This is a genomic window from Niameybacter sp. (assembly GCF_036655075.1).
GTDB lineage: Bacteria > Bacillota > Clostridia > Lachnospirales > Cellulosilyticaceae > Holtiella.
The window spans coordinates 10,712-66,143 of record NZ_JAVVQU010000011.1; the positions used below are offsets into that span (position 1 = coordinate 10,712).

Annotated in this window: 52 protein-coding genes and 2 riboswitches; of the genes, 8 read left to right on the plus strand and 44 right to left on the minus strand. The window is 37.1% G+C overall.

Annotated elements, in window-relative coordinates; all coding sequences use genetic code 11:
* The coding region (locus RRY75_RS04675; protein ID WP_332715826.1) for a bifunctional diguanylate cyclase/phosphohydrolase at nucleotides 1-1,656 on the plus strand (1,656 nt) is incomplete at its 5' end.
* A 686-nt stretch (nucleotides 1,657-2,342) separates the two neighbouring features.
* Here the strand turns inward: RRY75_RS04675 and RRY75_RS04680 are convergent.
* The 5 genes from RRY75_RS04680 to RRY75_RS04700 form a co-directional block, all read right to left on the minus strand.
* Nucleotides 2,343-3,809, minus strand: coding sequence for a sulfatase family protein (locus RRY75_RS04680; RefSeq protein ID WP_332492078.1), 1,467 nt, complete (start codon nucleotides 3,807-3,809; stop codon nucleotides 2,343-2,345).
* A 126-nt stretch (nucleotides 3,810-3,935) separates the two neighbouring features.
* Nucleotides 3,936-4,085 carry a PTS sugar transporter subunit IIA gene (locus RRY75_RS04685; protein WP_332492140.1) on the minus strand — a complete coding sequence of 50 codons (150 nt, stop codon included), beginning with the start codon at nucleotides 4,083-4,085 and terminating at the stop codon, nucleotides 3,936-3,938.
* The gene (gene pfkB / locus RRY75_RS04690) at nucleotides 4,073-4,978 is read right to left on the minus strand and encodes a 1-phosphofructokinase (RefSeq protein ID WP_334309709.1); all 906 of its coding nucleotides are present in this window, start codon (nucleotides 4,976-4,978) and stop codon (nucleotides 4,073-4,075) included. The genes RRY75_RS04685 and pfkB overlap by 13 nt, the downstream gene beginning before the upstream one ends.
* 4 nt (nucleotides 4,979-4,982) lie before the next feature.
* On the minus strand, nucleotides 4,983-5,174 hold the full coding sequence (locus RRY75_RS04695; protein ID WP_332492082.1) for a hypothetical protein: 192 nt from the start codon (nucleotides 5,172-5,174) through the stop codon (nucleotides 4,983-4,985).
* A gap of 39 nt (nucleotides 5,175-5,213) precedes the next feature.
* The gene (locus RRY75_RS04700; protein WP_332492084.1) at nucleotides 5,214-6,038 is read right to left on the minus strand and encodes an AraC family transcriptional regulator; all 825 of its coding nucleotides are present in this window, start codon (nucleotides 6,036-6,038) and stop codon (nucleotides 5,214-5,216) included.
* Between the two features lie 124 nt (nucleotides 6,039-6,162).
* Here RRY75_RS04700 and RRY75_RS04705 point away from each other — a divergent pair, with 124 nt between their 5' ends.
* Complete coding sequence (locus RRY75_RS04705; RefSeq protein ID WP_332492086.1) at nucleotides 6,163-8,022, plus strand: glycoside hydrolase family 20 zincin-like fold domain-containing protein; 1,860 nt, start codon at nucleotides 6,163-6,165, stop codon at nucleotides 8,020-8,022.
* Nucleotides 8,023-8,154: 132 nt separating this feature from the next.
* Here the strand turns inward: RRY75_RS04705 and RRY75_RS04710 are convergent, their stop codons facing one another.
* From RRY75_RS04710 to RRY75_RS04785, 16 genes are all read right to left on the minus strand, one after another.
* Entirely contained in the window at nucleotides 8,155-12,288 is a 4,134-nt protein-coding gene (locus RRY75_RS04710) for an AAA domain-containing protein (protein ID WP_332715830.1), read from the minus strand.
* 134 nt (nucleotides 12,289-12,422) lie between these two features.
* On the minus strand, nucleotides 12,423-13,262 hold the full coding sequence (locus tag RRY75_RS04715; RefSeq protein WP_332528289.1) for an ABC transporter substrate-binding protein: 840 nt from the start codon (nucleotides 13,260-13,262) through the stop codon (nucleotides 12,423-12,425).
* A 193-nt stretch (nucleotides 13,263-13,455) separates the two neighbouring features.
* Nucleotides 13,456-14,379 carry a prenyltransferase gene (locus RRY75_RS04720; RefSeq protein WP_332527225.1) on the minus strand — a complete coding sequence of 308 codons (924 nt, stop codon included), beginning with the start codon at nucleotides 14,377-14,379 and terminating at the stop codon, nucleotides 13,456-13,458.
* Nucleotides 14,379-15,206 carry a carbohydrate ABC transporter permease gene (locus tag RRY75_RS04725; protein WP_332527224.1) on the minus strand — a complete coding sequence of 276 codons (828 nt, stop codon included), beginning with the start codon at nucleotides 15,204-15,206 and terminating at the stop codon, nucleotides 14,379-14,381. Before RRY75_RS04725 ends, RRY75_RS04720 begins: the two co-directional genes overlap by 1 nt.
* Nucleotides 15,199-16,074 (minus strand): carbohydrate ABC transporter permease, encoded by an 876-nt coding sequence (locus RRY75_RS04730; RefSeq protein ID WP_332527223.1) that lies wholly within the window; start codon nucleotides 16,072-16,074, stop codon nucleotides 15,199-15,201. The genes RRY75_RS04725 and RRY75_RS04730 overlap by 8 nt, the downstream gene beginning before the upstream one ends.
* Entirely contained in the window at nucleotides 16,064-17,350 is a 1,287-nt protein-coding gene (locus RRY75_RS04735; protein WP_332492096.1) for an ABC transporter substrate-binding protein, read from the minus strand. The genes RRY75_RS04730 and RRY75_RS04735 overlap by 11 nt, the downstream gene beginning before the upstream one ends.
* Nucleotides 17,347-18,423, minus strand: coding sequence for an ABC transporter ATP-binding protein (locus RRY75_RS04740; protein ID WP_332492098.1), 1,077 nt, complete (start codon nucleotides 18,421-18,423; stop codon nucleotides 17,347-17,349). The genes RRY75_RS04735 and RRY75_RS04740 overlap by 4 nt, the downstream gene beginning before the upstream one ends.
* 181 nt (nucleotides 18,424-18,604) lie before the next feature.
* On the minus strand, nucleotides 18,605-20,560 hold the full coding sequence (locus RRY75_RS04745; RefSeq protein WP_332492099.1) for an FtsX-like permease family protein: 1,956 nt from the start codon (nucleotides 20,558-20,560) through the stop codon (nucleotides 18,605-18,607).
* A complete protein-coding gene (locus tag RRY75_RS04750) occupies nucleotides 20,547-21,311 on the minus strand; it encodes an ABC transporter ATP-binding protein (RefSeq protein ID WP_332715834.1) in 765 nt (254 codons plus the stop codon). The genes RRY75_RS04745 and RRY75_RS04750 overlap by 14 nt, the downstream gene beginning before the upstream one ends.
* Nucleotides 21,312-21,403: 92 nt before the next feature.
* Complete coding sequence (locus RRY75_RS04755) at nucleotides 21,404-22,465, minus strand: sensor histidine kinase (protein ID WP_332492103.1); 1,062 nt, start codon at nucleotides 22,463-22,465, stop codon at nucleotides 21,404-21,406.
* Nucleotides 22,423-23,097: a response regulator transcription factor gene (locus RRY75_RS04760; protein WP_332492105.1), complete on the minus strand. Its 675-nt coding sequence runs from the start codon at nucleotides 23,095-23,097 to the stop codon at nucleotides 22,423-22,425. Before RRY75_RS04760 ends, RRY75_RS04755 begins: the two co-directional genes overlap by 43 nt.
* 199 nt (nucleotides 23,098-23,296) lie before the next feature.
* Nucleotides 23,297-23,986: a hypothetical protein gene (locus RRY75_RS04765; protein ID WP_332527221.1), complete on the minus strand. Its 690-nt coding sequence runs from the start codon at nucleotides 23,984-23,986 to the stop codon at nucleotides 23,297-23,299.
* A 10-nt stretch (nucleotides 23,987-23,996) separates the two neighbouring features.
* Nucleotides 23,997-24,560, minus strand: coding sequence for a hypothetical protein (locus RRY75_RS04770; protein ID WP_332492108.1), 564 nt, complete (start codon nucleotides 24,558-24,560; stop codon nucleotides 23,997-23,999).
* 1 nt (nucleotide 24,561) lies between these two features.
* On the minus strand, nucleotides 24,562-25,530 hold the full coding sequence (locus tag RRY75_RS04775) for a nucleoside hydrolase (protein ID WP_332715837.1): 969 nt from the start codon (nucleotides 25,528-25,530) through the stop codon (nucleotides 24,562-24,564).
* Nucleotides 25,531-25,624: 94 nt separating this feature from the next.
* A riboswitch (PreQ1 riboswitch) is annotated at nucleotides 25,625-25,669 on the minus strand.
* A gap of 135 nt (nucleotides 25,670-25,804) precedes the next feature.
* Nucleotides 25,805-26,308 (minus strand): peptidylprolyl isomerase, encoded by a 504-nt coding sequence (locus RRY75_RS04780; protein WP_334309710.1) that lies wholly within the window; start codon nucleotides 26,306-26,308, stop codon nucleotides 25,805-25,807.
* A gap of 245 nt (nucleotides 26,309-26,553) precedes the next feature.
* Nucleotides 26,554-28,851 carry a glycoside hydrolase family 2 protein gene (locus RRY75_RS04785; RefSeq protein ID WP_332527219.1) on the minus strand — a complete coding sequence of 766 codons (2,298 nt, stop codon included), beginning with the start codon at nucleotides 28,849-28,851 and terminating at the stop codon, nucleotides 26,554-26,556.
* Nucleotides 28,852-29,012: 161 nt separating this feature from the next.
* On the opposite strand from RRY75_RS04785, the gene RRY75_RS04790 reads away from it, so the two are divergent.
* Nucleotides 29,013-29,879, plus strand: coding sequence for an AraC family transcriptional regulator (locus RRY75_RS04790; protein WP_332492114.1), 867 nt, complete (start codon nucleotides 29,013-29,015; stop codon nucleotides 29,877-29,879).
* Nucleotides 29,880-29,885: 6 nt separating this feature from the next.
* Here the strand turns inward: RRY75_RS04790 and RRY75_RS04795 are convergent, their stop codons facing one another.
* From RRY75_RS04795 to cysK, 9 genes are all read right to left on the minus strand, one after another.
* Nucleotides 29,886-31,535, minus strand: a complete 1,650-nt coding sequence (locus RRY75_RS04795) for a Na/Pi cotransporter family protein (protein WP_332492116.1) — start codon at nucleotides 31,533-31,535, stop codon at nucleotides 29,886-29,888.
* A 215-nt stretch (nucleotides 31,536-31,750) separates the two neighbouring features.
* A complete protein-coding gene (locus RRY75_RS04800; protein WP_332492118.1) occupies nucleotides 31,751-31,993 on the minus strand; it encodes a hypothetical protein in 243 nt (80 codons plus the stop codon).
* Between the two features lie 177 nt (nucleotides 31,994-32,170).
* Nucleotides 32,171-32,488, minus strand: a complete 318-nt coding sequence (locus RRY75_RS04805) for a hypothetical protein (RefSeq protein ID WP_332492120.1) — start codon at nucleotides 32,486-32,488, stop codon at nucleotides 32,171-32,173.
* Nucleotides 32,489-32,578: 90 nt separating this feature from the next.
* Nucleotides 32,579-33,622, minus strand: coding sequence for a HAMP domain-containing sensor histidine kinase (locus RRY75_RS04810; protein WP_332492122.1), 1,044 nt, complete (start codon nucleotides 33,620-33,622; stop codon nucleotides 32,579-32,581).
* Nucleotides 33,615-34,301: a response regulator transcription factor gene (locus RRY75_RS04815; RefSeq protein WP_332492124.1), complete on the minus strand. Its 687-nt coding sequence runs from the start codon at nucleotides 34,299-34,301 to the stop codon at nucleotides 33,615-33,617. Before RRY75_RS04815 ends, RRY75_RS04810 begins: the two co-directional genes overlap by 8 nt.
* 249 nt (nucleotides 34,302-34,550) lie before the next feature.
* Nucleotides 34,551-34,745, minus strand: coding sequence for a YwbE family protein (locus RRY75_RS04820; protein ID WP_332492126.1), 195 nt, complete (start codon nucleotides 34,743-34,745; stop codon nucleotides 34,551-34,553).
* A gap of 22 nt (nucleotides 34,746-34,767) precedes the next feature.
* Nucleotides 34,768-35,268 (minus strand): hypothetical protein, encoded by a 501-nt coding sequence (locus RRY75_RS04825; protein WP_332492128.1) that lies wholly within the window; start codon nucleotides 35,266-35,268, stop codon nucleotides 34,768-34,770.
* A gap of 95 nt (nucleotides 35,269-35,363) precedes the next feature.
* Complete coding sequence (locus tag RRY75_RS04830) at nucleotides 35,364-35,603, minus strand: hypothetical protein (RefSeq protein WP_332492130.1); 240 nt, start codon at nucleotides 35,601-35,603, stop codon at nucleotides 35,364-35,366.
* Nucleotides 35,604-35,819: 216 nt separating this feature from the next.
* Nucleotides 35,820-36,746: a cysteine synthase A gene (cysK, locus tag RRY75_RS04835; protein WP_332492132.1), complete on the minus strand. Its 927-nt coding sequence runs from the start codon at nucleotides 36,744-36,746 to the stop codon at nucleotides 35,820-35,822.
* A gap of 252 nt (nucleotides 36,747-36,998) precedes the next feature.
* Here cysK and RRY75_RS04840 point away from each other — a divergent pair, with 252 nt between their 5' ends.
* Together RRY75_RS04840 and RRY75_RS14215 are read left to right on the plus strand one after the other, a co-directional pair.
* Nucleotides 36,999-38,837, plus strand: coding sequence for a glycoside hydrolase family 20 zincin-like fold domain-containing protein (locus RRY75_RS04840; protein WP_332492134.1), 1,839 nt, complete (start codon nucleotides 36,999-37,001; stop codon nucleotides 38,835-38,837).
* 125 nt (nucleotides 38,838-38,962) lie between these two features.
* Nucleotides 38,963-39,064 (plus strand): sodium/glutamate symporter, encoded by a 102-nt coding sequence (locus RRY75_RS14215; RefSeq protein ID WP_334309873.1) that lies wholly within the window; start codon nucleotides 38,963-38,965, stop codon nucleotides 39,062-39,064.
* Between the two features lie 121 nt (nucleotides 39,065-39,185).
* Here RRY75_RS14215 and RRY75_RS04850 read toward each other — a convergent pair whose 3' ends face one another.
* On the minus strand, nucleotides 39,186-40,295 hold the full coding sequence (locus RRY75_RS04850) for an aminopeptidase (RefSeq protein ID WP_332492138.1): 1,110 nt from the start codon (nucleotides 40,293-40,295) through the stop codon (nucleotides 39,186-39,188).
* 556 nt (nucleotides 40,296-40,851) lie between these two features.
* Between RRY75_RS04850 and RRY75_RS04855 the strand changes: the two genes are divergently transcribed.
* A complete protein-coding gene (locus RRY75_RS04855) occupies nucleotides 40,852-41,064 on the plus strand; it encodes a VOC family protein (RefSeq protein WP_332527217.1) in 213 nt (70 codons plus the stop codon).
* 20 nt (nucleotides 41,065-41,084) lie between these two features.
* On the opposite strand, the gene RRY75_RS04860 is transcribed toward RRY75_RS04855, so the two are convergent.
* The 13 genes from RRY75_RS04860 to RRY75_RS04920 form a co-directional block, all read right to left on the minus strand.
* On the minus strand, nucleotides 41,085-41,687 hold the full coding sequence (locus RRY75_RS04860; protein ID WP_334309874.1) for a sugar O-acetyltransferase: 603 nt from the start codon (nucleotides 41,685-41,687) through the stop codon (nucleotides 41,085-41,087).
* A gap of 102 nt (nucleotides 41,688-41,789) precedes the next feature.
* The gene (locus tag RRY75_RS04865; protein ID WP_332527215.1) at nucleotides 41,790-43,139 is read right to left on the minus strand and encodes a sulfatase-like hydrolase/transferase; all 1,350 of its coding nucleotides are present in this window, start codon (nucleotides 43,137-43,139) and stop codon (nucleotides 41,790-41,792) included.
* A 262-nt stretch (nucleotides 43,140-43,401) separates the two neighbouring features.
* Nucleotides 43,402-43,677 carry a hypothetical protein gene (locus RRY75_RS04870; RefSeq protein ID WP_332527214.1) on the minus strand — a complete coding sequence of 92 codons (276 nt, stop codon included), beginning with the start codon at nucleotides 43,675-43,677 and terminating at the stop codon, nucleotides 43,402-43,404.
* Entirely contained in the window at nucleotides 43,658-43,804 is a 147-nt protein-coding gene (locus RRY75_RS04875; protein ID WP_332527213.1) for an RNA polymerase sigma factor, read from the minus strand. The genes RRY75_RS04870 and RRY75_RS04875 overlap by 20 nt, the downstream gene beginning before the upstream one ends.
* Nucleotides 43,805-43,971: 167 nt before the next feature.
* Entirely contained in the window at nucleotides 43,972-44,316 is a 345-nt protein-coding gene (locus RRY75_RS04880; protein ID WP_332527212.1) for a hypothetical protein, read from the minus strand.
* Between the two features lie 136 nt (nucleotides 44,317-44,452).
* Nucleotides 44,453-45,205: an ABC transporter ATP-binding protein gene (locus tag RRY75_RS04885; protein WP_332527211.1), complete on the minus strand. Its 753-nt coding sequence runs from the start codon at nucleotides 45,203-45,205 to the stop codon at nucleotides 44,453-44,455.
* An 8-nt stretch (nucleotides 45,206-45,213) separates the two neighbouring features.
* Nucleotides 45,214-46,215: an ABC transporter substrate-binding protein gene (locus RRY75_RS04890; protein WP_332491996.1), complete on the minus strand. Its 1,002-nt coding sequence runs from the start codon at nucleotides 46,213-46,215 to the stop codon at nucleotides 45,214-45,216.
* Nucleotides 46,215-46,988, minus strand: a complete 774-nt coding sequence (locus tag RRY75_RS04895) for an ABC transporter permease (RefSeq protein ID WP_332491994.1) — start codon at nucleotides 46,986-46,988, stop codon at nucleotides 46,215-46,217. The genes RRY75_RS04890 and RRY75_RS04895 overlap by 1 nt, the downstream gene beginning before the upstream one ends.
* The gene (locus tag RRY75_RS04900; RefSeq protein ID WP_332491992.1) at nucleotides 46,957-47,259 is read right to left on the minus strand and encodes a thiamine-binding protein; all 303 of its coding nucleotides are present in this window, start codon (nucleotides 47,257-47,259) and stop codon (nucleotides 46,957-46,959) included. The genes RRY75_RS04895 and RRY75_RS04900 overlap by 32 nt, the downstream gene beginning before the upstream one ends.
* Before the next feature lie 119 nt (nucleotides 47,260-47,378).
* Nucleotides 47,379-47,491: riboswitch (TPP riboswitch) on the minus strand.
* 79 nt (nucleotides 47,492-47,570) lie between these two features.
* A complete protein-coding gene (locus RRY75_RS04905) occupies nucleotides 47,571-48,287 on the minus strand; it encodes a phosphoribosyltransferase (protein ID WP_332491990.1) in 717 nt (238 codons plus the stop codon).
* A 117-nt stretch (nucleotides 48,288-48,404) separates the two neighbouring features.
* The gene (locus RRY75_RS04910) at nucleotides 48,405-50,264 is read right to left on the minus strand and encodes an aryl-sulfate sulfotransferase (protein WP_332491988.1); all 1,860 of its coding nucleotides are present in this window, start codon (nucleotides 50,262-50,264) and stop codon (nucleotides 48,405-48,407) included.
* Nucleotides 50,265-50,357: 93 nt separating this feature from the next.
* Nucleotides 50,358-51,827, minus strand: a complete 1,470-nt coding sequence (locus tag RRY75_RS04915) for an SLC13 family permease (RefSeq protein ID WP_332491986.1) — start codon at nucleotides 51,825-51,827, stop codon at nucleotides 50,358-50,360.
* A 153-nt stretch (nucleotides 51,828-51,980) separates the two neighbouring features.
* On the minus strand, nucleotides 51,981-53,300 hold the full coding sequence (locus RRY75_RS04920; protein WP_332527210.1) for a helix-turn-helix domain-containing protein: 1,320 nt from the start codon (nucleotides 53,298-53,300) through the stop codon (nucleotides 51,981-51,983).
* Between the two features lie 330 nt (nucleotides 53,301-53,630).
* Between RRY75_RS04920 and RRY75_RS04925 the strand changes: the two genes are divergently transcribed.
* The gene (locus tag RRY75_RS04925; RefSeq protein WP_332491982.1) at nucleotides 53,631-54,299 is read left to right on the plus strand and encodes a hypothetical protein; all 669 of its coding nucleotides are present in this window, start codon (nucleotides 53,631-53,633) and stop codon (nucleotides 54,297-54,299) included.
* A gap of 7 nt (nucleotides 54,300-54,306) precedes the next feature.
* On the plus strand, nucleotides 54,307-55,389 hold the full coding sequence (locus RRY75_RS04930; RefSeq protein WP_332715850.1) for an anti-sigma factor domain-containing protein: 1,083 nt from the start codon (nucleotides 54,307-54,309) through the stop codon (nucleotides 55,387-55,389).
* The last annotated feature ends 43 nt before the right edge of the window (nucleotides 55,390-55,432 follow it).

Genomic DNA, 55,432 nt, shown 5'->3' on the forward strand with positions numbered 1-55,432 from the left:
CCTCAAGAGTTTAAAAAATATCGTATTAAGCAACTTCTATCCATTGTTAAACTAGCTTGTTTATTATTTCCTACAGTGATTACTTTCCAAAACCTGACTACTTTTGATTATTCTCAAGGCTATTTATTACCCTATTCTTTTTTTATTACTTTGATTTTAGGACTTCTCTATTTTTTCTGGGCTTTTACTACTAAGCGCACTTTGCAATCTCATTATTTGAATACACTCGCTCTTATGGAGCATTTCCTGTTAGGATTTTTTGTGTTCATGCTTATCTTACTTTCAGGAGGCGTTAACAGTCCTAATAAATTTATGTTTATCTTTATTATTATTACAGCAACGATACAACTTGGACACAAAAAAGGTTTTTATGTTGCTAGCATTTCTTCCTTTGCTATCTTATCTATGGATTTATATGTCGCACGAGGTATGACGATCAATCCTTACTTTGAAAATGACCTGACTTTAACCGGTGTATTTATGCTGACCGCCTGGATACTTGGCACCTATGTAGAAGCTGAACGTGATCATATTACAATGCTTGAAAAGATGGTCAACTATGATGGTCTAACACAAGTTTACAATCATCGCTTTTTTTATGAGCAACTTGAGAAGGAATTTGATGTAGCACGTCTTACAAAAAAACCTTTAACTGTACTATTTATTGATATTGATTACTTTAAATGCTATAACGACTTGAACGGGCATTTGGATGGCGATCAAGTTCTTGCACAAATGGGACAACTTTTACAAAGTACGCTCGATACTCAGGGCACTGTTGCAAGATATGGTGGGGAAGAATTTGCTGTTCTTCTACCAGGCTATGATCACGAAGAAGGTACCAAGATGGCTGAGCGCATTCGTCATACTGTTGAGATTACACCTTTTAAAAACGAAGACAACCAACCTAGTGGAATACTAACGGTTTCTGTTGGGATTGCTACTTATCCTAAGCAAGCTAAAGATAGCATTGAGCTGATTAAATGTGCAGATGATGCACTTTATCGTGCTAAATTCTTTGATAAAAACCGAGTAGAAACTTATAGCTCTATCTTAGATGAACTTGAAAAAAACATTCCTAAAAAGGATTTAGATATTTTGACGTCTATGAAAACTTTAGTGAATATGATTAATATAAAAGATCGTTATACCTATGGCCATGTGGAGCGTGTTGTCTTATACAGTCGTCGCTTAGCTCATTCTTTAGACCTTAATGAAAACGATGCAAAAACGTTAGTATGTGGTGCGTATATGCATGATGTTGGTAAAATCGATATTGATGAATCTATCTTAATCAAAAAGATGCCTCTTACTCACGACGAATGGCTAGAGCTTAAACAGCATCCTATAAAAGGTGAAGAGGCTATTCAATATGTGGATTGCTTACAAAGTGCTAGACCGCTTGTTAGACATCACCATGAACGCTACGATGGCAAAGGTTACCCAGATGGTTTACACGGTGAAGATATTCCTTATCTTGCTAGGGTTCTGACCATTGTAGATAGTTTTGATGCCATGACCTCTAATCGTGTTTATAATACAAGAAAGTCATACAAAGAAGCTATTGAAGAACTCAAAAATTGTAAAGGAACTCAATTTGACCCAGCAATTACAGATTGCTTCATTGCTATGATTCAGACTAAATCTGACTTTTAATCTATCTTTTGGCAAATTGCACTACTTTCACTCTAACTTTTTATATATTATGATAATAATAAAATTTTTAGAATTTTTTACTTGATTATTGTATTTCTTTGCTGTATTATTAAATTATAAGGTTTTACTCAACGTTTTTATCCAATATAAAAGTATAGAACTATACACCATTCTAGACAAGTGTACACTTCTATACCACTAAGAAGGTTGTTTTGAAACTTCTAGTTGCTCCCTCTTCTGAAAGTGGACAAGCTTCTTCTTAGGCAACTGAATCTATTTTCAAATTAAAAGTGGCAAAAATAGATTCGGGGCAATATCTAACTACATGATCAGCTTACTCTATGCTTAAATGTAGCATTCAACTTCATAAAAGCCCCAGTCAGACAGCATAACTTGAAGCACTACTTATGAGCTGCGGACTATTGGGTAACGCGCTATGATACGTATAAGATACCTCTTTCATTTGCCGTTCTCTCATAACTCTAGCAGGTACGAGCCCAGACTTTCAAATATGCCTACGACCTAACTCTTTTAACCAAGTTGAAGGCTTCTAAGCTTTTAAAGCCTTTTGTAGTTTGCCACTAAACCAAAAACCATCTTAAGTTCAGTCTGCGTTTGACGCACAAGAGGGAGGACTGTCCTTAGGATGGTTTTTGGTGCTTTTTTATTGTTTTATGTCCATACTTCTATGCTTCTTCCTCTATCCAACGAATTGTTGACCATACGGCTGCCCCATTATTTTGTTGAGGTACGCCTGGTGTACTACGTCCTTCTTTGACATAACGTGTCAAAAGGGTGCGAAGCTCTTGTACAACGTCTGGCTGTTGGTCGTAAATATTGTGTTGCTCTCTCACATCTGCTTCTAAATCATAAAGTTGGAATGTAGATAACGCTTCTTCCTCTTTAGAATCAGGCATAGGTGCACTCCAACCACCTGAACCTTTACACATTTCTAATTTATATTTTCCTTTTCGAATGGAGAGTGATCCATCTATGCTTTGATGCACTACAGCTTCTCTAGCATAGTCTTTTCCACCTTTCCACAAACCTAATGCACTTACACTATCTTCTCCCATATCATCTGGCAAAGTGATACTTAACACCTCTGCCATTGTCGCCATCAAGTCTACAAGACAAACAGGTTCTTCACAATGACTTCTAGCTGGAATAGCCTGTGGCCATTTGATAAGAAGCGGGATACGATGTCCACCTTCATAAATATCAGCTTTTGTGCCTCTAAAGATATAACTTGGATTGTGCCCTTTTGCCTCAAGCTCTTTGTAGTTCGCACAAGGTGAGCATCCATTATCTGATGTGTAAATGACAATAGTATCTTCTTCTAGCCCACATGCCTGAATCTTGTCTAATACCTTCCCCACCATAGCATCACACATCATTACAAAATCACCATATTCATTGGTACCTGACTTACCTAACCACTCTTTAGTTGGCAAAATAGGTGTATGAGGCGCTGGAAGTGGAAAATAGATGAAGAAGGGTTCTTCTTGATGCGCCTCTATCGTTTCTAGTACCTTGTCAGTAAGCTGTGGTAATACTTGCTCATGGTCAAAGTTTGGTGCAGTAGGTCCTTCTCTCCAGAAACGCTTACCTGTATCACTTGTTGTCCTTGTAGGCACTTCTACCACATGTTTATTCTCAATATAAACATAAGGTGGCATATCTAACGAGCCACTAATGCCATAGTAATAGTCAAAGCCAAAATCCACTGGTCCCTTTTGAATAGGCTGGCTATAATCTACATTTTCTACTACACCAAAGTTAGGTACACTCACAAATTCACCATTGCACGGCCAATCCATCCCTAAGTGCCATTTTCCAATACATGCTGTGTAGTAACCTGCGTCTTTTAACAAATTGGCTACTGTCTTTCTTCCGTCTTCTATAAGGTGAGGTGTATAACCGCCTACTACACCTGACTTTAATCTCGAGCGCCAGTTATAACGCCCTGTCAAAATACCATAGCGTGAAGGTGTACAAACGGCTGATGTAGAATGCGCATCCGTAAAGCACATCCCCTCCCTGGCTATTTGGTCAAAATACTTTGTTTCAAAAGGACATTTCTCATTTAAATAAGAAATATCTCCATAACCCATGTCATCTGCTAAAATATAAATGATATTTGGTTTTTTCATGTTTATCCCCCAGTAAATTGTACAAATTATATTTATGTGTATATTTTACTATACTATTATAAGTTTATCTATATTTATCTGTCTATCTTTGAAACCATTAGCTATTCCTTAGTAGGGATTGCCCCTTCAGTGATGAAAGAAAGTCCCATAATATAGTTTGTCAGATGCTGATTTGGCATGTGGAATAGCAATCCCATCACCAATACCTGTTGTGCTTTGTGATTCTCTTGTTAAAATACCTTGTTTGTAGCCTTCTTTGGGGATTAAATCAACAATTCAAGAAGAGCGTCTACTTCTTCCTGTGTTGCTAAGTTGTATGAAAAGGCTGAAGCACTACCTGTTGCAACACCCATTTTAAAAGCTTGTTCATAACTTCCATCTTGCATATAACCTGCAATAAATCCAGCTACCATGGAATCCCCAGCACCTACTGAATTTTTCACTTCACCTTTTAAGCCTGGATGTTTAAGCACCTCACCTGTTTCACTTACAAGGACTGCCCCATCCCCTGCCATAGATACAAGTACATTTCTAGCACCTTTTTCTTGAAGCTTTTTAGCATAGACTACAACTTCATCTTGTGTGGTAATGTCTACTCCAAAGAGTTCACCTAACTCGTGGTGATTGGGTTTGATGAGGAATGGTCCACATTCTAGTACATTCATCAATAAGTCTTTTGTAGCATCCACTATAACGAGAATCCCTTTTGCTTTAAAGTCTGTCATCATACATTTGTAGATATCACTTGGTACTGTAGATGGAATACTTCCTGCAAGCACAAGTATATCCCCTCTTTGTAATGTATCAATTTGGCTATAAAGTGCCTGAATGTGCTGGTCTAAAATAGCTGGTCCATTTCCATTGATTTCTGTTTCATCCTCGCTTTTAAGCTTCACATTGATACGAGATAAGCCTTTTTCTAATGTAATAAAATCACTGCATACACCATGTTTTTCTACAAGTCTTCCAATTTCTTGCCCTGTAAAGCCTGCTACAAAGCCAAGTGCCTTGTTATCTATCCCTAAGTTTTTGAGTACGATAGATACATTAATCCCTTTTCCACCCGGGAACATCTGCTCTCTTGTTGTTCGATTGACTGCACCCACTTTGAAGTAGTCTACTTCTATTAAATAGTCAATCGATGGGTTGAGTGTTACTGTACTAATCATTGGTTTATTCATACTTATTGTCCACCTCTATAATTGTTGTCTGTTCATAAAACTTGGGCGAAATACTGGCGTTCGTTATTAATATAGGTTGTTTAAGCTTGGCAAAACTAACTGCATCTACCTTACTTATATCTGCTAAAACATAGGCTTCGTTACATTTTTCCAAAGAAGCCTTTTGTAAATTGATACTTTTCAAGTTCTGACACTGCCCCCATACCCATTACCGCCAGTAGATTTAATGCACTTCCTGATTCGCTTGTGAAGGTAAATGGCCCATATACTTTTTATAGGTTTTTGTAAAATAGGATAAATTAGGAATTCCACATTTTTCTGCACTTTCCTTTACATTATATTTCCCTGAGCTTAATAAATGCCTCGCATAGTCGCAGCGCAAGAAATTGATGTATCCAACTACGGTTTGTCCTGTAATTTCCTTAAAAGTGCGACACATATAGTATTTACTAAAGCCTGCATGGTGACAAAGCTCATCAATAGTGAGTGTCTTGGTAAAGTTATTTTTGATATATACAATGGCTTTCTTCACAGTATCCATCTTATGGTTCCACGTTGTATCGGATACGGCTCTTTGATTGAGGCTATAGTTTCTATAAAACTGAGTTAGAAGTACAATCACCAACCCCTGTACGGCTGACTTATAATGCTTCTGCCTTTCACCCATTTCTATAATAATCCGCTCCATACTCCCTACAAGCTCACGATCTTGAATTAAGTTTTGTAACATCATATCCTCTACATCTACTTGAAAACTTTCGCAAAAACTTTTGTCTGCTATAAGGCAATAATAATCTAATTCTGTAGATGTCGTATACAGGAAGTGCAACTCATTAGAATTGACTACTAGTAAGTCACCCGGTCCTACCTCCACATGGTTTGCCCCGCAAGTTGCTACGCCATTCCCCTTTACAAAATAAAGGATTTCTATATTTTCATGGTAATGCATCGTAAATTTTTCGTTATATCTATGAAGTGTATCGTAGTGAAAAATAATAGGAAACTTCGGGTCGTCATGCCAATGCTGTTCATAAACAATGTCTTTCATCTTTTTCTCCTTGAGCAATATTGTGTTAATATTAAGCAACATCCATGCTTTTATATCTATCTTAAAACTATATAATGAATCTAGCAACAAACATTATCTATAAATAAAAATTTAGGAGAACATCATGTATCTATTACCACAGCCAAAACACCTAAACCTTGCTGAAGGTCAATTTATTCTTAAGCCATCCACTTGTCTTTTATTAGATGCAACTTGTGACTTTGACGACTTAAATGCAATCGTTACACTTCAAGAAGAAATTCAAAAATCTACGAGCTTTATGCTTCCTATTAGCAAAAGCTTTCATGCGCAAAATGTACAAGGTACGATTCAATTTGTGAAAAAAGCTGGTTTTTCCAAAGAAGCTTATGCATTAAGCATTACAGCAGATGCTGTTACAATCACAGCTTCTACTGGTGCTGGTATTTTCTATGGGGTACAAACATTACGTCAAATCATTCGTCAATCCGGTGCTGTTGTACCAGCTCTTGAGATCGCTGATGAACCTCACTTTGCAAATCGTGGTTTCTACCATGACTTAACACGTGGTAAGGTAGCGACACTTGAAACCCTTAAAGAATTAGTAGACCGTGCAGCTTTCTATAAATTAAACCAAATCCAACTTTATGTAGAACATAGCTTTGCTTTTGCTGGTCTTAGTGAAGTATGGATGGATAAAGATCCAATTACAGCTGAAGAAATTTTACTTTTAGACCAATACTGTCAAAAGCGTCACGTAGAACTTGTACCTTCTCTTTCAACTTTTGGTCACTTCTACGAGATTTTAAAAAGTAAATCTTTCAACCATCTTTGTGAAATTGATACAGCCAACTTGCCAGACTACTCTTTTGTAGACCGTATGGCACATCATACCTTGAATACATTAGAAGAAGGCAGTTTTGAATTAGTAGAAAAAATGCTTAACGAATTTATTCCACTCTTTAGTTCTAGCCAATTCAACATTTGTTGTGATGAAACTTTCGACTTAGGTCGTGGACGTAGTAAAGAAAAAGCAGATGAAGTTGGATCTGGTAGACTCTATGTAGACTTCCTCAACAAAATCATTACTTGTGTAAAACAACATGACAAAAAAGTTATGTTCTGGGGAGATGTTATCCTTCACCACCCAGAACTACTAAGCGAAATTCCTGAAGATGTTGTCTGCCTTACATGGGACTACAGCTCAACTTGTGGTGACCACTCTGTAAAAACTATTGCCGAAACAGGTCGTGAACAATATGTATGTCCTGGTGTAGGTGGTTGGAGTATGCTCATGAACCTTATGTGGAATGCCTTCGAAAACATTCGTAGAATGGCTGAGCATGGTAGAGAACATGGTGCAACTGGCCTTCTTAACACAGACTGGGGCGATTATGGACATGTAAACTTATTTGCAAACTCTATGCCTGGTATGATTCATGGTGCAAACCTTTCTTGGAATCCTCAAACTGAAGAAACTGACTTTACTCAGACTTACCAAGCAATCTCTCGTCTTGAGTACGGCGATACTTCTGAAACACTTGTAAGTCTCCTTCACCAATTATCTGGTCGTCAAGGTGCTTGTTGGTCAGAAGTGGTACGTTGGAAAGAACTTCAACATAATAAACATGATGAAGTGGAAGTCCTTAGCAGCTTCAATGTAGAACGTATCTTAAACGGCTACCAAACTGCTTTAACTGTAGAACAATCCTTACTTGCACTTAGTGGCTCAATCCGTCACAACACCTTTGATATGCAAGAATTCTTAATCGCTGCAAAAGGCATTCAAGTTGTAGATGACTTTGTCCTTACTTTAATCCAAGATAAAGTAGGCACACCAGAAGCCGTTCCAACTATGAACAAAGTAGAACTTGCTGCTGCTCTTGAAACTTGGTTTACACAATATGCTTCTATTTGGAGAGCACGTAACAAAGAAAGTGAACTTTACAGAATTCGTGAAGTTGTTGCCTATATGAGTGGATACCTTAGAGATAATATCGCTTAAGCGTCTTCTTCTCTCTCAAACAACCGAATAAACAAAAATAAAAGCGCCTTGTTTATCCAACACTTCCATGTGTCATAAACAAGACGCTTCTTTTTTTACTTTCTAATTTTCACTTTTTAGTGTTCCAACTTTCTACACCCTACATTTTTCTTGAATTTCAGCTACTAACTGTGCCATGGCCTCTTCTGGGTTTTGGTAGTAGTAAGATGCACTCATATAGACCATCTCCCAGCCAATACGTTCAAGTACGGCTAGTCGGTTGATTTCTTCTTCTAAAGCTGTACCTTCTTGATATTTCTCACTTTCACATACAAGACGTACTTCCTTTGTCTCACCTTCAATAACAAGACCTGTAAGTAGTGCCCCTGAGTGGGTATGACTTCTTACTTTGAAGCCATACCCCTCAAGACGCGCTTTCATTTCAGCCTCAAACGGTACAAGTGGTTCTTCAAAGTGAAGGGTATCTTCTGAGGCATCTTTTCCACAGTTGTTGCAGTAGTCAAAAAGTGCTATTCGAATATCTTCTTCTTTTAAGTCTGTCCCTGGATTAAAGGAGTGCATAATGAATACTTGGTCACGACCACGGCTCATGGCTACGTTGTAACGCTTTTTGTACAAGTTGTCTGCACCATAAGTCATAAGACGCAAGGTGTCTTTGTCTCCTTTTGCATCTACCATAGAAATAAAGATAACGTCTCTTTCATCCCCTTGGAAGTGAGCTGGACCGCCACATAGAATATTACGTTTCGTATAAGCTCTGGCTGTCATCTCTTTTTGGAGGAGACTGTCAATATAGGATGCTTGTTTCTCACCTTTTAAGCTAATGACCCCAAATGTTTTGCCTGTATACTTGTCATCTTGACAACACGCAAGGATTTTCCCTACGATTGCTTCTGCTTCCACTTGGTTGATTTGCTCCTCTTCTTGCCCTTCTGGTAAGTAGCAAGTCACAAGGCTTGGCTTAAAGACTTTGGAGTTTTCACGAAGGGGTTCAATTTGGTCTTTGTAGGCCAGTTGGTTACTGTAACCAATGAGTTCTGGCACACATCTAAAGTGTTCCCTAAGCCTTACAGGTTGGTAGCCTGAAAGTTGGGCTAAGTCATAGATAGAGAACCTTCCTGAGTAAAGATAATGGTTTGGAATATCTTCTAAGTACGTTTTAATCAAACGGCTTGTCTCTTCTGTATTTTCACCAACAGCCAATGGACTTACTTGCTCATCGTCCCCTACAATAAGGACTTGCTTACCTAAGTAAAGGGCTATGAGGGCTGTCACATCTGCTTGACTTGCCTCATCAATAATAACCACATCAAATTGATTTTCTCTAGGGTCAAAGTGTTCTGCTACTTTGTCGAGTGGCATAATCCATACAGGTACTGCCTTTTGACATTTTGGCATAAGCTTTCTGGCTTCTTGCTTAAGAATCTCACGGTTTCTGCCCTTTCCTGCACCCATTTTAAGGATCAGTTGCTTCCAACCTTCTATCGCTTGAATCTCACTACGGTTGGCATCAAAATCAACTAACTTATGTAACCATGCTTTGTCACACACCAGTTGCTTGGTATGGTACGCTAAGCGTCTTTCTACTTCTTTCATCTCTTCTTTAATAACACGCGCGGTACGCTCATGGCGTTTGGCTAAAATGTCTACCAGTTGACGCCACAGCCATGCCTCTTCTACCCCAGTTGGCACAATAATTTCTTCGCCTTCTTCTTTGAAGGCTTCTAAGTAGTTGGCCCATCCTGGCGCTGCAAAAGCAAGCTTGTCTAAGAGCTCTGCCTTACGCTTGACTTGTGTCTGCTTCTCACGTGCCTGCCTAAATGCTTCGTAGCCTGTTGTATATTGTTCTAAATCCTTACTTCTAAGCGTTACTTTTAACTGGGTCAAAATTGGACTTTCCTTTGTACATTCTAGTCCATTCATCCATTTAGAATAAGCTTCTTTTTCTTTAGCAACTTGCGTCTTTTCACACCTTGCCACTTGATACTCTAACACTTCTAAAACTTCTTTAAGTACAGTGTGGTATAGGAAATGTACATGTCCATGCTCAGACTTGGTGTAGTCTTGTTGTTCCATAATCCCTTCTACATCTACACCATATTGCTCAAGCTGCCTTGCAACTGGGAGCCATTTTTTCTTATACCAATCCAAATATTTTAAAATAGCTTCTCCATATTTTTGACAAGTCAGCTCAAAAGGTGCTTCCATCTTGTCAGTAGGTTGCACCCCGAGTGGTACCATCTGTCTTTCCCATCTGCCTTTAAGAGATTCTCTCTTTTCTTTAAGCACCATGTAATGAATAAGGGCTTCAAAGTCTTGCATCGTCTCAGGCTGTTTGTTGCCTACACGGCTTGCTTGAATAATCGTCTTCATTTGAGGATTTAAGAGAAGGGTTATCTTAGAGAGCTTGCCTGCACTTTGGAGCTTTTGATTAATTTGGCTATAAAGATCTAATGGCTTAAGCTTATCGTCTACCTTGGCAATCTGTGGCTCTAATGCCATCATCTCATCTGCATAAGTTAAGCTCAGTTGATAAAGTTCTTTGATTTGAACCGCTAAGGTTTGCCATTGTTCTTTGGCTTTATCTTCTCTCCCTGCCTCTAAAACAGCCATCCCCCATGCATCTTCTACGCTTACTTGCTCTTGAATAAGCTGTATATTGCCAATCAAATCTTTCAACGCTTCTACTTCGTATAGGCTTTCATCTTCTTTGAAATAGTTAATCCATTTAGGTGTCTTATACTTTTTAAAGTGCTCTTCCGCCACAATGTAGTCTTTGAAGCTATCTGGTGTAAGCATACCACCTTCTGGCAGTTCTAAACCACAGATTAGCGCATCTTCTTGACTTAAGGTATCCTTAATATGGTAAAGCTCTTGTACTTTATCTTCCCCAAGAGGCAAGATGGAGCCATGTCTTACCGGTCCCATAAGCCACTCACAATTTGTTCGCTTTTCATCTATGTATTTAGCAGCCTCTAAGGCCTTATAACTCTTACCTGCTACTTTAACAGGGGTGTACTCAATTAACTTATTGTTTTTTAACTCTCCAACAAGCTTGTCTAGGGTACGAATACATGCTTCACGATTTTTCTCATGCATGGCTACCCTTCTTGAAAGTTCACTACGTTCAAGGGTTGCACGAATTTGATGAATACCTTCTAAAGTATCTTCTAGTGCCTTACGGCTTTCTGCATCTTGCATCAAGCTAATACAAAGGGTTTGAAGCTCTGGTATCACCTGGTCTTTCACTACAGCCAATGCCTTCTCACTATAGCTCGTTACCAAAATACGCTTACCTTCTGCTAAAAGGTGTCCAATCATATTGGCAATGGTATGGGTCTTGCCTGTTCCTGGAGGGCCTTGTACAAGTACTGCTTCATTTCTTTCTAGGTGCTTAGCTACAAGTAACTGCTCCTTATTGGCAGGCTTGGTGAATAAGATCTTTTGGTCAATCCCATTCACGTCTAAAGCTAACTTTTTCATGGTCTCTTTAGAATTTTGATTTTTACGTACTGCATCCCCTTCACCTACAATATCTGCAATAAAAGGTGGTATTTGCTTACGCGTTTGTAAATCTTCCAAGATACCATCTAGTGCTATTTGGAAGCCTAGTTGTTTCTTTCTAAGGAATAAAGTTGGGTAATTTGCTACCACCTCTACGCCTTGGTCTCCTTGAATCTTACTGCTGACTTCTTTGCAAAATGCAGCTACCCTTTCCCCCTCAAATGGACTGATGCCATCCGCTTGGAAAAGTTTAATAAGCTCAATGATACCCTCTTCTTCTAATCCATCTACAAGGCCTAAGAGCCCTTGGTAAAGTTCTGGTGCTCTGTTGGTTAGACCCACAGCAAACGTTTCATTTTCTGCATCAAACATTAAGTTAACCGTTTGTAAAATAAGAGGATGGTTAATCTCTCCCATACCTTCCATGCGCACTTGTCCATTTCCATAAACCAGTTCTAGAAGTTCTGGCTCCTTTTTGAGCCTACTATATGCGCTGTATAAACGGTTGTAAATCTCTTCTACGCGTTTTGCAATTTCATCTTGTTCAAGCATAGCCTCCGTTGGCTTTTGAACAACGCAAATGGGTTGGTCTAACGCTTGTTGTTGCCACATTTCTTGTATACAAATATGTTTTGACCACATTTGAAGTGGCTCTACCCACTCCCTCTCCTCCTCGTTGGCAATCACAGGCGTTTTCATGCTGTGGTAAGCTTTTAAGAAAGTATAGAGATTGGTTACTTTGTCCATCTTGTTATTTACCATCTTGTCCTCTTTCCGTTTTGTTTAGTTTAATCTTAAGTCTTATATTTCGCTTTATTTAAATAGGTAAGATTTAGCATTGCAACCTCTTCAGTGTATCATAAATTTTGACGTAAGAAAAAGGACTTTTCATGACTTTAGTAAGTTTTGCCTAAATTTTTAATTAACTTTGTGTCCTCATATAACTGAGTGATTTCTTGTTCACGGTACATCCACTCCATACATACCTTAAAATCCTCTAAGCGAATAGGTGCTTGAGGCTCAAAGTTGAACTGACTCATACGACTTGCAAAAGCTTCCAGATAGCCAAGTTCCTCATGACATAGTCTCACTTTTCCTTCTCCACTTAGACCATTAAAGTAGGTCCCAGCTTCTTCTAATGCCTCATGAAAAGCATATACACTCTCCCTATGGTTTTCATAAAAGTCTTGATCAAATGCCCACATCACCAAATTTTTGTCGCTACTTCTTGTACTCCAAAGAATGGTGTGCCCCTTGTCTGTCAGGTCACTCACAAAAGGTTCAATAGCTACAAGGGCGTCAATCTCCCCACACTCTAAAGCTTGTATACGTTCATAAGAGTTGTTAAGCCATACGATTTGTGCCTCAGGTACTAATGCTTTCAAATCATTTTCTAAATAGAGTCGGAATAACCCTTTACGGTTAACCCCTACTTTTATCCCTTTATACGGTGGAGTAAGTCCCTTACGTCCCACGAGATGAATCGTTCGTGTAAGATTTGAAGTAAGTACTGCCTTCTTTCCTTGCTCTAACATATAGAAGAAAAAGGTTAAGTCTCCCATCATGGCATCTGACTTGCCCTCTCTAAAAGGACTATTGCCATCAAAAGTAAAGTCTTCCGCTAGGTCCAGTTCAACTTCTAAGCCGCGCTTGGCAAAGATGCCCCTCTGCTTGGCAATAAGGGCTGGAATAATTAAGGGATTTTTTTTGGTGTGATGTAAATGTATTGTTTCCATATAAGCTCCTTCTCTTTTAGTAATCTATTTAAATTTTAGTGATTTCTTTAAATCTTAAGTCTTCCTTTAAACCCAATCTTACTTTAAAAGTTCATGTATTCGACTGTTGTGGTTCCTACAAAACCATACGCACCTCGCTCATCCCTAGATTCCTGACATAATTCATAGAAATCTATCAGTAAAGTAGCACCCTCTACTTAAACAATAGTCCTATGAGAAATGCTACACCAAGTATCAAGTTGAAGCTGTAAATAAGTAACAACGGCCTTGGCCCCCATTCTCTTCCCATTGCTGGGTACACTTCTTGAATCTTGTAATAGTCCTTGTACCAACGTCTATAGCCAAATTCTACAAACACAAGAAGCCCACTTAAGAGCATCCACCAAGTGATGCCATCTACAAAGTAAAGGGCTATCCAACTCAGCACCATCACAACGGCTTCTGGGATAATCAACTTAATGGAATTTCTAAATCCAATCACATGAGGTAAGGTGGTTCTAGACCCCTTGTCCTTCTCATAGTCTGAGGTGTTGTTGGTAGACATTAAAAACACAGTCATCATCATCGGAATCACTGCGTATAGAAAGCCTTCTGTTGTGATTGCACCTACTTGTAAGTAAGTAGAAATCCAACTACTCACACCTCCTACTAAAAAACCTGACACCGCTTCTCCAATAGGATATACAATGTAAGGCTTTGGCCCTAGTGAGTAGGTCAGCGCCGCCACTGCTCCAAGTAGTCCCATCATGAGCACCAATAAACTCTTTGTTAAGAGGACGACCATCAGTCCACTTGCACTTGCAAGTATGAAAAAGCCTGCTAGGACAATCCATGCATCTTTTAAGGTAGCCTCTCCTCGTACAAGTCCTTCACTTCCTTTGTGCCAAGTAAAGGTAGCCTCGTCCTCTTCTGCCTTAAGATAACCACGTATTTCATTGGCTACATTAGCCACAATATTAAAACTAAAACCACTTATAAAGAAGAAAATCAAAGGCCAAAGTTTAAGGCCTCCACTTAAGTAAGCCCCAAAAAGTCCACCGCTTAAAATAGGTAAGCCTGTTGCAAATCCTGTTCTCACTTCCATAACGGTGTAAGAACGCTTAAAAAAATCTTTCATTATCGTATACTCCCTGCTGTAATGCCTTGATAAATATATTTCTGTAATATAAAAAATAAGATGAGCATTGGAATCATACTCATGATAATGGCTGCACTAATCACATGCCATTCTGTTTGATTTGGCCCCACAAAACGATAAATCGTTGTAGACACCGTATTCAACTTCTCCCCTGGCATATAGAGATAGGGGATGTAAAAGTCGTTGTATATGGCAATCATTTTTAAAAGGGCAATTGTAGCTGTAGCCGGCTTTAAAAGAGGAAAAATAACTTTTCTATAAATTTGCAGATACGAAGCTCCCTCTAGCAATGCCGCCTTATCTAATTCTTTAGGGACTTTATCCAATGCTTGAAGATAAATATAAACCATTAGGACATCTGCCCCTAAATAAATAATTGTAGGTGCCCACAAGGAATTGTATAGTCCAAGCTTATGGATCAACTTGAAGGTACCTACTTGTGTGATTTCTAATGGGACAATAGAAACCAATAAGTAGGCAAAGAGAATCATCTTCTTAAACTTAAAGTCAAAACGATTGATGACATAAGCTACCATAGACCCAAGTAGAATACTTCCACCTACGCCTAATAAAATCAAGATAAAAGTATTTACAAATCCCATGAGCATTTTACCTTCTACAAAAGCCCGTTTGTAATTTTCAAAGTTAAAAAAATTCACTGGAGGCACCAATCCCGATGTATTAGTAAACTCGTTGTAAGTCTTGAAGCTTCCAAAAAACAAAGTAATCAGTGGAAAGAATATGACAAAACTCCAAAGCAGCAAGCTCCCGTACTTTAAAGTATTGATGGCTACTTTTTTAATCATCTTCTACCCCCTTGTAAAGTTTATTTTGGAGTGCTGTAATCACTAAAATAACTACACTTACAATGACCGCCATACTAGCAGCTCGTCCAAACATTTTCTTCTCAAACGCTGTCTTCATAGTCTGTAACAGAAAAGTCGTCGTCCCATTAGACCCATTGGTTAAAATAAGCGGCAACTCAAAAGCTGAAATCGCACCTATGGTGAGGAACATAAAATTAATTTTAAGTACAATGCTTATTCCTGGTAGGATAATCATCCTCACCTTTTGCCACCAAGACGCCCCCTCTATATCTGCTAAGCGATAGTGCTCAGGCGGTATACATTGAATGGCACCAAAGTAGAGAATGAAGCTCTTCCCTGTATGACGCCACACAGAGATCGCCCCGAGTGTATAATTCACCATTCTAGGGTCACCGAGCCAGTATCTTGTATGGTCACCGAGTCCTAGCACTGTTAAAAGACTATCAAAGCCTCCACCTGGACTAAAAAACAAGCGAAAAAGCATGGCTACCGCCATTCCACTAATGAGTGAAGGAAAAACAAAAGAAGCTTTAAAAAAGTTTCTTCCACGCATCTTACTAGAAAGTAAAATGGCAAAGAATAAGGCAATCACAATTTGTACAATGCCTGAAACAAAATAAACCATACTATTTAAAAAGACCCTAAAGTAGCTAGGATCTGTAAGAATTTTGATATAGTTTGCAAAGCCTACATAAGTTTTAGTAGGTGAAAGGCCGTTCCAAGAAGTAAAGCTATACTCAAATAATGCTAAAATGGGATAAATCCCAAAAGTAAAAACTAAAAGTAAAGGACAAAAAAGAAAGCAGCTTATCAGCCAACTTTCTTTTTTAGTTTGATTACTTAGCATATTCCGCCACAGCTTTTGCCCAACTTGCTTCAAGGCTTGCTACATATTCTTCATAGGTGCCATATTGGTCTTTGTAAAGCCCCATATTAATCACTTGTTGTAACACCTCTGTAAGCCTTGCTACGCCTACTTCGTTGGCAATACTTGAGTAAAGTGTTTCAACTTCTGCTGTCACTGGAGGTGCAGTTAAAACAATGTTGTTATTTGCAAATAAGGCTTGTTCTTCTGGTGATAAGTCTGCTCTTGATGGAGACATACCGCCTAAGTCATCTGCATAGTCACTTTCATCAGAAATGAGAAAGTCTACAAAGGCACGTGCTGTAGCTTTGTTTGTACTATTTACATTGATCCCTACTACTTCTGGCGCACCAAAAGCAATACTTGTTTTGTCATTCCATTTTACAGGAAGTGGCGCAATCTCAATGTCACTTGCTTCTGAAAGTTCATCAATGGCTTTAGCATCTTGAGAACCTTTCATCATCATAGCAATTTTGCCATCTGCAATCATTTGTTTCCCTTGTGCAAAGTCAAGTGTTACAGGGTCTTTTTCTATAAATCCATTACTTGCAAGGGCATAGAAGAGGTCCATCACTTGTCTAATAGGTTGACCTACTTCAAAAGCTGTACCTTTTTCTAACATTTCTGCTTTATAGTTTTCTCCGCCAAAGGATGAAAGGGTACCGCCCCATGTTGCAAGCCCTTTTTCATAGTTTGTAAAGAAAGGAATCGTATCTGTCTTCTCTTGAATTTGTTTACACGCTACTAAAAGCTCTTCCATCGTTGTAGGGAAAGCTGTAATCCCTGCTGCTTCAAATACTTCTTCATTATAAATAATACCTAAAGAGTTAATCGCAGTTGGAAGACCATAAGCAATCCCCTCATAATCTGCTTCTGTTACATCGATGTAAGCTTTTCCAAGTTCATCTACTGTGCCAAGAGGTTCGAAGTAGTTTGGATACATTTCAGGTTCACCTGATATACTAAAGGGAACAAAAAGTACATCGCCATAATCTGTTGTATTCATACGTGTTGTAATGTAGTTGTTGTAGTCAGCTGAAGACTCCCACACAATATCTGTCACATTTGGATAAAGTGCTTTGAACTCTTCCTCAATTTCTGCAAAAAGTGCGTCTGCATCTGTACGACCAGTTACAACTTTTAATGTACCACCAATGGCTGCTGCTTCACCGTTTGTTCCTGGTGCTGGTGTTCCATTTCCGGCACATCCTGTAAGTGCCACTGGAATAAGTGGTAATATTACCATCCATTTTTTCATTTTATAGCCTCCGTTATCGTTTGTTGAGTTTCTGAATCAAAATAGTGTGCCTGCGCTACATTAAATCTTACCTTTATCAGGTCACCTACCTTAAAAGTACTTGTGTTATAATCTTTGACTGTAAACTTACAACTTTTATATTTAAGCTGAAGTAAAGACTCACTCCCTAGGTACTCAATCTTTTGAATAACTGCCTCCAAATGGGCATTTTCTTCTACACATTGTATATGTTCACTTCGGATACCCAATACATAAGATTTGCCTTCTTCTAAATAGGTGTCCTCCACTGGAATCTCTATCTCCTCTTCTAAAAGTATACCACCTCTTGTGGCTTGACATACAAAAAGATTTAGAGTGGGTCTACCAATAAACTTTGCAACAAATAAATTTCGAGGTTGCCCATAGACCTCCCTAGGTGTACCAATTTGTTGTACTTGTCCTTCATTTAAAATGACCATACGGTCTGCAATAGTCATGGCCTCAACTTGGTCATGGGTAACATACAGCATCGTGCCATGAAGTGCTTCATGCAAAGCTTGTATCTCCTGTACCATATTGTCTCTAAGTTTAGCATCTAAATTAGAAAGTGGTTCATCCATTAAGAAAAGTTTTGGTTCTCTCACCATAGCCCGTGCCAGTGCCACCCGCTGCCTCTGCCCACCGGAAAGTTTCTTAGGCTTGACCTTCAAATAAGGTGTAAGCTCCAACATATTGGCTGCCCACTCCACCTTCTCCTTAATACGCGCTTTAGACACTTTACGAATGCGCATCCCAAAGGCAATGTTCTCGTAAACATTTAAGTGAGGCAGTAAAGCATAGTTTTGAAACACCATAGCCACATCTCGTTCTTTAGGAAGTTTATCTTTGATAGATTTCCCATCTATTAAGATATCCCCCTCGGTTAAAGCCTCAAAACCACAAATAAGTTCTAGCAAAGTAGACTTACCACTGCCACTTGGGCCTACAATAACAATAAGCTCTCCAGCTTTTATGTGTAAGTTAAAATCTTTCAAAGCATATTGGGTATTGCCCGCATACTGCTTTGAAACATTTTGGAATAAAACATTTTCCACTTGCTTCACCCCCTGTTATTTTTATAACCAACCTATTATATATAGATTTGCAAGCTCTGTCAATTTAAGGGAATTATCCTGTTTAGTGTCTACTATTTAGCAAAAACTATACCTGTGCAAAAAGAGGCACCTCTAGCACCTCTTTACTATCTTGTCTATAAACTTTTACATGCTTCCCTACTTAATCAAAAATTAGTCTAAAGTACTTTTTACTCATGCCAATATAATAGACTATCATTAAAGCTATAAATAAACCTAGTGCCGTCAAGTAGTCCATCAAGTAATTTCCTTTTACAAATTTCTCAAATACTTGATTTGCCATAAAGGCATGACATGCCCCAACTACTGCCGGGAGCACAAAGGCAATTCCTATTTGCATATAAATAGACTTTAAGATTTCTTGCTCGGTCATTCCGATTTTTTTCAACATGGTATATTGTTGCCTATCGGAAAAGGCATCACTCAATACTTTAAAATAAAGCGTACTAAAGGTCGCTAACATAAACACAATAGAAATGATTAATCCTAGGAAATAAAAGCTCCCTACGAGTTTATATTTATATAAGTAATGGCCCATATAGTTGTTCAAATTGCTCTCTCCACCTGGTACTGTACCTACTAGTTGGGTTAATAGGGGCAAACACTCTTCTTGATCTGAAATATTGATTCCATTGTTGATAATCCCTTGCTGTTCCCCTTTCACTTTCATATAGTCTACATCATTTAAAACATAACCGAAAGTATTTGAAAGTGGCCCTATATTCCCTATAAAAGGTACTTTGCTTTCATTTTTAATCTTATAACTTTTGCCTTGGATCGTTCTTACTTCACCTATAGAAGAGATGGTACTTCCTATTATTCCCGGCGATAGCATAAGTGTCATTTCCCCACTTTCACATGCCAGCTGCTTTAAAAGCTTATCTTTTTGAGGGTAGTCTATACACTCTAATATCTTTTGAATCTGACCTACACTCGTTATCATATATCCATAGTTTTTGTCTGCTATAACCTTTTGAACTGCTACATCATCTAGCTCATTTAAGTCCATAATATGACCTTGCTTATCTAGAAGTAAGAATTCCGTTTCCACCTGTCCGAGTATTTGATGAGGTGAGGATTGAATGATTTGTTGAACCTGCTTCTTAGTTTTAAGTTCACGCCCTAAGTAGTTCAAAGAGTAAGGAACTTCTATAAGAAGGTTATGATCTGCATAAGTCTTCACTGCTAGGCTTGTTGTAAAAGCAGTCACCGTAGCTGCACATAATATAGTCGTCATGGCTAAGTTCTTATAATTGTTTTGCAATCTAAAGAGTGTATTGCTTAAACTTATTAAGCGCTCTCCTTTATAAATCAGCTTTTTATGTGCAATCAACCTACTTAGTACAATACTTAGAAAGCTACCGAAGAAAAAGTACGTTCCAATACATACAAACCATAATACAATAATGGCTACACTCATCAGGTTGATACCTAGACCTTGCCCCTTTAGACTTAAAAAATAACCAACTGCAATAAGTAAAATACCGATTATACCACGCATATATTTCAGCTTTGGTACTTGTTGTTCCCTTTTTGCACCTTGAATAAGGTCTATTAATCGACTTTTGCATACAGCTCTATAGTTATAAAAGCCCATAATCAAAAAGAGGCTGGCAAAAACAAGAACCAAATCACGAATAGCTGCTACAGGTATCGCAAAAGGTAAGACCACTTCAATGACCATCGCTTTAGCTAATAGCATAAAAAAGAGTTTGGAAGTCAATATTCCTAGCGGCAGACCTATAGCAAAAGCCAATAACCCAAGCACTACACTTTCTACTGCAAAAACTTTGCCTATTTTGCTTGTAGGTACTCCCATAAGCATATAGAGCCCCGTTTCTTTTTCTCTTTGCTTAAAGAAAAAGTGATTGGAGTGCCACATGAAGAAAATCACCACTAAAAACAAGATGTTCATACACAATACAGCTGCTATTTGGGCATACATATAGGTATCTGCCAAGCTTGCAACACTTGGGTTATAGGCTAGTGCTAAGAAATTGTAAAAAATAGCTACAGTCACTGTGATGACCAATAAATAAAACTTATAATTTCTCATATTATTTCTTAGAAATTGACAAGAAAGCTTAATGACGCTCATGACCTTTACCTCCCATCATTGCAAGCATGTTTAAGATTTTTTGGTAGAAAGTACTTGTATCGCCGCCACTTTCCATCTGTCCACTAATTGTACCATCTTTTAAAAACAATACGCGATCGCAGTAGCTGGCTACTGCCGCATCATGTGTCACCATTACTAGTGTTGTTCCAAACTCTGCCTTCACCTTCTTAAAGCATTCTAGTAGTTCCGTTGCTGCCCTAGAGTCTAGTGCACCTGTTGGCTCGTCTGCAAAAACCACTTTCGGATTCCCCACAAGGGCACGACATATGGCCGCACGCTGCTTTTGTCCACCTGAGAGTTGATAAGGATATTTGTCTAGCTGTTCATAGATGCCAAGTTTCTTAGTGAGTTCTTCCGTCTTTTCTAAAATAATACTCGCCTTCGCATTATTTAAAGTCAATGGTAATGCAATATTATCACGAATTGTCATATTGTCTAAAAGATTAAAGTCCTGAAAAACAAATCCTATTAAAGATCTTCTAAACTCCGCAATATCTTTCGTCTTAATAGCCGTTACATCTTTTCCTTCTATTTTAACTTGTCCAGATGTGGCATTGTCTATAGTCGAGAGGATATTCAAAAGTGTTGTCTTCCCTGATCCAGATGGCCCCATGATGCCTATAAATTCACCTTTTTCCACCTTCAAATCTATACCTTTAAGTGCCCTATAAACACTACCTTTTTGTCCATATTCCTTAATAAGCTTTGTTACTTCTATTATTGGTTGCATGCTTGTTTCCTCCATTACATTGAATATAGCTTCATTATGAATCACCTTATCAAAGGGTGCTATCGCTTTAGGTTACAATTCATGCTCATTTATTACATCTTTGTCACATTGAAGTAATCTTCCAATTTATAAAAGCTTAAAATAACATCTGTATATTCATTTTGTACGGACTCCACCCTAAGTCCCACACTCAGGACATTTGCCATCTTCTTGGCATAATACAACCCCATCCCTGTAGACTTGGTTGTTTGCCGCCCATTGGTGCCTGTAAAGCCCTTTTCAAACAATCTGCCTAGCTCCTCTTTAGGCACACCTACTCCATTATCTCTAACATGTAAGTGGATTCCCTCTTCATCTTCTATCGTATAAATGAGTACTTTGCCTGCTTTGTGTGTGTATTTACTTGCATTGTTTAAAACTTGTCCAACTATATATTCCAACCATTTCTTGTCACTTATACAACTACATGTCTCTATTTGATTTTCAATAGCAATATTTTTACGGATAAAGAATGGTGCATTTTCTTTAATTTTCCCTTTAATCACTTCTTTCACATCTACTTGTTCAATGTGTAAGTCCTGACTATAATGATTGGCGCGTGTAATGTACAGAAGCTGATTCACCATAAACTTCATTTGTTCTATAGGTAAAGACAATCGCTCTGCAACTTCTTCCTCCTCCAAGTCTTCTAGCACTAAGTCACATACTGCCACCTTCACCTTAATGTCATGCACCCATTCTGTTGTATATTCTTCCATTTGGTCTGCTCTTGCCTCATAGTCTAAGAGGGCTACTTCTTGTTGTTTGTTAAGTTTTATAATTATACCTTGCAACAGGTAGGTATAGTAGTTCTCCTCTGCAAATTGAAGTGCCTTTAAAGGTACCTCTTCTTCTAAAGCCTCTTGGACTTCCCAAAAGTTTTGACGTGTCTTTCTAAAGTCCCATACTACTAGTCCTATTTGCATACATAAAAACAGGATATTAAAGTAGAGTAAATCTACCCATTTATAATCTAGAGGGCTACTTGCAACTAAGACTAGGTTAACCAAGATTAAAAGACATCCATTATGCAAAAACCATCGTTTGTTTAGCCTCAAATAGTCTCCTATTGTCATAAGATTCCATACCCCATTCCCTTCTTTGTTGTAATCCATTCACTACAACCTAGCTCATCTAACTTTTGTCTTAGTCTATTGACATTGACAGTCAGTGTATTCTCATTGACATATACTTCGTCATCCCACAACTTCTTCATCAAAGTTTGCCTCGATACAATCTTACCTTGCTTTTCTATAAGGAGTTTTAAAATCTTAAATTCATTTTTAGTTAGTTCCATCTCTTTTTGCTTATAGGTCAGTGTTGTATTCTGGAGGTTGAGGATAAGTCCTCTGCATTCTAAAAGAGTATCTTCTTCTACACCGTATTCATAAGTACGTCGCATCATTGCTTGGAGCTTTGCTACTAAAACACTCATTTCAAAAGGTTTTTGAATATAGTCATCACCCCCATTGTTCATGGCCATAATCACATCCATATGACTTTCTCTAGATGAGATAAAAATAATAGGCACCTTAGACAATGCTCTAATCTCTTTGCACCAATAAAAACCATCAAATGTAGGAATATTAATATCCATCAAAATGGCATGAGGCTTTACCTTCGCCACCTCTTGTGCAATCTCTTCAAAATTTTTAGCGACACTACACAAAAAACCCCATCTACTCAATGCCCTATTCACCTCACTTGCAAGGGCTTCATCATCTTCCACAATATAAAGTTTATACATTTTCTCAACTCCTTATCTACTCTTTCTCTATCATTTCTATTTACTTTATGATTAGTTTAACTATATTTTTTGAAAAAATCAAAGGAGCTACATCAAAATGTATAACTACTTTGTAAAAAGATGATTCATTTTAATAAGTAACAAAGGGACTGCTCAACTAGTATAAAATCTCTAGTTTTACAGTCCCTTTAAAATTTTATCAGTCCCCTACACCAAAGTCTGTATTGTTATACAGTACCTCAATCTTAGGATTTTTATCCAAATAGCTATACTGCTTCACAAACCATTGTACTAAGTCTTCATCCCGCTTAACCTGAGTTGTATTGTTAACAAACACATTAATGGTTGCGTAGTCAAAATGGTCTTCTACAATCGCCATATCTTTTGCAATCATTTCTTTAGTCTGTCCTACAATCCCTACCATCATACATGGGGATTCAAAGTACTGCTTAAGCTCTGTATAATCTTTAAATTTGGCATTTTTCTTAAGTACTTCATTTCTAAAGGCATAGTCAAAAGTTTCTACACCTATTTTAAAGACAATGGGAATCCCAAAAAAGTCTCTCATTTCTTGTAATCTATTTTTATAACACCAATGACTTTCTAAAAAAAGTTTTTGAATACCTTTTTCCCTGATTACCTCTCGAATACGTTCTAGTGTTCCTTGTGTAAGCTCAAAGCAGCTTCCTGAGTTAATCACTTCTAACACTTTGTATTTACCAGAAATCTTGGCAAGTACTTCTTCGTTTAAGCGATTCATCTCTTCTTCTGCTGTATCGTTATCTAGAATGTAGTCACAAAAACTACATTTTCCCCATTTACAAGGAAATCCTTTCAAAAGGACAATTTCTCTTTGATTTTTGTTGGTTATTTCACTATAGCGTTCCATATAATCTCCTCTATAAGCTTCGGTCTTGTGATTTTTTCATAGGATGTGGAAGTAGCTTAATCGTTGTAAGGACCAATAAGACTGCTATGTACTTATCTACATAGTCTGTTAAGACTTGTACAATAAATACACTGACTACTGTCGGCACACCTACAACACTGAGCACCTGTACAATATAGGATGAACCAGAAGAAGTCACCCCTCCAAATACAGCTGCTGCTATTATAGCACTGATCAGCGAGGTTGGTAAGGTAAATAAAAGTACACCTATTGGCATTCTCTTTCCTTTTAACCAGCCTTTTTGGAACATCCATCCTGCTAGTAGCCCTGTTGTAATCTGTACAGGCGCAAAGTATAAGGAGTAAATGTCAAAGGTGACACCACTTACCACACTTCCACCAAGCCCTGTCAATATTGCATACTTAGGCCCTAGTAGACAAGCTACCATAATGGTTCCTATGGAATCTAGATAAATAGGTAGCCTTAACGTTAGCGCTACAAATGCCCCTACAATGTTTAACGCTATTCCAAATCCTACTAAAGTAATTGTTCTCACATCGACTTTTTGCTTCATCTTATAGTCCTCCTATTATTGAGTCTATAAGGTTTTCATAACCTACAAATAACTTTTTTAAGAATAGACTCATAAATTGTTTAGCATCTACATCTACATTAATGATGGCATTGTTTGGCTTTTTATAAAAATCTACGCTGTCTACAATAGACTGCCCCATAGCAATGCCTTCTGTTACAACTTCTACATAACTTTCAAAACCTTGACACAAGCTCCTATCCATAAAGTAGGCTACTGCCAATGGGTCATTAATGACACAACCAATGATCCCCTCTTGTTCCCAGTGAAAATCAATGTAGAATCTTGTAATCTCTGTGATAAATGTTGCAAGTTCTGCATCTAAACGATTGATGAACTCTATTAAGTTAGGTGTTAATACAATTTTTCTTGTTACATCTAGTCCAATCATATGGACTGGACGTGGTAAATGTTGATAGACATAGTCTGCTGCATGGGGGTCTACCCAGTAGTTAAACTCTGCAACAGGTGAGCAATTGCCATGAATCCTATAAGCACCTCCCATGGAAATAAACTCATCCAAGTAGGCAAATGCCTCCCGATCTTCCATTAATGCCTTTGCAATATTGGTCAGTGGACCTAGCGCAATAATAGATACCTTATCTTGACTTCTTAAAGTCTCTACAATATACTGCACACCACCTTCTAGAATTTTGGATTCCTCCAAAACTTCATAGAACCTTTCACCTAATCCATCTTCTCCATGCGTATCTTGTGCGGTCACAAGTTCTCGCACGAGAGGCACTTCCTCTCCCACATACACAGGGATATCTGTCTTTCCACAAAGTGCTAAGACTTTGAGTGCATTTTTAGCACCCATTCTAACAGGTACATTCCCACTACAAACGGTGATGCCCACAACCTCAAGTTCTTCTGACTTTATCGCGAGCAATAGTGCTAACGCATCATCAATACCTGGATCACAATCAATAATTACCTTTCTTCTTTCCATACTACTTCCTCCTTAAGTGATTAAATTTTTAAGGAGAACCACATGATTTGATTACAAATCATGCAAAGGTCTAACAATATACTGCCACTATATGTTTACCTTAGTTTTTTATACTGGGAGGTTCTCGAACCAGTCCTAGTGTATCCACTAGATTTACTTTGCTATAGTAGCATGTTTAGCGGTGTATTTCAACTCATAAAAAGCCGATTTTATGTACTTCCCTTAAAGGGGAAATCCCATAAAATCGGCTTATCACTTAATGAATAGACTGTAATTAGTTCACCTTTACAACAGGTGGTACAGTTTCTCCATTTGTATCTACGGTTACACTTTCAATCACTACAGCTTCTACTGGCTTATCTTGTGCACCTGTAGGCACCTTTTCAAGTGCTTCTATGATTTCAATACCTGATGTCACTTGACCAAAGCCTGCATATTCCCCATCTAAATGTGGACTATCTGCTGACATAATGAAGAATTGGCTACCTGCTGAATCAGGCATCATACTTCTAGCCATAGAAATAACCCCTTTTGTATGTGGTAAGTTATTGGCTTCATGGCCATTCCCAGAAAATTCACCTGGAATACTGTAACCTGGGTTACCTGCCCCTGTTCCTTCTGGGTCTCCACCTTGAATCATAAATCCTTCAATAATACGGTGGAAAGTTAGTCCATCATAAAAGCCTTCATTGGCTAAAGTTACAAAGTTATTTACCGTATTCGGTGCTATTTTAGGATAGAGCTCTAAAGTCACTGTTCCATAGTCTTTGATATTCATTGTTACAATAGGATTGTTTTCAAGTGCCTGTACTTGTGTCACTGCTGGGTCAGCGGTCTCTGGTGCTTGTGACTTTGCACAGCCCACTCCCATAAAACTCATACATAAAATCATTGCTACTAATACACTTTTCTTTTGTCTCATAACGTTCTCCTTAGCTTTTCTTTGCTCATCTCTAGATCCTTATTATAGCATATTCTTCCTGTTATGGGACAAGGTGTTTAGTGCCAAATTATTTTAACTGGTTACTTTACAACACTTTCAAATACAAGCTCTGCTGGTTTAACGCCACTAGGTGCATTTTGTTTCCAATGCATCTGAGCTTTCACCTTAATCGTTCCAGCTGTTGTGGTTGCACGTACAAATACGGCTGCAATACCACCTTCTGGACAAATCGGGTTGGCACCAATGGAGTCATCTCCTACAATTTCTCCTTCTCCCTCTACTGAGAATCGAATAGGATACTTATCTGCAGTCATTGGTACGACATTACCTACGTCGTCTACAACTTTGCAGTAGACCATAACAAGGTCTGACCCATCTGCACGAAGTGGAATATCCATAAAGTCTGCTTCAAGCTGTAAGCTTCTTTGTACACCTGGTGACTTTCTTACTTGTGTTGCCACAACTTCCCCACCTACTAATGCTTCTACCTTTATAATAGAACGTTCACGCTGTTTGCAACGTGTTCTTATATTTTTGAAAGTGAAAGGTGGATGCTTCACAGCTAAGTCATCTGCTCCAATCTCTTCTACTAATTCATCATTATGATATAGGCGTACACGTTCTGCATTGGAGTACACTGTTACATCATCTGAACTAATTTCTGACCAATAGTTAGCGATAAAGAGGACTACGCCTGCTTCTTCAATATCTTGTTGACTTTGGAAGAAGTAATAAGTAAATTTAGGTACACGATATAAATCTAGCGTACCACCCCAACAAGGTGTGACTTGGTAGCCACGATTATGTTCAATTCCTGGCCATATACCATAGCCACAAATTTTATTATCATTGACCATGTTGATATAGTTTTGTCTACGAGATTGAGGGTCTAATCCGAGGGCACGATCTACTGCTCTAAGCATGCCTTCTTCACCCCATCCACGAGGCACACGCCAAGCACAGCTTTGGTTATCCCAGTCATCTGGTCTATCATTGTATTCTCTTACCCATACTGGTGCATGTTCCACGTCACCTTGAACATACTCCTCTCCTTCTGGGTCTAACATATTCTCGTCAAACTCTTTATACAAAATATCTGTTGGCCCATTGTCTGATGCAGTGTAGCAATCGTTATAAGGATACTCCGCATGTACAATATTGTGTAAATCCACTTTGAAGCTTTCTGACATATAGCTTTCGTTGAGCATAGGCTCCCAAATGATAATAGCTGGATTATTGCGTTGCCATCTTACCATATCTTTGACATTTTCTTTCGCACGTTCTGCAAAGATACCTTCTTTGAACCATTGCCAACCTGGAGCACTTACAATAAGCGTTAATCCATATTCATTACACGCTTGTACAAAGCCTGGTGCAAAAGGATAATGGGAACGAATGTTTTTAAAGCCTGCTTGTCTTAACTTAAGCGCATCTCTTCTTAACACACTTTCTGGAAGTGCATTTCCAATGTATACATGACTTGCATGGTAGTTAGCCCCTGAAAGTCTTCTAGGTTCCTCGTTGAATAAGATCCCTTGGTCATAAGTAAATTGGAAAGTACGAATCCCTATTGTCGTGGTGACTTCATCATATACTTTTCCCGCCTCATTTAACTGTGTAATCACTTGATATAAATAAGGTGTCTCTGGACTCCATAACTGTGGTCTATCTACTTGGATGTCACATTCAAAGTGCTGTGCCTCTCCCCCTTGTAAAGTTACTTCTTGTGTAGAGGTTCCCACACATACTTGCTGTGCATCTACAATTTGTTGTGTAAGAGTAAAAGTTTTAGCTTCCCTATATTCATTTTTCACATGTGTTTTAATATGTACAATGGCACTTTCCTTTGTCACTTCTTTGTAAGAAACAAAAATACCGCCACCTGCTACTTCCTCTGCTAAAAGTGCATGTGTAATATGGAGCGGGTCTACAATATGCATTCTGGCTTCTCTATAAAGTCCTCCATCATAGGTAAAGTCAAGTGCATGTTGTGGTTTACCTGGTGGTACATCTTCATTATCTGAGTTATCAAGTTCTACGCGAATCTCGTTCATTACTCCCCACTTAAGAAGTTCTGTCACATCTTGTACCAGTGGTGTATATCCACAGTAATGCTCACGTGCAAGTTGCCCATTTACAAAAAGTTTACTCACACCCATAGCACCATCAAACTCAAGGATTACTTTTTTATCTTGTAATACCTCTGACATCATCATCTCTTTATAATAAGTACATGTTCCTTGATAGTTTACACCTCCACTAGAAATAGCTGGTGTTAAGTCTACCGTATGTGGTAAATGTACTTTTTTAGCTTGTATGTTTCCATCCCCTAGTTGGAATGACCAATCGTTATTTAACTTTTCAATAATTCTTGTCATGTCTACACTCCTTAGCTTGTTTTGCCTTCTCTGCTTTCTATCTTAATCCATCTTTAGATAGAGGCACATTTCTTTTTGTGGTATTTCCATATACATTTGTATTCTTTTTCATAATCCTTTATGATTATGTATATACACTGACTTAAGGATGAATAAATACAATGGATATTAAAATTGATTTTTTAAACAAAAACCGTTATAACATAGATTTAAATCTATACACCTGTGGTCATGAATCCTGCCCTTCTGGTATGTGCATTGGGCCTACTGCTCGCTATCACTATATTATTCACTATGTCCTAAAAGGTACTGGTACCTTCAAAATTGATAACCGTGTCTATAAGCTCAAACCTGGTCAAGGCTTTTTGATTGAACCTGATGTAATAACTACTTATGAATCTGATGACAAGGACCCTTGGGAGTATATGTGGGTTGGTTTTGTAGGCAGTAAAGCTCCAGAATACTTAAAGCGTGCCAACCTCTCTAGTGCTTCTCCTATTTTTACCTATAAAAAAGGCGAAGCACTAGAAACATGCCTCGCCCAAATGATTCAAAACCTTAATCGCTCACCTAATAACGATATTTTACTCATTGCTAACTTATACGAGTTCATGTACCTTCTTGTAGATAACAATGAACAAACAACTGATTTATCCACTCTTGGCGCTGAAAAACAAACCTACATTGAACAAGCTATGCTCTACTGCGAACACAACTTTCATACTGGGATTACGGTGCAAGATGTGGCCAACTATATTAAGATTGACCGTACTTATTTAAACAAGCTTTTTCAAGCTTATATTCAAAAGTCTCCCAAACAATTTCTTATGGAGCTACGTATGAACAAGGCCTGTAAACTTTTACTTGAAACCCATCTAGATATCTACACCATCGCTACCGAAGTAGGCTATCAAAATCAGTTTCAATTCTCAAAGATTTTCAAAAAATATAAGAGCGTTTCTCCTTCTGAGTATAGGCGTCAAGTCCCTACAGAGTGGTTCCTCATAGGCCCTAATGATCCAAAATAGATCCTTTTACTTATTCTCGTCAAGTACCACCCCTGCAATGTTGGACGCATGGTCCGAGATGCGTTCCACATTGCTGATGGTATCAATAAATACAATCCCCGCCATGGGTTCACATGCATTTTGTACAAGACGTTTAATGTGACTTGCACGCATATTTTTCTCCATTTTATCTACGTTATCTTCTAATTCAACTGCCTTTCTAGCTAATGCTACATCACCTACTACATAGGCCTCTAATGCCATTTCTAAACAATTAATCCCCGTTTGGGTAATAAGCAAAAGTTCTCTTCTTGCTTCTTCTGAAAAGACCGTTTCATCCTGAATCAAGTTTTGTGCCAATTCTGCAATATTGTCAGCATGGTCACCTATTCTTTCAATATCACTAATAATATGAAAAAGATTAGTAATGCCTAGCGATTCATCTTCTGATAGTGATACATTCCCAAGCTTAATTAAATAGTGATTCAAGCCTTTTTGAAACGCGTTAATTTCTCTTTCTGTCTCAAAAACTTGCTCCACCTTATCCTTGTTTTTTTCAAACAAAGCTTGTATGGCTACTTCTACACTGACTTTGGCCATCTCACCCATACGAATAACTTCTGTTATAACATTTTCTAAAGCAAAGGCAGGTGTTTCAAATATACGCTCATCCAAGTGTCTCAGTTCCCCTGTCTTTGCTTCGTTCTTCCCTTTGACTAAGTGTTCTGCCAAATAGACAAGTGTACCTGCAAATGGGAACAATAAAATGGTATTAACGATATTGAAGACTGTGTGTACGACACTAATTTGAGTTACACCAATCATCTGTGCACCTAGTTCTGGCACTACAAATTTAAAAAGTATGACTGCTACAATTCCAAACAACACAGAGCCTATCATATTGAACATAAAGTGAATGGCTGCGGCTCTTTTGGCATTTAAGTTGGCCCCAACACTTGATAAAATAGCGGTAATACAAGTCCCTATATTTTGCCCTAATATAATATAGATGGCTGAATTCCAAGGTACTAAACTGGCTAATGCCAAAGCTTGTAAAATCCCAACTGAAGCAGAAGAACTTTGAATAATAGCCGTTACACCCGCACCCACCAAAATACCTAAAATAGGGTTGCTTCCTAAAACGATAAACAGATTCTTAACTTCTTCTAATTCACGAAGAGGCTTAGCTGCATCACTCATAGTGTCAAGGCCTAGGAAAAGTGTGCCAAATCCAAATAAGATGGCGCCTGTATGCTTCATTTTTTCTTTTTTAGAAAACATAATTAGTCCAACACCTATGGCGATACACAAAGGCGCCAATACTGAAGGCTTCAAAAAGCTTGTCCATTCTCCTAGGGACACAATCCACGCGGTCACTGTTGTCCCTACATTGGCACCCATAATAACCCCGACTGCTTGTGTAAGGGACATGAGCCCTGCATTCACAAAGCCTACCACCATAACCGTTGTTGCTGATGAACTTTGGATAAGTGCTGTCACTCCTGCACCTACTAAGACACCCAACAAACGATTGCTTGTTAAGATGCTCAGCAACTTTTTCATCTTAGGTCCAGCTGCTTTTTGTAGCCCCTCTCCCATATACTCCATTCCAAATAGAAAAAGGCCTAGTCCACCTACAAAACTTAAGCCTATATTCAACCAATTTACTTGATTCATAGTGCCTACTCCTCACTTCATTCTTATGTGACTTTCAATCCTATTAATATGTCCATATTGTAGGTAAATTATCTCATTTTATTTGGTTCTTTCCATTCTTTATAGTTTATGGGAGGCAACACAGACTAGGTTCAGAGCATTCCTAGCCTATAAAAAGGGGTGTTACACTTATCTCATCTAGTGCAACACCCCATCCTACTCCTTCCTACAACTATCTATATAATCTTTCTGACTTCTTCTAATTTGCATTGTTTGATATAGCGATTTTTATTACTTGTAATGACTACTTCTAACAAATCTGATTTAATCTTATATACTTTACCTTTTAATTTAGTTCCAATTACATTAACAGGTGTGCCTAATTTGACTTCTTGCAGACCATTTGTTTTCTCACAATCACAAGTATTTTCTTCACTAAAAATTCTTCTACACTCACTACAAAAATAGACTTTGCTCATCTTCTTTTTCCCCCTAGAATTTGTTATTTTTATCCAAGGCTTGTATAAAAACCTGTTACTCTATATATAATAAAGTTTCTTAAAATCTATGACTAATTTTAAAAACAAAAGCCAAGTCATTTAATCCTTTTTCAACAAGGATTAAATGACTTGGCTTCTTGTACGACTCTACACTTTTTAGAAAAGCAACTGTAACAGTCCTAAGATAAGAGATGCACTTACTATATATTTGGCGATATTTTCATTTTTAAGTTTCTTCATTTTTACAATAAGGGCCACAATAGATAAGAACCCAAATCCCCATGCTACTATAGCCTGTACGATATAGTTACTTGGAAAACTTGTTGCGTTGATGAATGCAATGAACATCCCTAATATTACTAAAAAATAGAATAATCCATTTTGTACTTTTTTATTTTTTGTAAGAAATAAAAAGGCGATTCCTAATCCTGATGCTACTACAAGTGCGACGAATAAAATTAATAATGCTTGCATAATACCCTCCTGAAATTCGTTTTAATATATTTTTATTATAAGGAGCATTTCTGTATTTTTCACCCTCTTAATTCTGAAGAATTCTGAAGCCTAAATAGAGAGTTTAATCTCTATTTGATATACACCTTCTCCTCCTAGTAGCTCAACTGTTCCTTTGTACTTTTTTGCTAGTTGTTTTATATTTTTTACCCCTATGCCATAACTTTCTACTTCCTTCTTCCCTCCTGCATCCGTCTTATTCATTTGTACAAGACTTAACGTATGGTCTAAAAGGCTTACTTTAAATACTATAGCTTGTGTAGGGGTAGCATATTTAATGATGTTGGACACAAGATTGTCAAATATGCGTACCATATCTTGAGGATTAAGACTTGTCTCAAAGTCTACTAGCTCTTTTAAATCTATCTCTACCTGAAAGTCTTCTTCTTCCAAAATATCTTGATATTCTTGTAGTAACTGCTCCACTAACACTTTCCCATCTAAAGTCTCGCCCTCAACTTTTGCAACAGCCTCTTTATTATAGTCAAAAAGCATCTGAGTCAACTCTTTAATTTGATAAGCTTTACTCTGGATAATACTTGTATAACCTTCAAGTTTTTCTTCACTCTCATATTTCTTATCTTTTATAAACTCTGTATAAGAAATAATAGCTGTAAGGGGTGTACGAATATCATGAGAAAGGGATTGAATCAGTTCCATCCGTTCTGATTTCAGCTGTTCTTCATTAGCTATATAATTTTCTAGCATCTGTGCAAGGTTATTTAGGCTACACGCTACTTCAGTAAGCTCATTCTCTCCTACAACTTCTACCCTATAAGTAAAGTCCCCTTTTTCTATTTTTTGAATAGCTTCATTAATTTCCAAAATATAAATCAATTTTTGTCCCACCAAATATAAAAAAATTACGATAAACACAACTGCTGCACCTATAAAACAAATTTCCTCAATCATCAGCACGACTTTAGGTTCTAAGACTACATTCAATTCAGAGTATCCCTTTGTCACAGCCTTTTCCGCCAGTGCATAAGCTGTAGTATTCAAAAATCCAAAGGTAAATGCTCCAATAACAAATGACATGATGAGATGTCCCAGTAACGATAAAGAAAGCTTAGAGAGTTTATATTTTTTAATCAATATAATACCCCTTCCCCCATGCTGTTTTAATATAGCGTGGGTTTTTATTGTCCTTTTCTATTTTCTTTCTAAGGTTTTTCACATGTACCATGACAGCATTATCACACACAGCATCTTCTCCCCACACACTAGAGAAAATATTGTCTATAGAAAATATTTTTTTACGATGGGTAATAAGTAATTCTAAAATTTTATATTCTGTATGGGTTAGTCCAACCCTTTCATCTCCACACATAACTTGCTGTGCTTCTAAGTTTATTACCAGTTCTCCAATCTTTATTTCGTTTAATGTCTTTACTACTTGAGGCTGATAAATCTGATAACGTCTTAGCAAAGCTTTCACTCTTAAAAGCAACTCTGAATTTGAAAAAGGCTTTGTCATGTAGTCATCGCCCCCTGCAGAAAATCCCATCGTTTTATCAGATTCTTGTGAATGGGCACTCAAGAATAAAATGGGTACCACTGTTGTTTGTCTTATCTTAGATGCTGCAATAAAGCCTGATGTTTGTGGCATATTCACATCCAGTATGATTAAATCCACACTTACGTCTGCTTTGTTCACTGCTTCTACCCCATCACATGCTACAACAACTTCATAGCCTTCTCCACTTAGTAAAATCGTTAAGATTTCTCGAATTTCTTGGTCATCATCTGCTATTAATATTTTATTGGGTTTCATGGAATCTCCTTTTCTCTAATCTATCTCAACTTTACCTCGTCTACTTTATTTTTATATACTACGTCTTCGTTCTGCTCCAAGTATAGCCTAAGTTTCAGAGGAAAATAACTCCCCAAAATGCTAGAACTTAAATCATCCACTTTTGTTACCTTCTACACTTCGATGCATCTATGTGGCCCTTTATAACTTCAACTACAACTAGAGGGGGTATTGCCCATTTGCAATCCCCCTCTATATCCTATATATATGCTAAGCTTTTATTACTTTGACTCTTCCTACAATACCACTTTCTAGCATCACTTTTATACCATGGTGATGGTCTGGTGAGCTAGTTAAGATTTTCTTTACAACACCTTCTGTCAATTTCCCACTACGTTGGTCTTGTTTTTGGACAACACTTACAGCCATCCCTATTTTAATATAACTTCTTTTTGTTCCGTCCATCATGTTTCCTCATTTTTCTGTTTTATTGGGGTGCATTGCCTCTAAAGTAGCGATTAATCTCATCACAAGCGAGCTTATTGAGCTTGCCCATATTAGACTTAATCATTTCATCGTCTTCGCCACGTTCTTTTTTATTTAATCCATTGGCAGTATACGGCACACCTTGTCCAAGAAGGTGCTCTACTTCTTCCCATAGCTCAGTATATTCCGTTCCTTTGCTAAAGTTTAATGCCTTTCCATTTTCTTGGTCTTGCATACCCTTTTGAAGTTCTTCTAAAATATATTCATTGGATACATAGAGGTGTACAACTTGATTTTCATCTAATTTCTTAGTATCCTCTAAAGCTTTTAATCCTGTAGCAAGTGCTAGAAGTTCTAGCTTCGCAACACGGGTTTCTTCTTCTAAAAGTTCTATTGCTTCTTTACATTCTGTACCTTCTTGTAGAATGTAAGCATATACGCCGACTGCTTGGTCATTTCTTTTTCTTTTATTCGCTTTACAATATAAATGTATTGGTGTCATCAGTATTCTCTTCTTCCTTTATATAATGCTTTATATAGCTTACCACATAATGTAACCTATAAGTATTTTTTTATTGTACCTTTAGCCGGCTCGCTTTAACTTCTATAAAATCGTTGGTGATTGTAATCCTTCATAAGCTCTGTATATTCTCCTAGTGTCTTCTTATAACCTAGGTAGGATTTTTCTTTAATTTTGCCCATCTTATAATAGTCATCTACCATTTGCACAGCCTCTTTCCTGGCTTCAATGGCTAAGTCCTTATAGTTGTTTTCCAAATACATTTTTAAGTCATTGATTTGTAATTCAATTTGTTTTTGGGCTTTACTCTTAAACATTTGTCCTCTCCCCTTCACACGCAGTTTTTATATTATTTTACTAGAAATAGGCTACAAAATGTAGTCCCTATGCATAGAAAGTGGCTATCTCCGCATTTCTTTCGTTTGAAAATATTAGATTAAGCATTAGATTACCTTTTAAAATTATACTGTTCTGTATAAAAAAAGATGTTGCATGGGTATGCGCCCTGCCCCCTTACAACATCTCTTTTTCTATTAAAACAATTCTGTAGACAAGTATCTTTCACCTGTATCTGGTAATAATGCAACAATGACTTTCCCTGCGTTTTCAGGCTGTTTGGCAAGTTCAATGGCCGCGTGTAGTGCTGCGCCTGAGGAAATCCCAACTAATATGCCTTCATTTTGGGCAATCTCTTTGGCCATTTTAAAAGCATCCTCATTTTCTACAGTTACAATGGCATCATAAATCTCAGTATCCAAAACATCTGGAACAAATCCTGCACCAATACCTTGAATTTTATGTGCTCCTGCAACACCTGTAGATAAAACAGGTGACCCCTTAGGCTCTACTGCTATAATCTTAATATTAGAATTTTGGGCTTTTAAATATTTTCCTGTTCCGGATAATGTTCCACCTGTTCCTACCCCTGCTACAAACAGATCTACTTTTCCGTCTGTGTCTTCCCATATTTCAGGTCCTGTTGTAACCTCATGTATATGTGGATTGGCAGGATTGTTAAACTGTCCTGCCAAAAAGGCATTTGGCGTTGTGGCAGCTAATTCCTGAGCCTTTTCAATAGCACCTTTCATTCCCTTTGCCCCTTCTGTTAAGACAATTTGTGCCCCATAACCTTGAAGAATTTTGCGTCTTTCAATGCTCATAGTCTCTGGCATCACAAAGATAGCTTGATAGCCCTTCGCTGCTGCTACTGCTGCAAGACCAATCCCTGTATTCCCACTTGTAGGTTCAATAATCGTGGCACCTGCCGTAAGCCGCCCTTTTGCCTCGGCATCTTCTATCATAGCTTTTGCAATTCTATCTTTAACACTTCCAGCTGGATTAAAATATTCAAGTTTAGCCATGACTCTTGCTTTTGTTTGATGTAATTGTTGGAGTTTAGAAAGCTCTACCAGCGGTGTTTTGCCTACTAATTCTAAGATACTTCCATAAATTTTTCCCATTCTACTACCTCCCTAATTTGTGCCCTCCCTATATTGGGTTCATACCACTCTAAAATAATCCTATCATGTAAAATCATTTCCTACAACAAGGTCACCTTTTGACTTTATATCCTAAATATATTGAGTTCCTTCTCAATCTAGAAATAAAATACAAATAATTTTATATTCAATCACAAATTTTTAATGATTTTATAAATCATTTCCTATATACTAAACGAGTATTTACTTTATTACATAATTCAAGGAGCTTTTATGAACTATAACATTATTCCTGAACTCAAAAAAATAACACTTACTGGTGAAACTGTCACATTCAGTGACTACGTCCTCTCACCAGCGCTTAAAAACTTTGTATCTGTTTCTGAAAATTGGCTTCAAGCAGGCTCTTATACAGGTCTTGGCGCACGTCCTATTCAACACAACGCTATTGCATGTGACCATGAAGAAGGCTATCGCCTTGTCATTGCTGAAGATGCGATTACCATTGAAGCTAATACTTTTGGTGGTGTCTTCTATGCCTTAACGACTTTATCTGAACTAGACCGTTTAAATGATGGACAACTTACCTGTGGAACCATTGAAGACCATCCCGACATGGACTTCCGTGCCATCTCTGATGATATTTCTCGTGGACAAGTATCTACATTCGAACACTTCAAAACAATTATTAGACGTCTTGCACGTTATAAATATAATGTGTATATGCCTTATATTGAAGATGTTTTCAAACTTAAATGTTGCCCTGATTGGGGTAAATATTCCGATGGTCTTACCTGTACAGAATGGCATGCCCTCACTGAATATGCTGCAAGCTACCATATTAGCGTGCGCCCTATCATTAACTTACTTGGACACTTCGATAAAAATGCAGGCATCAAATCTTTACAGGCTATTACCATTCACGATGATAAAGGTACTCCTACAAGTGTTATTGATCCACTGAACCCTGCGGTTAAACCACTTATCTTAAATATCTTAGATGAAGTCATTGAAGCTTTTGGACCTGGAGTTATCCATGTAGGTGGAGACGAGCCTTGTTCTATCACTGAAGTCTATGGCAAAGAAAAGGGGGGGCAACTTTTCATTGACTACTTCACTTGGGTGCATGATGAGCTTGCAAAACGAGACTGTTCTATGATGATGTATGCTGATTTCTTTGCACCGCCTTGGGGTGACTACGCTGTAGGACTTGAACGTGCACTTGAACTTCCTCATGACGTTAACTTTGTATTCTGGGACTATGCACCACGTGCAAGTTATCCTTATGTAGAAAAGCTTCATGAGATTGGTCTTACTGTCACTGTATCTCCTGGAACTTGGGCTTGGAATCGCTTTAGTTGTGATATGAAAGTATGTTGGGATAACACTGTAGGCTTACTTCGCGCGGCTAACGGCAACTCTAACTATATGCTTATGTCTAGCTGGGGAGATGGTGGTGACTGTTCTCGTGAGTTAAACTGGCCTGGTTTCCTTATTGGAGCCAACTGTGCTTGGGCAACTGAAACCAACTATACCTTCGAAGAATTCTACCATATCTACCATGCGGTATTCCTTGGTCTTAACAAAGAAGAAGCTGCTTCTCTTAACGCTGTTTATCACTATGACCGCGTGCTTGGACTTGAAGATAACTTCATTTTCAAAAATGAGATGTACAAATGTGCTTTAGAGCCTATTACTTTTGCAGCACGTGACAAAGCACATCTTCTTATTCCTGAGATGGAAAAAGCGATTGCTTCTATTCAAACTTTAAAAGCTAAAGTAGAAGAAAATACTATATTAGACGCACTCTACCTCAGTGCAAAGCGTATTTTATTTACAGCTAAAAAAATCTCTTATTTACCTGCTACTCCACCTACAAGCCGTGAAGAAGCTAAAGCTTATATCTCAGATATTTTAGCTCTTGCCTGCGAGCTTGAAACAGTACGTCATTACCATGAAAAAGTATGGTTTGATACCAATAGACTATCTGATTGGAACTATGTAGATATGCTTTATTTAGATTTAAGAGATGAACTTACTAGACTTGCGCGTCATATGGCAAATGATAAGAACTTCAACAAAAACTTAGCCTTCCACGTTTTTCAAGGTTAAGTAAACTAAAAGAGGACTAGGAAGCGCTTCCTAGTCCTCTTTTAGTTTACTCTGCCAAAATCCGTATACTCCTCGGCGTATTATATATACTAAGTATAGATTGTACAAGTTTTACTCGTTGGCTTATTTGCCTACCTCATTACTTAGGCCAAAACTACGACGCAGTTGTCTTTGCTTCTGCAACTTGTGGCTTTGGTATGGGTGCCACCCCCCAATGCTATTGCTAACATGGATGAGCTTACCAACCGATATGGATTTGTACCCACTCCATACTTTGCTGTCTCTATTGTAGGTTGTTGACTTATTTTTTGTTTATAAGCTTCAACACGTTTTTCAATTGGCCTTAGCTTATATTTCACCACGTAATGCTTCTTTAAGTGCTGCTTGATTTAAATGTAAAAGTTCTTCTAAAACGAACTCACCATCTTTTCTTACAAGTACACCATCAAACCAAATTTCTCCACCACCATCTTGTGGTTTGTGAGATTGGATAAGATCCCAGTGAATAGAGGAGTTATGACCTGGTGTAAAGTGTATCGTTCCAATCATTTTCTCATCAAAAAGTGTATTATAAATAGATTGCTCCATAAATGGGTTCGTTCCAAGTGAGAACTCGCAAATATAACGAGAACCTTCATCTGTATCTAAAATAGCATTAAGTTTTTCTGTCTCATTACTTACAGCTTCTACAATTTTACCCTCTTTAAAAGTAAACTTAACATCTGTAAAGATAGTCCCTTGATAATGAGATGGGATGTTGTAAGCAATGGTTCCATTTACAGATTCTGTTACAATGCCAGCCATACCTACTTCGCCGTCAGGAATGTTCCATCTGCCACTACAAATACTTGTCCAACAACCTTTAATAGAAAATGCAAGGTCTGTCCCTGGTGCTTTAATGTGCACTTGATCCGTACGTGCCATAAGCTCTTTTAAAGGTTCCATAAGTTCATGGAACTTGCCATAGTCTAGAGCGCATACATCAAAGTAATAGTCTTCAAAAGCTTGTGTACTCATATGCGCCATCTGTGCAAAACTATTACTTGGATAGGCTAAAATACACCATTTTGTATTTTGGCAACGTTCCTTTGCATGCAATGGTCCACTATATTCTGTATAAATTTTCATCTTATCTGCTGGTACATCTGACATCTGATAAAGGTTATCTACTTTTCTTACTGCAATATAAGCATCCATATCTTTCATACGCTCTAAATCATACTTGAGCTGATATTCATACTGTTCCTTTGTTGCACCAAGAAGCAGGGCTTTACGCACAACTTCTGATTCATAATTTATAAAAGGAATCCCTCCTACGCGGTAGGCCTCTTCTACAAGTGCTGTAGCAATCTCATCTCCACCATTGGGAAGGTCAATTAAAAGCTTTTCTCCCGGTTGTAATTGAACGGAATACTGAATTAAATTTTGTGCAAGTTTTGTTATTCTCTGGTCTCTCATTTCTGCCTCCTAATTTTTTAACTTATTCTATTGTAGTTTTAATAGGAGGAACATTCAATACTATTTTTTATAATCCTTGCTCAAATTGAAAGATACCTTCTGGGTCATATTGCTTTCTTATTTCTGCCCCTGGGAAGTTGACAAATGAGCCTTGTTGTCTTCCCAAACCGTTTGAAACCCTATAAGATAATGCGGTATAAACAGATCCTAAAAAAACAAACCCAACTAAGTAGTCCCTATCTATTAAAGAATTAGGTACTTTAGTTGGGTTTATTGTCTATTTACTCTTAACAGGTAGACTACTAAGAAACCATCTGTAAAATAGTATTCTCCAAATTCATCTTCTTCTACTTTTCCATCTAGCCATTCTTGTTCATCTTCCTCAAAAATAAAGATTTCTTCATATGAGCGTCCTACTCCATATTGTTTGCTCCCTATGCTCCATAAATGTATTTTTCTACATTTAAACTTAAAGCTTTTGATTTTTGAAATTTACTTTTATTAATAGTATTATGATACAATAATATATATTTAACATACAAACGAGGCTTTAACAATGTCTAAAAAGTTAGAAGAAACACACATTCAGTTTAAAGGTGAATCTACTCCGGCACGAGCTAAACTTGGTTTTGTAAAACTTGGACAAGTTACGCTCGAATTCATTGAGCCTGACCATAATCCAAGTATTTGGAGAGACTATCTCGATACACACGGTGAAGGCTTCCATCCTATTGCTTTTAAAGTAGAAGGTCTAGAAGACTTTAAATAATAAGAGGTCTAAAACTATGATTATTCAATATCAATCTCCATATTTTTGTAATAATAGGCTTTATCTCTTTCATTAATTTCACGTAGTACACGGCAAGGATTTCCCACTGCCACTACATGTGCTGGAATATCTTTTGTCACAATACTACCTGCGCCTATTACAGTGTTCTCTCCAATATTGACTCCTGGTAGAATGACAGCACCTGCACCTATCCAAACATTACTTCCTATACGTACAGGAATATTGTATTGTGCCACCTTTTTTCTAAGCGCGGGGTCAATAGGGTGCCCTGCCGTTGCAATGGTTACATTGGGACCTATCATTACATAGTCCCCTATATAAATATCCGTATCATCTACTAATGTTAAGTTAAAATTGGCATAAACATTGTTACCTAAGTGAGTATGCTTTCCCCAGTTCGTATGTAGTGGTGGTTCAATATAACATTCTTTACCTACTTCTGCTAAAAGTTGTTTCAAAATCGCTTCTCGTTTTTTCCCTTCTGATGGGCGGGTATGATTAAAGTCATACAGTACTTCTAAGCATTGTGTTTGTTCTATGACCAACTCATTATCATTACAAAAATATACTTTTTGGTTATGCATTCTTTCCTTCATTGTCATCATCTCTTCCTCCATGCTTAATGCTTTGCTTTATTATTCTATCTTTCGTTTCTCAAGCTTTTATCCTGTATGTCTTTGAGATTTAATGCTCACCATCTTTTATTAAAGTGATCGCTCACTACTGCTTAAGATAATCGGACATTCTTTTTCTACTTCTTCCATTCTCTTTTTCATACGCTCACGGAGCTTTTCTCTTACGCCTTCATAAGCTGCTACTTCAATTAAATTGTTTTGCTCATGAGGATCTTCTTCAAGGTTATATAAGTAATCTTCATAAAATGTCGTTTCACTAGGTACTTTCCATGGGTCGCCCTGTGCTCTTATGGCATATTTATATTGCTTAGTTCTAATTGCTCGACCTATTTGACTTTCACTAATTTGTAAAAAAACATCTTCTTGCCATCCACTCATTTGTCCTTGTGTAAGTGGGCGTATAGAGTGACCTTCAAATGCTTCTGGCACTTCTATCTGTGCACACTCTAAAAGTGTCGGTGGTAAATCAATTAGGCTGACTAACTCGTTGATTACTTTTCCACCTTTAAATCCTGGTCCATGAACAATCAGTGGAACTCTAATACAGCCTTCGTGGCAAGATCTCTTATATTCTGAATTTCTTGTTTTAAAATGAGAACCATGGTCTGATGTATAGATAATAATGGTATTTTCATAAATACCTTTTTCTTTAAGCGTTTCTACAAGCCTTCCCACATTCTTATCAAGGCTATGGCAACAACCTAAGTAGTCTGGATAGCTCATCTTCCAATCGCCCTTATTTTCTGCCAAATCCCCTGGTTTTTCATAGTCTTTAAACCTTGCTTTACTTCCATCTGGGCCTTCATAACGGTCTCTATCATTTTGATGGTGCGGTTCTATTTGAGAAATGAATAAGAAGAATGGGTCATCTGTTTGTTTATTACGTATGTAGTCAATAGCATAGTTGTTGATGCAGTCTGCTCGGTAGCCTATAAATTCTCTTTTTTGATTTTCTTTGTCAAATACATACCCATTGTAGCCATGAGAAGTAAATTCTAAGACATCTGACGCCATCCAGTAATCTTTGTATCCACCTCTACGCCCTTCTGGGATAGCTGTAGTGACATAATCTTCTCCTATAGACTCATCTGTTGCTAAATGCCACTTCCCAACATAAGCTGTTTCATAACCCGCTTCATTAAAATAGTCTGCCAACATCTTTCTTGTAAAGTCTGGTGCAATCCCATTAGTGAAGCACCCTGTGTTAGTTGCATATTGTCCAAGTTGTAAGCAAGACCTTGCAGGTCCACATACTGGTTGACAAGTAAAGGCATACTCAAACTTTATTCCCTCTTTTGCTAATTGATCTAAATGAGGTGTTACATCTAGCTTTTGCCCATAGCACCCTACTGTGTCCCATCTTTGTTGATCTGAGAAATAAAAAATAATATTAGGTCTATTTTGCATCTTCTGTTCCATTTCTACTGCTCCTCTTCTGATTTATTTTGAATGTATCCTATTATTTATAATTCAATACTTTTATATATAATTATACTATTATTTTTCAAGAAGAGTAAGGATTTTAGTAAATTTTTTTATCCATTTTACTTCTATTTTATCTTTACTTTACATTTTACTCTATCTGTGTGCATCTATTTTTATGGCCTAGTGAGTCGCCTCTCTTCATACAAAAATAGCCCCATCTAAGGCGTTATCTTCTCCTTAGATGGGGCTATTCAAATTAATCTTGTTGTCTAATCACTTCTGCCATTTCCATCATTTGTTCTACTGAAAAGTTGTGGTCATTTCCCATAAGCATATAGGCAAGCCCCTCTTCATACCAAGATAAGCCTTGTACTTGTTCCACACTTACCTCCGGTGCACCTATAGAAATAGCTAGGGTACCTTCTTCTTGAGCTTTACGGTCAGCTTCTGTTAATTCATAGTTTTCTGGCACAAACTTATAGGTTTGTTCATAATAATTGAAATTCACACCATCACTGTTTGATATCCTCACTACTGACAGCGTCTCCTGTCATCAAATACACTGTTCTTAAAGCCTTTTTCTTATAAAGTTCAAATAATTGTTCAAACGCTTGAAGGTCACCTTCTTGTACCTGTTTCACTAAATCTGATTCATTCAAAGCTGTTCCTCCTTAGTAGATGCATCTATATATAAAGAGCATACGCTTAGCCCTTTGGTTCATTTTAAATGAAATATTTTTATTTTCTTCTATCCTCAGTATACACAAAGCCCCCGTATAGTACACATTTTAAATGTATCCCATACGGGGGCTCTATTCTTATTCAATTAGTCTGCTAAAATCTTTTCCATGATAAGCTCTCCACAAGATGAGCTGATGGGGTATAATCCTCCTTTTGCACGTCTTCCTTGTTGTGCAAACGGAGTAGTTTCCTCTCCTAGCATTTGTCTCATTCTTGCAAAAATTTGTTTGATATGTACTTTCTTTTCTAGCCATTCATACTGCACTTCTAACGCATACGGCTCATTGCTTGGATAAGCTTTTTTAACGACTGTTCCAACTGATACAATAGTTCCAACTGAATACGTAAAAATCATATCTCCTTCTGAAATCTCTTCTAAGTTTGGTTCTACTTTACAAGTCTTATTCTGAAATATAATATAATAGTTCATCGCTTATCCCCCTCATATTGAGAAAATAGGTACTCCTTAAGTTTACTACAAAATTAAATAAAAATCTTCATTTATTAATAATTTTATATATAAATTCATTTTCTAGAAGGTATGACCTTTTCTCATAGCTATACTTCTATTGAATAGCTTGAAGGATTTGTTTTTTGTAAGTGATAAATTGTTCAGAAGTGGTAAAGTCATTGGTTGTCAGTTTACAACCTTGATGCTTTCCTGATTTCAGATCAAAAACCTTTGTAATACGTCCAGGTATACCTGACATAATATATATTTTATCTGCCAGTAAGATGGCTTCATCTATATCATGAGTAATAAACAAACTAGTCGTTTGCATCTGTTCCACAATTTCTAGATACCAGTCATGAATTTGATGCTTAGTAATGGCATCTAAAGCACTAAACGGTTCATCTAAGAGCATCAACTTACTACTAAAAAGATAGCTTCTCAGTAAAGCTGCCCTTTGCCTCATCCCCCCTGAAAGTTGGTGTGGATACTTATACTCCATACCTTTTAGTCCAAAGTGTTCAAAGTGTATTTGAGCCTGCTCTCTTGCTTGTTTTTTAGAAATGTCTTTTAAAATGAGCGGTAGACTCACATTATCAATGACTTTTTTATAAGGCAGCAACAAATCCTTTTGTTGCATATAACTTGCATAGCCTGTCTGGCTGGTTACGACTTCCCCTTTAAGCAGTACTTGCCCTTCATCGGGTGTCTCTAACCCAGAAAGGATATTAAAAAGCGTTGTCTTACCAATTCCACTTACACCAAGAAGGGCTACTAACTCCCCCTTTTCTACTTGGATTGTAATATCTTCAATAATTTGTCTGCCATCATAACTTTTGGCAACATGGTCTGCTATAAAATAACTCATACTTCTACCTATTGTGGTAAATAGGCATTAGTAAAGCCTTGTTCATCTAATGGTTGACTAATAAGGTTGTTTTCATACATCCATTCATAAAATGTAGACCATCTTGTGCTATCAATTGTTCCCCATTGGTCCTTTTCCGCTTTATACTCGTTGGCTAAGAACTTTTGGCTAGCTGTAGCAAGCTCTAAGTCTACTTCTGGTGCATGCTTCACTAAGATTTGTGCCGCTTCTTCTGGGTTCTCAATTGCATATTCATAACCCTTTGCAGTAGCTTCTAAGAACTTTTTAGCTTGCTCTTCGTTTTCTTCTAAATACTTTGTACCTGTTGCAAGTACAGGTGTATAGAAGTCAAAGATTGGATTGAGGTCTCTAAATGGCAGATAATTAGTTCCTAAGCCTGCAAGCTCTGTAGCTACGCCATCCCAACCATAGTATACCCATACTGCGTCAATATCTGTTTGAAGTGCAGAAATCACATCTGTCACTGTGTTTGGAATCAAGTTGACTTTGCTAAAGTCTCCACCGTCTTCTTCTACAATTTGAGTGAGAATACTTCTTTCAAAAGGTGTATCCCATGAAGCATAATTCATTCCTTCTAATTTCTTTGGTGAATCAATCCCTTTTTCTTTCAATGAAAGAATACCTGATACGTTGTGGTCAATAATACTTGCTACAGCTACCACTGGCAAAGGATTCTCTGCTGTGAGTGCTGGACCTATTTCTTCTTGGAAAGATACTGCAAACTCAGCTTTCCCAGCAGCCACAAGTGCTAATGCTCCTCCCTCTGGTGGTTGCATAATTTCTACATTTAGGCCTAATTCATTGTAATAACCTTTTTCTAGTGCCACATACATACCTGTATGATTGGTATTAGGTACCCAATCTAGTACAACTGTTACTTTCTCTTGTTCTCCATTACCTACACCCTCTTGATTGGTAGGTTGTCCGCAACCTACTAGTCCAAGGATTAGCGTACTCATTGCTAATAAACTTACTAATTTCTTTTTCATTATTTTTCTGCTCCTTTATTCTTATATGGCATTAACTTTGTTTCTAATAGACTGACACCTTTCATAAGGAGTAGACTAATGATACTGACTAAGAAAATCACTGCAAACATCTTATCAAAAGCATAGGACTTTCTTACACGAGTCATATATACCCCAAGCCCTGATGTTCCACCTAACCATTCTGCAACAACAGCACCTATAACTGCATAGCTTACAGATACTTTAAGCCCTGCAAAAAAGTGTGGCATAGCATAAGGTAGCTTGATATGTACAAAAATTTGATTTGCCTTTGCCCCCATAGATTGCATAAGTCTTATAGCATCTTGGTCACTACTTTTAAACCCATCTAGCAATCCAATAGTCATGGGGAAAAAACATACTAAAAAAATCACCATCACTTTGGGTGCCATCCCATAACCCATCCACAATACAAGTAGAGGTGCAATAGCAATGACAGGTACTGTTTGAGAAATAATCAGCAAGGGATACACTGCTTGGTCAAACTTTTTATACCTATCCATAAGGACAGCGAGTATAAAGGCTCCACATATACTTAACCCAAGCCCAAAGAAAGCTTCACTAAGTGACACCATCAAGTGCCTCATTAACGCCTCAAACTCTGTAACAAAAGCTTTCCCCACCTGCATCGGGGATGGCAACATATACGGTGGAACCCATTCTAGTGTACATGCCACTTGCCACATGAGTAAAATGCCTAAAATAATTGCTAGTGTATAGCCTCTATTGATGATGTTTTGTAACCTTTTTATCAATAGACCATACCCCCACATTTGGATTATAAGCTACCTTCATATAAGACATGACACTTGGTGCACCTGCTCGAATACAAATCTTTTGACACTCTTTGGCAATATCCATAAGCTCATCAAAATCTCCTTCAATCGTTGTCTCAAAAGGTCCTACAAAAGTATTTAAACCTGTAGCTTTAATATATGCAATCACCTCATCTACAACACGAATCACTTCTTCACCTTCTACACTTGGCAATACTTGAATAGCTAAACTTGCATTGAATTTTTCCATTTTTGACGTCTCCTCTATTTTTATAAGTATTTTAAAATTCAAAAAGGCTCTTGCACATAGAAAATTTGTGCAAGAGCCTTTCACATAAATGGACACCTCTAAGTGCCTACCTATACTATTTGTCTTCATATAAACTTTCCTACGCCAGCATTACCTGGATCAGGTTCAGGGTTAAAAATGTCCTTTCATTTTTTCTCAGCCAAATTATGATTCAGCACCCCTAGTATTTTATGGATTTAACTTTATTATAATCATTTCCGAGCATTTTACAATAGTAAAAGCTACAAACTCAGTCGTTTATCTAACGTTTCTTAGCCTTCAACCGTTTGATAGCCATAGGAATTAACGACTGCATCTAAACTTTTATTTGCTTTACAATCTTCACATGTATCTGGATCTGATAATTTAAAGTTTGGTAAATCATCTCGTGTAAAGACAGAATGTACTGGATAACCATCTACCTCTTCTACATTAGCAAAAATAACAGATAGACCTGTTACTTTTCCACCATAAGCTAAAATAGTTCTAATTGCTTTAGAAATAGTACGCCCACTCATAGCCGTTGCTAATACGATTAATACATTTTTTCCATAAATCATTGGTTTGATATTGCTGTTAACAACCATTTGTCCACTCTTATCAAACTCTGGTGTAATGACATAGAAAGAATGATGTTTGTTATTAGATGGGAATCCGCCTAGGCTAAGTTCTTCTGCTAAATACGCACCTATTACTTCACAACCATCCATACAAATAATAGTATCAATTGGTGTTCTAGTTGCTCCAATTTCAACCATAGATTGCCAAGATGAATGCATTCCCATAATATCTTTATCTAACTTTACTTTTTTTACATATTGCTCTGCCATCACCTCTGCAACGAGCTTAGATTCTCTTTGACGCATTTTTAAACTAGTCATATCAATGTAATAATTGACATGGAATCTATCACTTGAAAAATGTCCTGGTGTAGCTTTTAACACTAACTCAGCATTATTTTTAGATGGAATTTTGATTTGTTCTAGCATAACTTAACACCTCTTCCTTTATTTTATTAAAATAAACCAGACCTAGAATTTTTTCAATTCTAAATCTGGTTTGCATCACTTTCAAAACTTGAAAGGTACATTCTTATTATAATACTTTTAGCAAATAATTTGAATGCCTGTTTCATATTTTTTATCTTCTATAATCACACGTACGTCATAAGTCCCTTTTAAATTGGTTTTCGTTACACAAGTTCTTGTATTTCTATCATCTGTATCTAAGAAAGAACCACAACACATTGCTTTAGATGGAATAGCTGTCGTAGAAATATAATATCTGTGAACTTCCTCACCTTGTTCTAAGAGCATCATTGCAAGGTCACCTTTCATGAAGCGGCAGAAGAATGTAAACTTATCCATTTCTTCTTCCACTCTTGCATTGCAGCTTTCTGGTAAAATCTCACCACAAGCCTCTGCTGGGATCGCAGTATCAAACTCTTTTGTTTCACTTAAGTAACCTAAGATAGTTCCTTCACCTAATTCTAAATTAATGCCCTCACTGTATAGTTTAAGCTTTTTAGCACGGTAGAAGTTACCACGTACTTTCATTTCATACATTTTTATATCATGTGCAAGTTCTACTGTAATAGATTCTAAAGTTCCACCTGTCATTCTAACAAAAGCACCTAATGCTTCAGATGGAATACCCTGTTTGTCATAAGCAATTCCACCTGAGTGTACTAAATAATGTCCTTCATCATAGTATTCTACATTACAAATATATGGAGAGAAGAATTCTGCGCCTCTTTCCTTTCCATATTGCCATACTTGCTCAATGGTCATGTCTTCTGTATTGATATGGTATCTTACGCCTCTTGAGTAATTGTTATAGGCTTCTACTTTTCTTTCTTCTACTTTAGTTGCATTATGATGGTTGTCAAAACACATTACATCGCCATTTGGTGTAATGACACAAGCATGCTGCTCATATTGCCATTCAAAGTTATTGCCCATTGGTTTGAAGAAATATTTTTGCATATGATCTGGCCAAGTTTCTGGGTCACCAATAATCCAGTTTAATGCACCACTATCATAATCAATATTCACCATGGCATCTACATGACGACCGGAGAAAGTTAGTGAGTGAGTATGTTCATCGTACCAAACTGCATTGTTATGGAACCAGTCTTCATCTGTATGGGATAGACCTTTTCCATCTCCAGGTGTTAAGAAGTTTTTGTAATCCCAAGTTTTTAAGATTTCACCTGTATTTCTATCTAATAATACACATTGATCCTCTACTGTTTCACTTGTCATGTCCTCAGTTAAGCACAGTAAGTTACCATCTGGCATTTCAAATTGGTCATGATGATACGCACCTGGTACACGATATTCTTTATAAATTTTTCCTACTGGAGACATTTCATATAACCCAGACATATAGTATGGCATTCTAATGAGGCGGTCTGTCCCAAAGAGTAAATTACCATTTCTTAAACGTTTTAAATCAAATACACAAAGGGTAGTTAAATGCCAGCGGATGTCCCCTGCATAGTCTACACCTAATGTTGTTTCAGTCCCTGCTGGACAAAGAATCATCATATTGTCTTGGAAGTACTCAGGTGTTGTTTGTACGTATTCAATGACACTTTGGTCTACAACGTGTCCTACTTCAATCTGAATCGTTGTTGTTTTCCCTCTGTAAGGTGTGATTTCTACCGTATTGTTATAATCACTATATAAGCCTAGCACTGGTAAAATATGTGTTTTTGCTTTTGGGAAAGTGTGCACCATATCTGCTACTTTTGTTTTCCCTTTGACACGAATAGTAACCGCTACTTCTTGTTCTGTACGGAATAATACCACCGCTGATAATGGGTTAATAAGGTATGCATTGTACTTAACAAGAGGGTTTTCTACTGTATAGTTTCCTGCCTCAAATTCTGCTAACATTTTCTTTTCTGCTTTAGTTTGAAGAGGAATCCAGTGTTCGATTTTTTTGTATTCTACTGCCATCATTCATCACTCCTTAAATAGTTGTTATAGTTTTATCAATTTACTTCATTGATTATATAAATTTGTTTAATGGGATTATTTTTGCCTATCTTATGTCTAAAAGAATAAATTTATAAAAGGTATACCAAATACTAAAATAACTGCTAACTCTACTGCCACAATAACACTTGTATATTTATACACATCTCCTGAAGTTAAGTACTCTTTGTTTCCAAATAGCATGGCTGATAGCGGAGATGAAGCTGGTGTACAAGCAGCAGTTAACAATACTGTAAAAATCAACAAGATAATAATAGGTGCTGGACTAATGCCTGCAGTTGCACAATAAGTTAATACAACAGGTTGTAAAATCATACCTATAACTAGAGAGTTACAAATATTTGTTAATAATACAACCAATACTAATAATACTACTGTAAACATGGTACCAGACATCTTGCTAAAGATTGGAGATAAAATAGTATTTAAGAAAGGTGTAACACCCGTTGCTTCATTCGTTAGCACCCCACCAATTAAGATTGCCGACATACATAAGAAAAATGTAGGCCAAGCAAAATCTTTGCCCATTACTTCGCTAAAACGTAGTACCGGTCCATCTTCAAATTGGAGTAAACTTAAAGCAGCAACAAGCACCATCGGTACAATGATTGAGTTCTTATTAATAGAACTTAATATCGGTACATTAGGTAATAAACTTGGTACTAACATACAGAAGATGAACATACATAGGGAAATACCATATACTTTTTGTGCGCTTGTCATAGGTGGCAATGGATTTTTCTTTAACATATCAATACTAATTTTTTTAAGTGGTTCAACATCTGGATGGAAAACATATTTTATAACTAATAGTGTAGTAATAATTAAAATTAGACCTAAAACAAAGCAGGCAGTAAAGTATGAAGCATCAGAAATGACAACACCTTCAGTTAATGTCGGAAAGTTGGGTATTAACCCCCTATAGTTTCCAAGTAATGCAAGTCCATTTCCCATATAAGGCGGCACTGGGAAACCGATTAATGATGAAATAACGACCCCTATTACCATTAACTTTGGATATTCATCTGTTTTCTTATAGCCTATTTCTTCAAATACACCATATAAAATTGGCCAGAATAAGAATATAGGTGCAAATGCACCAATGAATACTGACATGAGATAGGTTCCCAGCATCATTACCAGGGTAAATACCCAAGGCCTTCCTTCCATTAGCTTCCTTGTCATAATCCAACGTGCAATGTATACGGTTAATTTTCTATTGGTTAAGCCCCCCATGAAAATCATTAGGAAAAACATTTGTACAACTGTTGGATTCCCAAAGCAAGTGCTTAACACACCTCCTGCTGGAGCAAAATCACTTATGGCTAACATGGAAATACTAACAATACTTGCAACAGTAGGATTTATTGTTGACCACAGATAAATAGTCCCAATAAATACACCGATTACCTGAAGTCCGACTTCTGTTACATTGGGTAATATACCCAACGGAATGAATCGAAATAGAATCATAATGGCAAACCCAATGAGAAAATGAACATATGATGCTTTGATCTGCTTTTTCATATTTGCGTAACCTCCCATAATAATTTAAACTACTTGTTAAATTTTTATCATTATCATCATTATAAATTTTTTTCTTAGACTTTATAATAGTGATACTTTAGATTGTACTGCAAAATTATTATAAGAAAATGGTACACTTTTGATAAATTCTGTTTATAATGCCAAATCCATAGCAATCTTTATGTTCAAATTACCTATTTCTCTTTCTACAATGCGCTCAAGTTCTTGAGCTTCTTGTAGATCATTTGCATTTTTCACCGCTAAGGTAATCTTTAATTTTTTTGTCCTTCCCCCTCCTAATTTAAAAGCTGCTATTCGTAGGGTTTCAACCAATAACTGAACTTGCTCTTCATATTTCAGATAATGATAAGGGTATATCAAATGCAAAATAATTTTTGATTGTTCAATTTCATAGATTAATTCATTAAAATAATTATACACTTTATAATGTGGGTCAAATACCTCCCCCATATTACTATAAGGATTTAATATAATTTCAATCCCTTCTAACTCCAAGGGTTGTACCCTTTTCATTTGCATTAACTGCTTATACACTTTACCGCCACTTGTTTCTCTACAACGCCTAATATGATGTAGTTCCATAAATGCATCCAAAATCTCTTTTTCAAATAGTATCTTATACTGATTCTCTAAACCATAACATTCTTCTCGCCATGTCTTAGGAAGTTTTTTAAAATACTTTTTAAAAATACTATAGAAGGATTTCATATCATTAATGCCTACCCTATTCGCTATTTCAGTCATACATAAGTGCTTGTCCAACAAATGCCCCTGTATCATAATTAACTTTCGATACTGCACAAAATCTTTAAAGCTCACTGCCCCTATTTTTTTCATAAATTGAGAGAAATAAGTTGCATTCATATACAACTGTTTCAAAATATCCTCAACAATAATCTTCTCTCCCTTATTTTCAATAACATATTCTACAACCTCGTAATAACGATCTTGTAATTTTCCTGTTGGATACTCTCCATCTTGTTTCATATGCGAAATCAATTGATAAGAACTAAATAACATATGTACCAAATGTGATTCATTCAATTGTATTTCCTCCTCTGGGACAGTATCATACAACTTATTTTCAAAACAATATTGATTGACTAACAAGTCAACCACAATCCTATTTAATCTATTTTTCAAAGGTCTCTTGACCGCTACTATTTCATCGCTATTGATAAACTCTACGTACTTCATTTTATCAAATATATTGTTAAATTCTGCCAATCGGATTTTTGTGCTAAGAATATATGCACCCTCACTTTGAATGCTATGTACAACGTAACGATTGATTAAAGTAAATTCTCCCTCGTGTATTGTTGTAACACGCTCGACTTTTTGAATAGTAATACTTCCCTTCAGCACAAGCACAATTTCTAAATCCTCTGTAGAAAAATGGGGTTTTATAGTCTGTACATACAACATATTGGTTCTAATTCTATCTTTTATCATCTTATCCCCCAACTGTATTATATTTTAAACTATTAATATTATTTTATATCATTTCATTTTCATCATACCATAAAGCCTATTAATATTATAGTAGGCCTTTTTCTATCCATTTTATAAGATGTCTTTTTAATTTATTCCCTATTTTCACGATAGCTTATTCTTCTTATATTTAGAAAAAGGAGAGGTATACCTTATATTAAAATTATATTTTTGTATGGATTTTTTTGGTGCTTTCGCTAGTCATTTTTATAAAGGGTACCAAATGACATTTTAAGTGTTGTACTATATACTATAGGGAGATATTTTGTAACTTTAAAAGTGAGGTATTCTATGCAGATTAATATTCATGTACATAATAAAACTTACATTCACGCAGATGCATTAATAGAAGATTATATACCTTTCATTGTAAAAGTTATCTCTTCTACAACACATCGCTATGTCTCTTTAGAAAATGATGAAACCTTTAGCATTGGCCTAGATGCCTTTTATCAGGCTATTTGTAAATATGATGCAAGCAAAGGAGAGTTTCTTTCTTTTGCTCAATTGGTCATCAAAAGTCGTCTTCTAAATTATTTAAATAGTGAAAATAAGGATATCGTCTTGGATTCTCTAGATGCTGATCCTGCCTTAGATTTAGGCCAACTCAAATATGAGTATTTAGATACCTCCCTAGACCACACGGATTTAATTGCTGAGGAGATTCATTTGCTCAATAGTATTTTACAAGACTTTAAATTTGACTTAAGCACACTTTCAGTTGAATCTCCCAAACATCAAAAGACACGAGATAATGCTATTGAAATTAGTAAAAAGGTAAGTCAGGACAAACCTTTAGTCGATTGGATGTATATCAAAAAGCGTTTACCCATTTCACAAATTTCTCTTAAGTATCAAGTCACTCAAAAAGTACTTAAGGGAAGTAAAAAGTTCATTATAACTGTTACGATTATACTGGATAAAAATCTCCGTAATCTTAAATTATGGATTAGAAAGTAGGAGGCTTATGTTAAAAAAAGGTATTATTGTATCCCTTTCTCCATCCTTTGCAATAGTTATGGAAAAAGGTGGTGCATTTCACAAGATTAAACTTAAAGATGCTATGGTTATTGGGCAACCTATTCTTTTTACCGATGAGGATATCCTTTCACAAGCTCCATCTTACCTGCATCACTTTCGTCCTTTAATGGTAGTAGCAGCCGCACTTATACTTTTTTTAATCCCAGTGCTTTACAAGGTTCAAACACCTTATGCGATTGTCTCCTTAGATATTAATCCAAGTATTGAACTACGCCTTAACAAACAAGGTATGGTCAAGAAAGTAATTTCTAAAAATAAGGATGCGAACACACCTACATTCACCGAATTAAAAGGACACCCTCTAGAACAGGCTCTTCATAATTTGAGTACAACGCTAACTCAAGAAGGCTTTATACAAGATACGCCTTATATACTTGTAAGTTATGCTGAGCTTAGAAACAATACGCTTGAGCTTGACACAACGCTTGCATCTTATATAGCTACAAGCTTTACAGATGCTTATATTGTTTATCTACCAAGTAACAAACATACCTATTCTCTTGCTAACCAAGCAGACCTCAGCCTAGGACGTTATCAAGCAAGTCAGCTCCTTGGGGAGCACCTCCCTGATATTGACTTTAAAACCATTGATATTCCTACCCTTCTACACTACCTCGAACCCGATTTAGATGTAGAAACACCTCTAGATACTAGTGAAAAAGATGATTTGCTGACAAATTTAAAAATTGATGATTCTATAATTGCTCCTGACAATATCAAAGAAGCTTTTGAAGATACTTCCCACAGCACTCTAGATGATGAGGATGATCAAGATGACAATGACTATCCGGATTCTTCTAATTCTCCTGATGATGCTATAGATGATGACATGCATGAGAATGACGATAAGGATTCTTCTAATTCCTTAGATGATACTCTAGATGATATGCATGAGGATGACCAAGATGATAATGACGATAAGGATTCTTCTAATTCCTCAGATGATACTATAGATGATGACATGCATGAGGAGGGCCAAGATGATGATGAGGAGGGTGAGGACGATTAGCCCTCCTCCTAAGTCCATCATTCTACATTTATACCCATCTTAA

Bases quoted from the DNA above. Each gene is read 5' to 3' on its own strand.
- RRY75_RS04890 (WP_332491996.1), bottom strand. From the start codon at position 46,215: ATGAAAAAGAAATTAGTAAGTTTATTAGCAATGAGTACGCTAATCCTT.
- RRY75_RS04710 (WP_332715830.1), bottom strand. From the start codon at position 12,288: ATGGTAAATAACAAGATGGACAAAGTAACCAATCTCTATACTTTCTTA.
- RRY75_RS04775 (WP_332715837.1), bottom strand. From the start codon at position 25,530: ATGGAAAGAAGAAAGGTAATTATTGATTGTGATCCAGGTATTGATGAT.
- RRY75_RS04915 (WP_332491986.1), bottom strand. From the start codon at position 51,827: ATGAAAAAGCAGATCAAAGCATCATATGTTCATTTTCTCATTGGGTTT.
- RRY75_RS04815 (WP_332492124.1), bottom strand. From the start codon at position 34,301: ATGAAACCCAATAAAATATTAATAGCAGATGATGACCAAGAAATTCGA.
- RRY75_RS04930 (WP_332715850.1), top strand. From the start codon at position 54,307: ATGTTAAAAAAAGGTATTATTGTATCCCTTTCTCCATCCTTTGCAATA.
- RRY75_RS04780 (WP_334309710.1), bottom strand. From the start codon at position 26,308: ATGAATATCAAAGACTATGGAACAGTGACTTTAGAGCTCTATCCTAAA.
- RRY75_RS04900 (WP_332491992.1), bottom strand. From the start codon at position 47,259: ATGGAAAAATTCAATGCAAGTTTAGCTATTCAAGTATTGCCAAGTGTA.
- RRY75_RS04795 (WP_332492116.1), bottom strand. From the start codon at position 31,535: ATGAATCAAGTAAATTGGTTGAATATAGGCTTAAGTTTTGTAGGTGGA.
- RRY75_RS04855 (WP_332527217.1), top strand. From the start codon at position 40,852: ATGTCTAAAAAGTTAGAAGAAACACACATTCAGTTTAAAGGTGAATCT.
- RRY75_RS04920 (WP_332527210.1), bottom strand. From the start codon at position 53,300: ATGATAAAAGATAGAATTAGAACCAATATGTTGTATGTACAGACTATA.
- RRY75_RS04715 (WP_332528289.1), bottom strand. From the start codon at position 13,262: ATGGAAACAATACATTTACATCACACCAAAAAAAATCCCTTAATTATT.
- RRY75_RS04770 (WP_332492108.1), bottom strand. From the start codon at position 24,560: ATGAAGCAAAAAGTCGATGTGAGAACAATTACTTTAGTAGGATTTGGA.
- RRY75_RS04765 (WP_332527221.1), bottom strand. From the start codon at position 23,986: ATGGAACGCTATAGTGAAATAACCAACAAAAATCAAAGAGAAATTGTC.
- RRY75_RS04755 (WP_332492103.1), bottom strand. From the start codon at position 22,465: ATGGATTACAACAAAGAAGGGAATGGGGTATGGAATCTTATGACAATA.
- RRY75_RS04680 (WP_332492078.1), bottom strand. From the start codon at position 3,809: ATGAAAAAACCAAATATCATTTATATTTTAGCAGATGACATGGGTTAT.
- RRY75_RS04865 (WP_332527215.1), bottom strand. From the start codon at position 43,139: ATGGAACAGAAGATGCAAAATAGACCTAATATTATTTTTTATTTCTCA.
- RRY75_RS04745 (WP_332492099.1), bottom strand. From the start codon at position 20,560: ATGAGCGTCATTAAGCTTTCTTGTCAATTTCTAAGAAATAATATGAGA.
- RRY75_RS04910 (WP_332491988.1), bottom strand. From the start codon at position 50,264: ATGATGGCAGTAGAATACAAAAAAATCGAACACTGGATTCCTCTTCAA.
- RRY75_RS04820 (WP_332492126.1), bottom strand. From the start codon at position 34,745: ATGGACGGAACAAAAAGAAGTTATATTAAAATAGGGATGGCTGTAAGT.
- cysK (WP_332492132.1), bottom strand. From the start codon at position 36,746: ATGGGAAAAATTTATGGAAGTATCTTAGAATTAGTAGGCAAAACACCG.
- RRY75_RS04880 (WP_332527212.1), bottom strand. From the start codon at position 44,316: ATGAACTATTATATTATATTTCAGAATAAGACTTGTAAAGTAGAACCA.
- RRY75_RS04825 (WP_332492128.1), bottom strand. From the start codon at position 35,268: ATGACACCAATACATTTATATTGTAAAGCGAATAAAAGAAAAAGAAAT.
- RRY75_RS04800 (WP_332492118.1), bottom strand. From the start codon at position 31,993: ATGAGCAAAGTCTATTTTTGTAGTGAGTGTAGAAGAATTTTTAGTGAA.
- RRY75_RS04805 (WP_332492120.1), bottom strand. From the start codon at position 32,488: ATGCAAGCATTATTAATTTTATTCGTCGCACTTGTAGTAGCATCAGGA.
- RRY75_RS04785 (WP_332527219.1), bottom strand. From the start codon at position 28,851: ATGACAAGAATTATTGAAAAGTTAAATAACGATTGGTCATTCCAACTA.
- RRY75_RS04750 (WP_332715834.1), bottom strand. From the start codon at position 21,311: ATGCAACCAATAATAGAAGTAACAAAGCTTATTAAGGAATATGGACAA.
- RRY75_RS04720 (WP_332527225.1), bottom strand. From the start codon at position 14,379: ATGAAAGATTTTTTTAAGCGTTCTTACACCGTTATGGAAGTGAGAACA.
- RRY75_RS04830 (WP_332492130.1), bottom strand. From the start codon at position 35,603: ATGTTTAAGAGTAAAGCCCAAAAACAAATTGAATTACAAATCAATGAC.
- RRY75_RS04705 (WP_332492086.1), top strand. From the start codon at position 6,163: ATGTATCTATTACCACAGCCAAAACACCTAAACCTTGCTGAAGGTCAA.
- RRY75_RS04905 (WP_332491990.1), bottom strand. From the start codon at position 48,287: ATGCTAGAACAAATCAAAATTCCATCTAAAAATAATGCTGAGTTAGTG.
- pfkB (WP_334309709.1), bottom strand. From the start codon at position 4,978: ATGATTAGTACAGTAACACTCAACCCATCGATTGACTATTTAATAGAA.
- RRY75_RS04725 (WP_332527224.1), bottom strand. From the start codon at position 15,206: ATGATTAAAAAAGTAGCCATCAATACTTTAAAGTACGGGAGCTTGCTG.
- RRY75_RS04700 (WP_332492084.1), bottom strand. From the start codon at position 6,038: ATGAAAGACATTGTTTATGAACAGCATTGGCATGACGACCCGAAGTTT.
- RRY75_RS04735 (WP_332492096.1), bottom strand. From the start codon at position 17,350: ATGAAAAAATGGATGGTAATATTACCACTTATTCCAGTGGCACTTACA.
- RRY75_RS04850 (WP_332492138.1), bottom strand. From the start codon at position 40,295: ATGAGAGACCAGAGAATAACAAAACTTGCACAAAATTTAATTCAGTAT.
- RRY75_RS04790 (WP_332492114.1), top strand. From the start codon at position 29,013: ATGGATATTAAAATTGATTTTTTAAACAAAAACCGTTATAACATAGAT.
- RRY75_RS04860 (WP_334309874.1), bottom strand. From the start codon at position 41,687: ATGACAATGAAGGAAAGAATGCATAACCAAAAAGTATATTTTTGTAAT.
- RRY75_RS04760 (WP_332492105.1), bottom strand. From the start codon at position 23,097: ATGTATAAACTTTATATTGTGGAAGATGATGAAGCCCTTGCAAGTGAG.
- RRY75_RS04730 (WP_332527223.1), bottom strand. From the start codon at position 16,074: ATGCTAAGTAATCAAACTAAAAAAGAAAGTTGGCTGATAAGCTGCTTT.
- RRY75_RS04925 (WP_332491982.1), top strand. From the start codon at position 53,631: ATGCAGATTAATATTCATGTACATAATAAAACTTACATTCACGCAGAT.
- RRY75_RS04840 (WP_332492134.1), top strand. From the start codon at position 36,999: ATGAACTATAACATTATTCCTGAACTCAAAAAAATAACACTTACTGGT.
- RRY75_RS04885 (WP_332527211.1), bottom strand. From the start codon at position 45,205: ATGAGTTATTTTATAGCAGACCATGTTGCCAAAAGTTATGATGGCAGA.